At 59.0% G+C, this 45753-nt stretch carries 40 protein-coding genes; 16 read left to right on the top strand and 24 right to left on the bottom strand.

Going from position 1 to position 45753, the window contains the following annotated elements:
• Positions 1-52: 52 nt before the first annotated feature.
• From AAAX35_RS08280 to AAAX35_RS08270, 3 genes are all read right to left on the bottom strand, one after another.
• Complete coding sequence (locus AAAX35_RS08280) at positions 53-1093, bottom strand: ammonium transporter (RefSeq protein WP_349117311.1); 1041 nt, start codon at positions 1091-1093, stop codon at positions 53-55.
• 198 nt (positions 1094-1291) lie between these two features.
• Positions 1292-2311 carry a putative ABC transporter permease gene (locus AAAX35_RS08275; protein WP_349117310.1) on the bottom strand — a complete coding sequence of 340 codons (1020 nt, stop codon included), beginning with the start codon at positions 2309-2311 and terminating at the stop codon, positions 1292-1294.
• 3 nt (positions 2312-2314) lie between these two features.
• Positions 2315-2851 carry an HD domain-containing protein gene (locus AAAX35_RS08270; RefSeq protein WP_349117309.1) on the bottom strand — a complete coding sequence of 179 codons (537 nt, stop codon included), beginning with the start codon at positions 2849-2851 and terminating at the stop codon, positions 2315-2317.
• Positions 2852-3079: 228 nt separating this feature from the next.
• On the opposite strand from AAAX35_RS08270, the gene AAAX35_RS08265 reads away from it, so the two are divergent.
• The 6 genes from AAAX35_RS08265 (at position 3080) to AAAX35_RS08240 (ending at position 9640) form a co-directional block, all read left to right on the top strand.
• A complete protein-coding gene (locus AAAX35_RS08265) occupies positions 3080-4861 on the top strand; it encodes a 1-deoxy-D-xylulose-5-phosphate synthase (RefSeq protein ID WP_349117308.1) in 1782 nt (593 codons plus the stop codon).
• Positions 4862-5318: 457 nt separating this feature from the next.
• Positions 5319-6314 (top strand): glutamate ABC transporter substrate-binding protein, encoded by a 996-nt coding sequence (locus AAAX35_RS08260; RefSeq protein WP_349117307.1) that lies wholly within the window; start codon positions 5319-5321, stop codon positions 6312-6314.
• Positions 6315-6452: 138 nt separating this feature from the next.
• A complete protein-coding gene (locus tag AAAX35_RS08255) occupies positions 6453-7112 on the top strand; it encodes an amino acid ABC transporter permease (protein WP_006234894.1) in 660 nt (219 codons plus the stop codon).
• Entirely contained in the window at positions 7109-7942 is an 834-nt protein-coding gene (locus AAAX35_RS08250; RefSeq protein WP_349117306.1) for an amino acid ABC transporter permease, read from the top strand. The genes AAAX35_RS08255 and AAAX35_RS08250 overlap by 4 nt, the downstream gene beginning before the upstream one ends.
• Before the next feature lie 36 nt (positions 7943-7978).
• Positions 7979-8743 carry an amino acid ABC transporter ATP-binding protein gene (locus AAAX35_RS08245; protein WP_349117305.1) on the top strand — a complete coding sequence of 255 codons (765 nt, stop codon included), beginning with the start codon at positions 7979-7981 and terminating at the stop codon, positions 8741-8743.
• Positions 8744-8830: 87 nt separating this feature from the next.
• Complete coding sequence (locus AAAX35_RS08240; protein WP_195240808.1) at positions 8831-9640, top strand: gamma-glutamyl-gamma-aminobutyrate hydrolase family protein; 810 nt, start codon at positions 8831-8833, stop codon at positions 9638-9640.
• Between the two features lie 105 nt (positions 9641-9745).
• On the opposite strand, the gene AAAX35_RS08235 is transcribed toward AAAX35_RS08240, so the two are convergent.
• The 3 genes from AAAX35_RS08235 to AAAX35_RS08225 form a co-directional block, all read right to left on the bottom strand.
• Positions 9746-10102 carry an Hpt domain-containing protein gene (locus tag AAAX35_RS08235; protein ID WP_195240810.1) on the bottom strand — a complete coding sequence of 119 codons (357 nt, stop codon included), beginning with the start codon at positions 10100-10102 and terminating at the stop codon, positions 9746-9748.
• A 23-nt stretch (positions 10103-10125) separates the two neighbouring features.
• On the bottom strand, positions 10126-12006 hold the full coding sequence (locus tag AAAX35_RS08230) for an HD domain-containing phosphohydrolase (RefSeq protein ID WP_349117304.1): 1881 nt from the start codon (positions 12004-12006) through the stop codon (positions 10126-10128).
• 211 nt (positions 12007-12217) lie between these two features.
• Positions 12218-13015 (bottom strand): alpha/beta hydrolase, encoded by a 798-nt coding sequence (locus AAAX35_RS08225; protein ID WP_349117303.1) that lies wholly within the window; start codon positions 13013-13015, stop codon positions 12218-12220.
• A 225-nt stretch (positions 13016-13240) separates the two neighbouring features.
• Here AAAX35_RS08225 and AAAX35_RS08220 point away from each other — a divergent pair, with 225 nt between their 5' ends.
• From AAAX35_RS08220 to AAAX35_RS08210, 3 genes are all read left to right on the top strand, one after another.
• Positions 13241-14017 carry a radical SAM protein gene (locus AAAX35_RS08220; protein WP_217108382.1) on the top strand — a complete coding sequence of 259 codons (777 nt, stop codon included), beginning with the start codon at positions 13241-13243 and terminating at the stop codon, positions 14015-14017.
• Between the two features lie 55 nt (positions 14018-14072).
• Positions 14073-14960, top strand: a complete 888-nt coding sequence (map, locus tag AAAX35_RS08215) for a type I methionyl aminopeptidase (protein WP_161115072.1) — start codon at positions 14073-14075, stop codon at positions 14958-14960.
• A gap of 133 nt (positions 14961-15093) precedes the next feature.
• On the top strand, positions 15094-16029 hold the full coding sequence (locus tag AAAX35_RS08210) for a D-2-hydroxyacid dehydrogenase (protein WP_349117302.1): 936 nt from the start codon (positions 15094-15096) through the stop codon (positions 16027-16029).
• Here the strand turns inward: AAAX35_RS08210 and AAAX35_RS08205 are convergent.
• The 3 genes from AAAX35_RS08205 to AAAX35_RS08195 all read right to left on the bottom strand — a co-directional run bounded on the left by AAAX35_RS08205 (position 16026) and on the right by AAAX35_RS08195 (position 18491).
• Positions 16026-16517: a PIN domain-containing protein gene (locus AAAX35_RS08205; protein ID WP_349117301.1), complete on the bottom strand. Its 492-nt coding sequence runs from the start codon at positions 16515-16517 to the stop codon at positions 16026-16028. The genes AAAX35_RS08210 and AAAX35_RS08205 overlap by 4 nt on opposite strands.
• On the bottom strand, positions 16510-16890 hold the full coding sequence (locus tag AAAX35_RS08200; protein WP_349117300.1) for a hypothetical protein: 381 nt from the start codon (positions 16888-16890) through the stop codon (positions 16510-16512). The genes AAAX35_RS08205 and AAAX35_RS08200 overlap by 8 nt, the downstream gene beginning before the upstream one ends.
• A gap of 215 nt (positions 16891-17105) precedes the next feature.
• Complete coding sequence (locus AAAX35_RS08195) at positions 17106-18491, bottom strand: M18 family aminopeptidase (protein ID WP_349117299.1); 1386 nt, start codon at positions 18489-18491, stop codon at positions 17106-17108.
• 161 nt (positions 18492-18652) lie between these two features.
• Between AAAX35_RS08195 and AAAX35_RS08190 the strand changes: the two genes are divergently transcribed.
• The 4 genes from AAAX35_RS08190 (at position 18653) to AAAX35_RS08175 (ending at position 23046) form a co-directional block, all read left to right on the top strand.
• Positions 18653-19738 (top strand): carcinine hydrolase/isopenicillin-N N-acyltransferase family protein, encoded by a 1086-nt coding sequence (locus AAAX35_RS08190; protein ID WP_349117298.1) that lies wholly within the window; start codon positions 18653-18655, stop codon positions 19736-19738.
• 140 nt (positions 19739-19878) lie between these two features.
• On the top strand, positions 19879-20958 hold the full coding sequence (locus AAAX35_RS08185; RefSeq protein WP_195520690.1) for an ATP-dependent 6-phosphofructokinase: 1080 nt from the start codon (positions 19879-19881) through the stop codon (positions 20956-20958).
• Positions 20959-21351: 393 nt separating this feature from the next.
• A complete protein-coding gene (locus tag AAAX35_RS08180) occupies positions 21352-22161 on the top strand; it encodes a helix-turn-helix transcriptional regulator (RefSeq protein WP_195543978.1) in 810 nt (269 codons plus the stop codon).
• Positions 22162-22725: 564 nt separating this feature from the next.
• Complete coding sequence (locus AAAX35_RS08175; protein WP_195543977.1) at positions 22726-23046, top strand: multidrug transporter; 321 nt, start codon at positions 22726-22728, stop codon at positions 23044-23046.
• Positions 23047-23162: 116 nt separating this feature from the next.
• Here the strand turns inward: AAAX35_RS08175 and AAAX35_RS08170 are convergent, their stop codons facing one another.
• Positions 23163-25928, bottom strand: coding sequence for an FtsX-like permease family protein (locus tag AAAX35_RS08170; protein WP_229090600.1), 2766 nt, complete (start codon positions 25926-25928; stop codon positions 23163-23165).
• Between the two features lie 5 nt (positions 25929-25933).
• Entirely contained in the window at positions 25934-26635 is a 702-nt protein-coding gene (locus AAAX35_RS08165; protein ID WP_195543976.1) for an ABC transporter ATP-binding protein, read from the bottom strand.
• A 271-nt stretch (positions 26636-26906) separates the two neighbouring features.
• On the opposite strand from AAAX35_RS08165, the gene AAAX35_RS08160 reads away from it, so the two are divergent.
• On the top strand, positions 26907-27545 hold the full coding sequence (locus AAAX35_RS08160) for a GyrI-like domain-containing protein (RefSeq protein WP_349117297.1): 639 nt from the start codon (positions 26907-26909) through the stop codon (positions 27543-27545).
• A gap of 311 nt (positions 27546-27856) precedes the next feature.
• On the opposite strand, the gene AAAX35_RS08155 is transcribed toward AAAX35_RS08160, so the two are convergent.
• The 3 genes from AAAX35_RS08155 to AAAX35_RS08145 all read right to left on the bottom strand — a co-directional run bounded on the left by AAAX35_RS08155 (position 27857) and on the right by AAAX35_RS08145 (position 31771).
• The gene (locus AAAX35_RS08155; RefSeq protein WP_324252552.1) at positions 27857-28435 is read right to left on the bottom strand and encodes a methylated-DNA--[protein]-cysteine S-methyltransferase; all 579 of its coding nucleotides are present in this window, start codon (positions 28433-28435) and stop codon (positions 27857-27859) included.
• Between the two features lie 748 nt (positions 28436-29183).
• Positions 29184-30209, bottom strand: a complete 1026-nt coding sequence (locus AAAX35_RS08150; RefSeq protein ID WP_195543974.1) for an aspartate-semialdehyde dehydrogenase — start codon at positions 30207-30209, stop codon at positions 29184-29186.
• Positions 30210-30382: 173 nt separating this feature from the next.
• Entirely contained in the window at positions 30383-31771 is a 1389-nt protein-coding gene (locus AAAX35_RS08145; RefSeq protein WP_195543973.1) for an aspartate kinase, read from the bottom strand.
• A gap of 103 nt (positions 31772-31874) precedes the next feature.
• Here AAAX35_RS08145 and thrC point away from each other — a divergent pair, with 103 nt between their 5' ends.
• Complete coding sequence (gene thrC / locus AAAX35_RS08140; RefSeq protein WP_349117296.1) at positions 31875-33392, top strand: threonine synthase; 1518 nt, start codon at positions 31875-31877, stop codon at positions 33390-33392.
• A gap of 203 nt (positions 33393-33595) precedes the next feature.
• Positions 33596-34477: a homoserine kinase gene (gene thrB / locus AAAX35_RS08135; RefSeq protein WP_138374602.1), complete on the top strand. Its 882-nt coding sequence runs from the start codon at positions 33596-33598 to the stop codon at positions 34475-34477.
• Between the two features lie 286 nt (positions 34478-34763).
• Here thrB and AAAX35_RS08130 read toward each other — a convergent pair whose 3' ends face one another.
• From AAAX35_RS08130 to AAAX35_RS08085, 10 genes are all read right to left on the bottom strand, one after another.
• Positions 34764-35396 (bottom strand): helix-turn-helix transcriptional regulator, encoded by a 633-nt coding sequence (locus tag AAAX35_RS08130; protein ID WP_195543971.1) that lies wholly within the window; start codon positions 35394-35396, stop codon positions 34764-34766.
• Between the two features lie 31 nt (positions 35397-35427).
• On the bottom strand, positions 35428-36111 hold the full coding sequence (locus tag AAAX35_RS08125; RefSeq protein WP_195543970.1) for a DUF3990 domain-containing protein: 684 nt from the start codon (positions 36109-36111) through the stop codon (positions 35428-35430).
• A gap of 94 nt (positions 36112-36205) precedes the next feature.
• Positions 36206-36796: a ribosome biogenesis GTP-binding protein YihA/YsxC gene (yihA, locus tag AAAX35_RS08120; RefSeq protein ID WP_006234871.1), complete on the bottom strand. Its 591-nt coding sequence runs from the start codon at positions 36794-36796 to the stop codon at positions 36206-36208.
• A 38-nt stretch (positions 36797-36834) separates the two neighbouring features.
• Positions 36835-37575 carry a 5'-methylthioadenosine/S-adenosylhomocysteine nucleosidase gene (mtnN, locus tag AAAX35_RS08115; RefSeq protein WP_349117295.1) on the bottom strand — a complete coding sequence of 247 codons (741 nt, stop codon included), beginning with the start codon at positions 37573-37575 and terminating at the stop codon, positions 36835-36837.
• Between the two features lie 126 nt (positions 37576-37701).
• On the bottom strand, positions 37702-38520 hold the full coding sequence (gene pflA / locus AAAX35_RS08110) for a pyruvate formate-lyase-activating protein (RefSeq protein ID WP_152067596.1): 819 nt from the start codon (positions 38518-38520) through the stop codon (positions 37702-37704).
• 174 nt (positions 38521-38694) lie between these two features.
• Positions 38695-39549 carry a DegV family protein gene (locus tag AAAX35_RS08105; RefSeq protein ID WP_229090599.1) on the bottom strand — a complete coding sequence of 285 codons (855 nt, stop codon included), beginning with the start codon at positions 39547-39549 and terminating at the stop codon, positions 38695-38697.
• 275 nt (positions 39550-39824) lie between these two features.
• Entirely contained in the window at positions 39825-41267 is a 1443-nt protein-coding gene (locus AAAX35_RS08100; protein WP_195543966.1) for a glycoside hydrolase family 32 protein, read from the bottom strand.
• Positions 41268-41368: 101 nt separating this feature from the next.
• Positions 41369-42820 (bottom strand): PTS transporter subunit EIIC, encoded by a 1452-nt coding sequence (locus tag AAAX35_RS08095; RefSeq protein WP_271747769.1) that lies wholly within the window; start codon positions 42818-42820, stop codon positions 41369-41371.
• Between the two features lie 45 nt (positions 42821-42865).
• Positions 42866-44248, bottom strand: coding sequence for a family 43 glycosylhydrolase (locus tag AAAX35_RS08090; protein ID WP_117743236.1), 1383 nt, complete (start codon positions 44246-44248; stop codon positions 42866-42868).
• A gap of 184 nt (positions 44249-44432) precedes the next feature.
• Positions 44433-45443: a LacI family DNA-binding transcriptional regulator gene (locus AAAX35_RS08085; protein ID WP_349117294.1), complete on the bottom strand. Its 1011-nt coding sequence runs from the start codon at positions 45441-45443 to the stop codon at positions 44433-44435.
• Positions 45444-45753 lie beyond the last annotated feature (310 nt).

Genomic DNA, 45753 nt, shown 5'->3' with positions numbered 1-45753 from the left:
CTCGGGCGGCGCGCCAGGGAGATAGTGGACGAGATAGTCGAGAGGCGCGGTCTCAAGAAGGAGTAACATCGGGACTTGCAGCGACGGACCTCAGGACGCTCTTACACCACGTCTGCGCGCGCCACCCGAGCGCATCGTCGTAGCCGAACTTGGTCTTAAGATGGCTGATGGCCAAGTAGCAGACGGGCGAGACGATCAGGCCCATGACCAGCGCTGCCCACGGCTCGACAAAGCCTGCCCCGGGCGTGACCACCACAAGACCCGCAACCAGACCGGTGCTGGCACCCACCAGCGTGGGGCGGCCGGTATGCACGCGCTCGACGGCAAGCCACGAGACCATGCCCGCCGCGCTGGCCGTCACGGTGTTGAGGATGGCAAGTGCCGCCACGGCGTCGGCCTTAAACTCGCTGCCGCCGTTAAAGCCAAACCAGCCAAACCAAAGCAGGCCGGCGCCCAGCGCCACAAACGGCACGTTATGTGGACGGTAGCTCACCATGCCAAAGCCACGACGACGGCCAAGCATTAAGCAGAGGATCAGGCCGGTAAGACCGGACGAAATGTGCACCACGTCGCCGCCGGCAAAGTCGAGTGCGCCGATAATGTCACCGATAAAGGAGCCATCGCCGCCCCAAACCATGTGGGCAAGCGGCGCATAGACCACAAGCAGCCAAATGCCCAGGAAGGCCGTCATGGCACCAAACTTAACGCGGCCGGCCAGGCTGCCCGTGACGATAGCAGCAGTGATCATGGCAAACGCCATCTGAAAGGCGATGTTGATGATCTGAGGGTAGACGACACCGTCCGCAGCATTGCCCTCGGCCGCCCGCAGCACCTGGCCGAGCACCGGCAGGCACAGCAGCTGGTCAAGGCCTCCAATAAACGGGCTGGAACCGTCGCCGCCGTAGGCCAGCGACCAGCCGGCAATAACCCACAGCACACCAACCAGGCCAATGGCGCCAAAGCACATGAGCATGGTGTTGATGACATTTTTGCGCCTGGACAGGCCGCCATAGAAAAACGCCAGACCCGGTGTCATTAAAAACACGAGCATGGTGCAGATGAGCATAAACGTTGTCGATCCCGTATCGTACATTCGCTCCCCCTTGATCGCATGAACGTTGTCGGCGCCCATAATGCGGCCGAGGGGCAACTGGTGTAGACCAGATACGGCGTTGTTAAACGCTGCGTTGTCGAATGGAAACGGTGCCGCAATCTTGGAAACGGCGCGGCAACGGACGCGAAACGGACGGGAAATACGCGAGCAAGGAAGCCGTGAGCGCGCCCGTCCCGGCTAGTGGCGGAACAGCTCGCGGGCTCGGTCGCGGAGATTAGTTGCTCGAATGACACCTTCGTAGCGATTGATGCGCAGACGCGGGAAGGCGTTAAAGAAGCGTAGGTCGCGTCGGCTGAGCGACACGCTTGGCACCGGACGACTCATGCGCTTGCCGGCAAGGCGACGACTGAGCGACGGATGCGACATGTTCGGCGCGGCATCGGCCACGCGGCGGGCGGCAAGCGCCAAACCGCGAGCACCATCCGCGATAAACGTCGGCATCGAAGCCTTCTCGCGCAGGGCATCGAGCGTCGCGTCGCCCAGCTCGGCCAGCCACGCGTTAACGGCACGGCTACGGATATGCGTCTGTGCCACCGAGTCGATCGCCGAATCGGGAATACGTTCGAGCATGGAGTCAGACGCATCGGCAAGCGACTCGTTGATGCGGTCGGCAAGGTCGGCCCGGACGCGCTCCAACTGATCAGACAGGCGGCGCCAGCTGGCCAACGAGCACACCGCGTCGACCATCATCGCGACCGCGACGATAAAGGCGGACAGCCGCACAGTCAGCACCGGCAGATGGCCAAGCAGCCCCAGCAATGCCGGCTCCACTAAACGACAAATGCACAACGCACCCAAGCCAAACGCGCAGGCCCAGTACAGACAGATGCGTCCGTGCAGGTTAAACGGCAGGTGCGAGTAATCCCAAAAGCGAGCGCCCGTTGTTTTTTCCAACAGCACGCCTACGCTGTACTCGATTACGCTGCATACAAGCGCCGCGGCGACAAACTGGCTCGAGGCATCCGGAATCCCGCGCAGCAAAAGCCAGCAGGCAATGCCGCCCGCGCCATAGATGGGGCAGCACGGCCCCAGCAAAAAGCCACTGTTGGCAAATCGTCCGTGATTGAGCATGGCACATACTGTCGACTCCCATGCCCAGCCGCAAAACCCGTAAAAGGCAAACGAGAGCACCAGTGCCGAGAGTGGGCAGGCGGCAAGCGTCGCGCCGCCAAACGCCATATCAATCGCGGTTTCCACCGTCTACCCTCTCCTCTTTTCGCTCGATGCTTTACTCACGCTATCGTCCGTCTCGTCCTTGCGCGGCAGGCGGCCGGCGACCGTCTCGCGCAGAGCACACCATTTATCCGCTAGGCACACAATCCATGCCTCACGACACGTCGGCGGCACCGGCACCAACGGAAACATATGGCGTACGATAATATTCCGCTCGCGCGGCGTCAGCTCAAAATCTTCCTCGGCACGCGCCAGAGCAAAAAATGGATGCCGGAATCCGTGCAGTCGATGGCTCGGGTCGGGGTCGTGCCAATCGTAGAGAAAGTAATCGTGTAACAAGGCTCCGCGCAGCAACGAGGCGCGGTCGACCGAAACACCGACGCAGCCCAGGCGCTCGGCAAAGGACAGGCTCGCCCGCGCTACCGAAGTCACATGTGCATAGACCGTCACGTCACCATGCTGGATAAACTCGTGCGTCAGGTCCAAGCGGCCCACCTGGGCGAGCTGGCGGGCGGCATCGTCGACCTCGTACGCGATTTTCTCGGCACGAACGGCATCGGACATGCTGCCTCCTTCCAGCGGCTCACGGCGGCAAGCCACGGCCTACACGCATGAAATAAAATCATCATCGAATCTATCAGTATGGCATCGGACAAAACGTTTTGCCCCGCCGGTTGGCGAATTACCGCGCCGCCGTCACATATCAAACGCCAAAATGTGCGAGACTGTTTTGTGCAATTGTGCCGGCCGAGGGAGCGCCGGCGCTCGATTCGCATGGAGTAACCCACAACGATGCTGCTTACGCAAACGACAACGCCCGAGGACGTCAAGGCTCTTAATCGCGCCGAGCTCCCGCAGCTCTGCGGCGAGATCCGCCAGGCAATCCTCGAAAGCTCCGCCGCCGTCGGCGGGCACGTTGCCCCCAACCTGGGCGTCGTTGAGCTTACGGTTGCGCTTCATCGCGTGTTTAACTCCCCCATCGACAAGATTGTCTTTGACGTTTCGCACCAGACCTACGCCCACAAGGCGCTGACGGGGCGCGCGTACACTTATATCGATCCGGAGCGTTATGGTGAGGCTTCTGGCTTTGCCAATCCCGACGAGTCCGAGCATGACCTGTTTGCCATGGGGCACACCTCCACGTCGGTGAGCCTGGGCTGCGGCCTGGCGCACGCTCGTGACCTGGCGGGCGATGCATACAACGTCATCGCCATCATTGGCGACGGCTCGCTTTCGGGCGGCCTGGCGTTTGAGGGCTTCAACAATGCCGCCGATCTCGACAGCAACCTGATCATCATCGTCAACGATAACGACCAGTCCATTGCCGAGAACCATGGCGGCCTGTATCGCAATCTGGCCGAGCTGCGCGCCAGCAACGGCGCCTGTGAGCGCAACGTTTTCCGCGCGATGGGACTCGACTACCGTTATTTGGACGCCGGCAACGACGTGTTGGCCCTGGTCGACGCGCTGCAGGAACTGCGCAATATCGATCATCCCATCGTGCTGCACGTCTCCACCGCCAAGGGCAAGGGCTTTGAGCCGGCCCAAAACGACCCCGAGCGCTGGCACCACGTGGGTCCGTTTGACATGGCGACCGGCCGCAAGCTCTGCCCGGGCCATCCAAGCGAGCCTGCGCCGCGCACCTATGCTGACATTACGGGCGAGGCGCTCAGCGCCGCCATCGAGCGCGATCCACAGGTCGTTGGCATCACGGCCGCCACGCCCTACATCATGGGCTTTACACCCGAGCTTCGCGCTGCCGCCGGCAAACAGTTCGTCGATGTGGGCATTGCCGAGGAGCACGCCGTGACCTTTGCCACCGCGCTTGCGCGCTCGGGCGCCAAGCCAGTCTTTGGTGTGTACGGTACGTTTTTGCAGCGCGCCTACGACGAGCTGTGGCACGACCTATGCCTCAACGACGCCCCCGCAACCATTTTGGTGTTTGGTGCGTCAATCTTTGGCACCACGTCCGAGACGCATCTTTCGTTCTTTGATATTTCCATGCTGGGCGGTCTTCCCAACATGCACTACTTGGCGCCGGCCTGCATGGAGGAATATCTGTCCATGCTGAGCTGGTCGCTCGACCACCGCGAGCATCCCGTGGCAATCCGCGTACCGGGCATCGGCCTGGTAAGCCACCCCGACCTTGCGCCCGCCGAAGACACCGACTACAGCGCCGTTCGCTACAACGTGGTGCGTCAGGGCCGCGACGTTGCCGTGCTCGCGCTTGGCGATTTCTTTGAGCTGGGTGAGCGCGTGGCAAACCGTCTGACTGCCGAGTACGGCATCGAGGCCACGCTCGTCAACCCGCGCTTTGCAACCGAGCTCGACCGCGAGTTCCTCGACAGTCTTGCCGCCGAGCATCGCGTTGTCGTCACCCTCGAGGACGGCGTCTTGGACGGCGGCTGGGGCGAGCGCGTGGCATGTTATCTGGCATGCACGCCGTTGCGCACGCGTACCTTCGGCATCGCCAAGGGCTTCCCCGACCGCTACGATCCCAACGAACTGCTCGCGCAAAACGGCATGACGGTCGAGAATATGGCCGCCGAAGCCGTGAGACTACTCAACGAGTAAGAAAACCTCCGCAAGGGAAGCACCCCTGCGGAGGTTTTTGTTTTCACGACGCGATTATCTCAATCTGTAACATCTAGGGCCCGAATTTCCGTCTAACTGTTACAGATCTAGATAAGACGTCGTAGTCCCAGACCTTTGTCTCAATCTGTAACAGATAGGGACCTTTTGACCGTCCAGATGTTACAGATTGAGACATTCGAATCCCCCTGAAGAGAAAATCTCGATCTGTAACAGTTACTCGGCAAAAATGGCTGCAGATGTTACAGATTGAGACAAAACAGCGAGACAGGCCACCACATCTGCAAGAACCGCCACAAAGGCGCCTGTCCCTTTTTGGTAGGCAGAATAACCCATAAGACAAGTATGTTTCTGAGTTATTTCGTGTTGACCAATTTGAGCGCGATAGGGTATAACTCTACTCAACCGCTAGGGATTTTATTGAGAAAGGTGTTCTACCATGAGCAAGAACCTCTCCCAGCAGGTCGTTCTCGACCGCCGCGGCTTCGTTGCCGCCACCTTCGCAACCGTCGCCGGCCTTGGTCTTGCCGGCTGCTCCGACACCAGCGCCGAGGCCGACAAGGGTTCCGCCGCCGGCTCCTCCAAGGGCTCCGAGGATACCGAAGTTTCCGCCACGCTCGACGCTAAGGCGTTCGACAAGCTCGTCGACAACGGCCCCAAGGCCGATGACGACGCCATCGCCGCCAGCACCTGGGCTACGGCCGTCAAGGACGCCGGCGTCTTTAAGATCGGTGGCGTTCAGACCTCTACGCTCTTCTCCCTCCTCAACGAGAAAGACGGTCAGACCCGCGGCTTCGACGCCGGTATCGCACAGCTCCTGTCCAACTACATTCTGGGCGAGAACAAGGTCGAGATCACCCAGGTGACCTCGGACACGCGCGAGTCCGTCCTGCAGAACGGCCAGGTCGACGCCGTCTTTGCCACCTACACCATTACCGACGAGCGCAAGAAGCTTGTCTCCTTTGCCGGTCCCTATTACTACACGCAGCAGGCCATCCTGGTGCTTGCCGATAACGACGACATCAAGAGCGTCGAAGACCTGGCCGACAAGAACGTCGCCGTCCAGTCCGGCTCCAACGGCCCCGCCATCCTGGAGGAGTTCGCTCCCAAGGCCAGCCAGCAGGAGTTCAAGACCGACGAGGAGGCCCGCCAGGCACTCCAGCAGGGCCGCGTTGACGCCTACGTCATCGATAACAACATGCAGCAGAGCGCCTTGGTCCGCGAGCCCGGTAAGTACAAGATCGCCGGCAAGCCCTTCGGCAGCAAGGAGCCCTATGGCATCGGTCTGCCGCTCGATTCCGACGGCGTCGCCTTTGTCAACGACTTCCTTAAGAAGATCGAGGACGACGGCACCTGGACTGAGCTGTGGCAGATCTGCATCGGCGACCGTACGGGCGACACCAATGTTCCCGAGCTGCCCGAGATCGGCGCCTAGTCAGCGAGCCTGGTAACGGCCGCAACGAAACCATACGGAAACGCACGATGCGCTTTATTGCGGTAAACTGTTTCCTCACTGAGTTGTCGGGGCTTCCGTACACACGGGAGCCCCTTTCCTTATCGGCGGGAGGTCCGCATGAGTCTCTCCGAACTCTGGTCGCTCTATGGCCAGAACTATATCGACGCGCTGCTAGCAACCTGGGGCATGACGCTTGAGTCGTTTGCCATCGCCATGGTACTGGCCGTCGCCGTCACCGTGATGCGCGTGTCGCCGCTCAAGCCGCTGCGCGTCTTTGGCGACCTGTATGTCCAGGTCTTCCGTAACATCCCTGGCATCGCGCTGCTTATCATCGTCGTCTACGCGCTGCCGCCGCTTAAGGTCGTCCTGCCCTACCGCACCTGCGTTATCGTCGCCACGGTCCTTTTGGGCTCGGCCTTTGGCTCCGAGAACTTTATGAGCGGCATCAACACCGTCGGCGTTGGCCAGGTGGAAGCCGCCCGCTCGCTGGGCATGAGCTTTAACCGCATCCTCGCCAAGATCGTGATTCCGCAGGCGCTGCGCTCGAGCGTGCTGCCCATGACCAACCTCTTTATCGCCGTCATGCTCACCACCGCGCTCGGCAGCCAGGTCCCGCTTAAACCGCAGGAGCTCACCGGCGTGGTGAGCTACATCAATACCCGCTCGCTCGGCGGCGTCGCCGCGTTCTTTATCTCGGCACTCGGCTACCTGGGCACGGCCTTTGTGGTGAGCCACATTGGCAACTATATCGATAAGAAGGTGAGAATCCTCCGATGAGCAAGCACTCCACCTCCGCGCTCACCATGCGCGACGCGCTCTACGAGGCTCCCGGCCCCAAGATGCGCGCCAAGATTCGCATCGGCACCGCCATCTCGCTTGTTGCCGTCGCCGCACTCGTCGTCCTGGTACTGCAGCGCTTTTATGTGACCGGCCAGCTTTCGGTCCACTATTGGTATTTCTTTACGCACCTCACCACCTGGAAGTTCCTACTTGCCGGCTTTGAGGGCACCGTTAAAGTCGCACTCACCGCTGGCGCCATCGCGCTGGTGCTGGGCTTAGCCCTTATGCTCGGCCGCACCAGCGACATTAAGCCGCTGCAGCTGGCCTGCCGCGTGCTCACCGATTTCTTCCGCGGCGTGCCGAGCCTGCTGTTCATCTACTTCTTCTTTTTGGTACTGCCCCAGTACAAGATCGCGCTGCCGTCGTTTTGGATGCTCACGCTTCCCGTCGCGCTCGCTGCAGCCGGCGTACTTGCCGAGATTTTCCGCGCCGGCGTCAATGCCGTGCCGCGCGGCCAGGTCGAAGCCGCCCAGGCACTCGGTCTCTCCAAAGCTAAAATCACCTTTAAAATCGTGTTGCCGCAGGCCATTCGGTTTATCATTCCGTCGTTGATTTCGCAGCTTGTGGTCGTAGTCAAAGACACCACCGTCGCCTATGTGGTGAGCTACCCCGACCTCATGCAAAACGCCCGCGTGCTCATTACCAACTACGACGCCCTCGTGTCGGTCTACCTGGTTATCGCGGTCATCTACATCCTCATCAACGTCGCGATCAACAAGGCCGCTGTCTATGTTTCGCACAAGACCGGCGCGACCATCATCCGCTAACGCTTTACCATTTCGAGTCATAAGGAGCCGAGCACCATGGCACAGAGCACCTCTTCCACCGGCAATCAGCCGCTGATCGAGCTCAGACACGTCGATAAGCACTACGGCGATCTACACGTCCTCAACGACATCAATCTCTCGGTCGACCACGGCGAGGTCGTCGTTGTGATCGGGCCCTCGGGCTCGGGTAAGTCGACCATGTGCCGCACCATCAACCGCCTGGAAACCATCGACTCGGGCGAGATCCTCATCGAGGGCGAGCCCCTGCCACGGGAAGGCAAGGATCTTGCCCGCATGCGCGCCGAACTGGGCATGGTGTTTCAGCAGTTCAACCTGTTCGCACATATGACCGTACTGCAAAACGTCATGCTGGGGCCGGTCGATGTGCTGGGTGTCTCCAAGGACGAGGCCCGTGAGCGCGCCATGGACCTGCTGAGCCGCGTGGGCGTGGCCGAACAGGCCGATAAGGTACCCGCACAGCTCTCAGGCGGCCAGCAGCAGCGCGTAGCCATCGCTCGCTCGCTTGCCATGCAGCCCAAGGCCATGCTCTTCGACGAGCCCACGAGCGCCCTCGATCCCGAAATGATCAACGAGGTGCTCGAGGTCATGGTCCGTCTGGCCCAGCAGGGCATGACGATGATCGTCATCACGCACGAGATGAACTTCGCCCGCCGCGTGGCCGACCGCGTCGTGTTTATGGCCGACGGCCAGATCGTGGAAACCGGCACGCCTGACGAGTTCTTCGACCGCCCCCAAACCAAGCGCGCCCAGGACTTCCTCAACTCCATCAAGGGGCACTAGCCAGCCACCCCGTGGGGCAAATCCATCGGAAGCGTTGTCCCACGTCTCTCATGCGCCCTGTCACCTTCAGATTCGAAAGCAACACCTATGATCGGAACCCGCACCTCATCGTCCTACACCCCGCACGTCGACGTCGCCCCCGCCGACCGCCCACTCATCCTCGTCGCACCGCGCTGGGAAGAGGCAAAGCCGTTTTTAAGCGAGACGCTCTCCCCCAACGAAGAAATCGCAAGTGTCTTTGTCGATGCCATCCTTGCCGCCGGCGGCCTACCGCTGCAGATGTCCATCACCGAGGACATTGAGGTTATCCGTCATTACGTCGATATCGCCGACGGCATCGCCATTCCCGGCGGCCCGGACGTCAACCCCAAGCGCTGGGGCGATGATCGACCCTACGACCCCACCCTCTGCTGCGAGATCCGCGATAGTTTTGAGTTTAAGCTGGTCGACGAGGTACTCCGCGCCAAGAAGCCGCTCTTTACCACCTGCCGCGGCACGCAGCTGCTCAACGTCGCCACCGGCGGCACCCTGTGCATGGACGTGCCGAGCCTGGGTGCGCGCGAGGGCCGCACGCAGTGGCGCCACACCCACGTGCTCAACGACCCCGTGCACCCTGTCGAGGTCATGCCGGGCTCGCTGCTGGAGCGCGCGGTTGGCGGGCACAGGCTGATCCAGACCAACTCGGCACATCACTGCTGCGTCGATCGTCTGGGTAAGAGCACGCGCTTGGTCGCCAAGGCAACCGATGGCGTTCCCGAGTGCATCGAGGTCGAGGGCCAGCCGTTCTGCTTGGGCGTGCAATGGCATCCCGAGTACACCTGGCAGACACTCGAGACCGACTTTAACCTGTGGAAGTCGTTTGTCGAGGCAGCGGCAAAGGTTAAGCAGGCTCGCTAGCTCGCGAACCGCATAACAGATAAGGGCGCCCCGCCGGCCACATGGTCCGGCGGGGCGCCCTTTTGCCCATACGCGGCAGGCACACAGCCCAAGGCTCACAACCTCTTACTCGCCCGCCTCGCGCAGAGCCGACATCGTAGCCGCATATTGCTGCTGCAGCGCATGCATTCCCTCGCGAGCGTCGTCAACGGCATCGGCGCCGCGCAGCGCCTCGGTCACCACGACCGCCGGCTCGTACAGATTATCGAATCCCAGGTTCTGGCTCACGCCCTTGAGCGTGTGCGCTGCCATAAACGCACCTTCGGCGTCTCCTGCCGCCATGGCGGCCTCCAGCTTGTCCATGCTCTCGTCATCCAAAAACTTGAGGGCAAAGCGGGCAAGCATTTCCTCGCCCATCAGCCGAGCGCACGCGTCATCATAATTAGCGCCGATCTTCTCATACGCCTCACGCATGGAAATCATGGATTAAAACTCCTTTGGTCAAACTAAATCGTGGGAAACGCGACAACGTCGGCGGGGCGTGCCAACGTCTCGGCAATACGGTCTTGCACCTCGAGCAGGCAGTCGAGCAACAGCGGGTTAAACTCACCGCACTTACCGTCCAAGATCATCTGGATAGCCTCCTTGTGCGGGATAGCATCCTTGTACACACGCACACTCGTCAGCGCATCGTACACGTCGGCCACCGAAACCACCTGTGCGGCGATGGGAATCTGGTTGCCCTTAAGGCCATCGGGATAGCCCTTGCCGTCCCAGCGCTCGTGATGCCAACGCGCAATCTGGTACGCATATTCCATAAGCGCATTGCCGACGTGATGGCGGCCCAGCTCAAGCAACATGTCGGCGCCCATCGTGGTATGCGTCTTCATAATCTCGAACTCCTCGGGCGTAAGGCGCCCGGGTTTGTTGAGAATTGCATCGTCAATCGACATCTTGCCGATATCGTGCAGCGCCGAAGCCAGGGCAATCGTAGAGCGTTCCTCATTGTCGAGGGAGATCGTGCCGCTACGCTGGACCAGACAGCCAAGCAGCAGCTCGGTCAGCTTCTCGATGTTCGTAACGTGCCTGCCGCTCTCGCCATTGCGAAGCTCCATAACGCCGGCCATGATGTCGATGAGCATGCGACTGTTCTTGACGCGCTCGTTGTACTGCTGGGACAGCAAACTCGTCAGGCGGCGCTGTTTGGCGTATAGGCGGATGGTGTTGCTTACACGCCGGCGCACGACACGGGAGTCAAACGGGCGGTTGATATAGTCCGAGGCGCCCAGCTCGTACGCGCGCAGAACCATATCATCGGAATCTTCGCTCGAAATCATGATGAAAGGCAGATTGTCGATACCCGATCGGCGCGACAGATCGGCCAGCACCTCAAAGCCGCTTATGCCCGGCATGACAATATCCAGCAGCACGAGCGACAACTCATCGCCATAGCGGTCGACCATGTCGAGCGCCGTACGACCGTTGTCGGCCTCGAGGATGCAATACTCGTCCTTGAGCATCTCGTTGAGAATGGCTCGGTTCATCTCGGAGTCATCGACAATAAGCACCAAAGGCTTTTCGCTTTGGAAGGCTTCGATGGAATCGGCATCGGTCACGACCGTACCGGCTTTTGCCTTAGCGCGGCTCAATAACTGGACAGCGCGGCCAACTCCTTCATCGACCGTCTCGCCATGAATGCGAACACCGCCAACACATGCCGTCAAGCTCACGTACTCATGGCCCGGAACAATCGTGGCATGAACGGCATCGGACACCTGATGCAGGCGACGGGTGAAGTCATCGGAGGGAATATTGGGCATGACGACCACAAACTTGTCGCAGCCATAGCGTACAAGCTCGTCAGTCGAACGAATTCCGCTGCGTATGGCTGTCGCCACAGCACCGAGCGCAAGGTCGCCGGCATGACGGCCACACGTATCGTTGAAGACCCTAAAATCATCAAGGTCGATCACCGCAACGCCGGCATTCATGCGGGCGCTACGGAGCTTTTCCTCGTAATATCGGCGATTGCGCACACTCGTCAGCACGTCGGTGTAGACGAGGTCCTCTTCTGCAGCCTCTTGCTCATCGATCGGACGCACCATCAGCAGGACGTGAGGCTCGCCCTCGACCTTCAGAGGGCGCAGGCGAGCGCGGTACTCGGTACCATCATTGAGCAGCTGCTCCGATACATCATCGGAACCTGCCAAGGCCTCAAGACTCGACTGACGCAGACAAGGGCAGCGATCGCCGGCGAGCAAGCAGTTAGGCTCGCTCTTAATCTGATCGGCCGACAACAAACGCACCACGGGGTAGGTCTTCGCGACGCGGGCGACCTCGGCGGCAGCCTCCTCGTCGGTTAGATTGACCTCGTGATTATTGAGCATATGGGGCCCTTCCTATCGTTACGCACGGCAACGGTGCATATCAATTGGTACAAGGGTAGCATCTAACAGCTGAAGGCAAACGCGCGATTATCGTTACATTTTTATGACCTGGCAAACGGCGGTAATGGAGCCGCGGGCGCGCGGTTATGGGCGCATTCGTTAACAATGACGAAACGCTAACAGCCCCTCTCCCCGCAGGTCATCGAGCGTGCTAACGCTCCAAGACATCGCGAACGGCGTTTGCCGCCGTAACGGGGCGATCGCGCAGACCGTTATGCGCGCCCGGGATCGTCACAAGGGGGCAATCGAGATATTCGGCAGCCGCTCGCGTGCCAGCCTCGCGGGGTGTATCGACCGAAAGCTCGCCCAAAAACACGGCCGACACCGCCTTTGACGCGCGGACGCGCTCCCAGTCGGGAGCATATGTCATATTTGTTCCGTATTCATTAGCCATAAAGCAACGACCATTGCGCAGGGCATGTTTGGCTTCCGCTTCGGTCGTCCCGGGAGCTTCGGGGTCCAAGTCGCCGAGGGCTCCCAAGAAAAGCCGGAGCGCCCTTGAAACCTTTCCAGCCGCAATCATATCGAGCAAAACCGGAGCTGCGCCCATGCCGACGCCTTCGGCCGACACAGCCGGCTCATGCAGAATCGCACGGGCGACGAGATGGGGTTCGGCGCGAAGAAGCTCCAGCGCCACCAACGTACCGGCGCTATGCGCAAGCACATTTGTCGGAGCGCCAACGTGTTCGATCACGGCTTGCAGGTCGGCGGCCTGAGCGGCAAGATCATAGCTGCCGTCTGCCGCATCGCTGCTGCCACCGCAGCCGCGGCGGTCGTAGGCAATTACGCGGTAGTTGCGGCTGAACTCACAAGCGATATCGTCGAAAAATGTGCCGTCGACACAAGCGCCGTGCACGCACACCAAGGCAGGAGCATCAGGCGACACATCTGGGCCGGCATATTCGCGACAGGCAATCGTGGTGCCCGCATTCTCGACCGTAAAATTCATGTTGTGCCCCCATCATCAATGCTCATCCAGTTGCACGTCAGCGCGGTTGGATGGACCCACATTGCCTTACACCTTGTTAACAGATTAACTTTACCCGACCCGAGGCTTTTCATGGCGCGGCATAATGGGCGACGTGAAAAAACGAAACTTGTAAAGCAAGAGCCCGCACCTTGCTTTGGAGCCGATGCTATGCTTAGGCACAATTGTCTTGAGGAGCATATGCCTATGTCTACGTTTTTGAATGCCAGCCCCATCTTTGGGCCCGTTCGCAGCCGTCGCCTTGGTCTCTCGCTCGGCGTCAACATGATGCCGGCCAGCGGCAAAATCTGCACGTTCGACTGCATTTACTGCGAAAACGGCCTCAACGCCGAGCGCCCCTGCCATGAGCCGTACAACACAGCTGCCGTGGTACTCGACGCGCTCGAGGCAAAGCTGCGCGAGATGGCAGCCGAGGGCGAGCTCCCCGATGTGATCACCTTCGCAGGAAACGGCGAGCCCACCGCCGCACCGGAGTTTCCCCAGGCGATTGCCGGCGCCGTCGCGCTGCGCGATCAGCTGGCCCCAAACTCCAAAATCGCCGTGCTCTCCAACGGTACGCGCGCCGACCGCCCCGAGGTGCACGATGCGCTCATGATGGTCGACGACAACATCCTCAAGCTCGATACGGTCGATCCGGCATTTATCCAGCTGCTCGACCAGCCTGTTGGCCCCTACGACGTCGAGCACCAGATTGAGACGTTCGCAAGCTTTGACGGTCACGTTATTATCCAGACGATCTTTTTGACCGGTGAGTATCTGGGCAAGCCCATCGACAACACCGGCGAGGAGTACGTTGCCCCCTGGCTCGCGGCACTTGAGCGCATTCGCCCACAAGAAGCGACCATCTACACGGTGGCTCGCGAGACGCCGGTCGCCGGCCTTGCCAAAGCAGCGCCCGAGGCCCTCGACGCCATCGCCGCGCGCGTGCGCGCCCTCGGCATTCCCTGCCAGGTGAGCTACTAGCGCGCAGCTGCCCTGTGAGTGGGCTATACTAGCTGCGAATGAAAGGAAGTTAGCCATGTTTGACAATGGACCCGTGCCCGGCCGCAACGACGTCTGCTGGTGCGGCAGCGGCAAAAAATATAAGAAATGCCATAGCGCCTTTGATGAGCGCCTCGAGCGCTTGTGGGAAGAGGGCTGGGAGGTTCTGCCCCGCACGCTCTACAAGACGCCCGCCGATATCGAGGGCATCAAGCGCTCGGCCGCCATCAACGTGGGTGTGCTCGATTACGTAGGCGAACACATCGCCGCGGGCATGACCACCAACCAGATCGACCAGATGATCTACGACTACACCGTCGAGCACGGCGGCACGCCGGCCGATCTTAACTACGAGGGCTATCCCAAGAGCGTGTGCACCTCGATCAACGACGTCGTCTGCCACGGTATCCCCTGCGATGCGGATGTGCTGCACGAGGGCGACATCATCAACGTGGACTGCTCCACGATCCTGGACGGTTACTTTAGTGATTCGAGCCGTATGTTCTGCATCGGCGAGGTCTCGGCCGAGCGCCAGCGCCTGGTCGACGTCACCCGCGCCAGCGTGGAGGCGGGTCTGGCGGCCGTCAAGCCATGGCTACCGCTGTCCGTGATGGCCGAGGCCGTGCAAAAGACGGTCGAGGACGCCGGCTTTAGCGTGGTGCGCGAGTACGGCGGACACGGTATCGGTAAGGAGTTCCACGAGGACCCGTTTGTGGGCTTTACCACCGAGGCGCCCGATGTGGACACCATCATGGCTCCGGGCATGGTCTTTACCATCGAGCCCATGGTCAACGCCGGAGCGCCCGACATCAAGATCAGCAAGGGTGACGGCTGGTGCGTGCGCACCAAGGACGGCAGCGATTCGGCCCAGTGCGAGGTACAGCTCGTGGTGACCGAGGATGGTTACGAGCTGCTGAGCTGGTAGCTGTGGATGCGCCGGGCTACGCGATGGATATGTTAACCATCGCGTAGCCCGGCGTTTTTATAACGTTTTGCCTGATACAACCTGCCAAAATAAACCTGTCCCTTTTTGGCAGGTCGAGCGGAAAGGACTGCTTGTGAACATCCTGGTTTTGCTGCCCGTCAACGACCGCCATCGCGCAATTCTTGAGTCGAGCGCTCCGGGCGAGGACTTTATCTACACGAGCTCCGACACCATCACGCGTGAACAGGTCGCCAATGCCGACGTGATCCTGGGCAACATAGACCCTTCCCTGCTGACCGCATGCGAGCGCCTCCAGCTGCTGCAACTGCAGACCGCCGGCTATGACGACTATCTCGCCGCCGGCACCGTGCCGGCTGAAGCCAAGCTGTCTTGCTCAATCGGCGCCTACGGCCAGGCCGTGAGCGAGCACATGTTTGCCATGGTGCTGTCTATGATGAAGCGCCTGCCCGGCTACCAGGACCTGCAGCGCGAGCATCGCTGGGAGGATTTGGGGCCGGTCACCTCGCTCAAAAACGCCAATGTGCTGGTGCTGGGCGCGGGCGATATCGGTGGCCACTTCGCCACGCTCTGCCGCAACATGGGTGCGCACGTCCGCGGCATCAAGCGCCATCCGCTCGTCTACCCCATTGTGTTTGAGGACATGGACAGCATGGACGCCCTGCCCGAGCGTCTGGCCGAGGCTGACATCGTCGCATCCTTTATGCCCAGCACGCCCGAGACCCGCGGCTTGGCGAACGCCGAGTTCTTCGCTGCGATGAAACCGGGCGCCTTCTTTGCCAACGGCGGCCGCGGCGACCTTGTGGTCGCCGACGACTTGGTTGCCGCCCTGGAGTCGGGTCATCTCGCCGGCGCCGCGGTCGACGTCACCGACCCCGAGCCGCTGCCTGAGACAAGCCCACTGTGGGATGCGCCTAACATGCTCATTACGCCGCACGTCTCCGGTTGGTTCCACTTGGAGGCTACGCTCAACAATGTGGTCGACATTGCCGCGGAGAATCTGCGTCACCTGCAGGCAGGCGAAACTTTACGTTGTTGGATCGAACACTAGAAGGACGTCAGGTAGTTTCTTGCGTCTACTACACTCATTGCTGCGACGGGTGCGTGTGAACAGAGTTTGGCATCGTTGGTGACCAGAAGGTCTGCCTTTGCGCGCATTGCTGCCGCAATGATTAAATCGTCTTCGTAATCGCTATGGAGCTTACGCTGCTTGCTCGCCATCCATATGTCACTCAGGTCGCAGGGTACCGGCGTGGCAAGTTGCGACAACACGTCGAGGCAATCCCATGCAAGTGATGTCGCCGCCACGGCGTCATCTTGGGATAGCGAGCCATGCTCGCGCCGATACCACGCCTTATGTTCGCTCGAAATCAAATAGAACAGGTCTTTGGACGATGTCGCCGCATACAGCAAATCAACTTGAGCCGCGCATGCATCACGTAGAAACTCAATCGCCGCCGAACGACCGCGTCGCTGGGGAATGAAGTAATCGAGCCACACGTTGGTGTCAACCAAGATGCGCTTTGGATTCTCACTCACAGAGCCAGCTCATCTCCTCGCCGTAGCGATCCGCGTAGGCGTTCCGTTTGAGTTCTTCATCGCCCGAGGGCTGAGCCTTGACCATATCGATTCCCGACTCACGGCAAGCGGCAGCGAACAGCTTCGACCCCTGATCCATGAGCTCGAGCTTACGTTTGGCGGCCTTTTCGCGCTCGCGCTGTTCCGCCCGGGCACGACTAGGCAGCAGGATATCCTCGAGCGCACCGGGGCGATCGGCCAGCGACGCTGCAAGCCGCCAGAGCGCTCGCACCGCCTGGCTCGGCGTCATACCGGCCCTGGAGAGAGCGGCGTCCCCACTCCTTTTAAGATCGGCATCGAGACGTACGTTGATCTGAGCGGCTGTTGTGGTCATGACCCCTCCTTAATACTTTAAAATCATCATAAGACTCTATGGTAGATACGTAAAGCACGTATAGCATTTATTAGCATTAGCCGCACTCTGTGCACAAAAAGCCGCCGAGGTGCACTGCACCTCAGCGGCCACGTACCACCGATCTAGGTCGGTTTCATCCTTTGCATTTGCCCAGATAAAACCTGCCAAAATAAACCTGTCCCTTTTTGGCAGGTTTAGAGCTCCACGCTTTCGGCGTCGTTGATGGTTAGGTTTCGCTCGTAGAAGGCGGTGAGGGCGCGGATGGCGTACATCACGTCGCGCACGCCGCCGGTCTCGTAGCTCGAGTGCATGGCAAGCTGCGGCAGGCCCACGTCCACGGCATGCATGCTCGCCTGCATGTTCGACAGATTGCCCAGCGTAGAACCGCCAGCCATATCGCTCTTGTTGGCGAAGGCCTGCGTGGGCACGTCGGCGTCATCGCAAATGGCTTGGAACACCGCGCGGCTAAAGGCATCGGTGCAATAGTGCTGGTTGGCTGCCTCCTTGATGACGATGCCACCGTTGAGCACCACCTGGTTGCGGGCATCGCACTTCTCGGCGTGGTTGGGGTGCACGGCATGTGCATTGTCGCAGCTCACGAGCATCGAGGCAGCAAGCGCACGGTGGTACGATTCGTCGTCAAAGCCCAGCGAGCCGTTAATGCGGCGCAGTGCATCGGCCAAGAACGTCGACATGGCGCCCTGCTTGGTCTCGGAGCCAACCTCCTCGTTATCAAAGCAGCAAAAGACCGAAACGTCGTGCGCATTCTCGGCACCCAAAAATGCCTGCAGCGAGGTGTAGGCGCAGGCCAGGTCGTCGAGCTTGGGCGTCGAGATAAACTCGTCGGCCCAGCCCCAAATGCGCGCATCCTGGCGGTTGACCAGAAACAGATCGCGGCCCAAAATTTGCTCGGGCTCAACATCCAGCTCGTCGGCGATCAGGGCGTCAAAGTCGCCCTGCTTAAGGTCACCGGCGCTGATGAGCGGACACAGGTCAACAGCTCGGTTGGGAGCAAAGCTCTCGTTAACGCCACGGTTCATGTGGATGGCAAGGCTCGGGATGATGGCGACTTCGCGCTCGGTAGCGAGCAAACGACTCTCGATACGGTCGCCCTCGCGTACCAGCACGCGGCCCGCGAGTGCCAGCGGACGGTCGAACCAGGTGTAGTCGATCATGCCGCCGTAGGCCTCGGTGTTCAGGCGCAGCGTCTCGCCCGCGCCGTCGAGCTCGGGCACGGCCTTAACCTTAAACGTCGGCGAGTCGCTGTGCGACGCCGTCAGCTGAAAATGGTAGTCGCCGGCAACGCCGTCCTCGCCCCACGTCGCGGCCAGGTCCTCGCCCACCTTAAAGGCAACAACGCTCGAGGTGTTGCGCTGCGTGTAATAACGCCCGCCCGGCTCGATGTCCCACGCCGCATTCTCGGGCAGGTAGGTAAAGCCCGCCTCGTCGAGCTCGGCCATAATGGTCGCCGCCGTATGAAACATGCTGGGGCATGCCTCGATAAAGTCGATAAGGTCGTTGGCGGCCTCGATATCGTCGGCCGTCACGTGCGCGCGCTCGGGCGTTTCCTGATCCGTCATGCTCTCCCCTTTCGCTGGGTTGATGGTCCCCTCCAGCATACCCCGCCACGCCAGCGCCGCACTCTTCATTCCGTGCTTAATTCCGCACCGCTCACCAAGTTGAGCCATCATGCCCGCGCCCCTTTTGCGACAATTGCGCTAACAGGACGAGAGGAACCGTCATGAAGCCACGTAACATTGCCATCGCCTGCGGTGGCGCGGGAGTCGCCGTCGGCTTTGCCGCTGCCGCCGGCATCGTTTACCGCAAGCAAATCAAGTCCGCCGCGTCGCTCAGACGCTTGACCGGCTACGCGGATGGCTATGACCTGTACGCAATCGACATCGCCTACGACTACGATCTTGATCGCATCATCGCCGCTGGCGTGCGCGACGACCAGGCCTACATCGATGCCGTGGTGGCGCAGGTGCTGCCCGGTGTGCCGGTACATGTCCAGGCGCCCCAGTTTGCCTGCAGCGCTTTTGTCGCCGTAGATGCCGAAGGCCGCGTGCGCACCGGTCGCAATTACGACTTTAAAGACGACACCTCGGCGCTGCTGGTGCGCAATCACCCACGCGGCGGCTATGCCTCCATCGGCTTTGCCGCCCTCAATAACCTGGGCGCCAACACTCCGCTTGACTCCGTCACCGGACGCGCCGCGGCGTTGATGGGCCCGTTTGCCCAGCTCGACGGTGTTAACGAATGCGGCGTGTCCATTGCCGTACTCACCCTGGATTCCCAGCCCTGTGACCAGGACACGCAACGGCCCGTCATCAACACTTCGCTCGCCATCCGTCTGGTGCTCGACCGCGCGGCTACCACGCAAGAGGCAGTCGACCTGCTTTCCGCCTACGACATGCACGCCATGGCAGGACGCGATTACCACTTCTTTATCAACGACGCCGCCGGTGACGCGCGCGTAGTAGAGTGGGACCAGCGCGATCCGGACCGCGCTTTCAAAGCGACTCCTGTACGCCAGGTTACGAACTTCTACGCCTGCTATGGCGACGAAGTGCTGCCCAACCAAAAGAATGGCGAGCTGGGCCATGGTAAAGAGCGCGCCGTTGCAATCGCCGATGTCCTTGATACCCATGTCGGTGCCCAGGACGAAACGATTGTCTGGGAAGCCCTGCGTGCCGCAGCGCAAGAGCCCAATCCGGAAGACATCACCAGCAATACGCAATGGTCGGTCGTCTTTGACAATACCGAACCCGCCGCCGCCATTACGCTGCGCCGCCACTGGGGCGACGTCGACGCCTTCGCACTGTAAGGACCCAGGCCCGTCGACCTTACGCTCGCCTGACGTTGCTTACATTTCTATACGCTTGAGCTAACACGTTTTACCCCCGTATCAACAGTGTGCGGGGGTAAACTTATGCGCATGTTATAACTTGCCCGGAAGGATTCATCATGCTCAGGATCGGTCTTCTTACCAGTGGCGGCGACTGTCAGGCGCTCAACGCCACCATGCGCGGCATCGTCAAAACGCTTATGACCAATAGCGAAGAACCTATCGAGATCTATGGTTTTGAGGACGGCTACCAGGGCCTTATCTACAGCAGGTTCCGCGTCATGTCGCCCGCCGATTTTAGCGGCATCCTCACCCGCGGCGGCACCATCCTGGGCACGAGCCGCACGCCGTTCAAGCGTCTGGATATTCCCGAGGCCGATGGCATCGAGAAGGTACCCGCAATGGTCCACACCTATCATAAGCTGCAGCTCGACTGCCTGTTTATGCTGGGCGGTAACGGCTCCACCAAGACCGCCAACCGCCTGCGCGAAGAGGGCCTCAACGTTATCGCCCTGCCCAAGACCATCGATAACGACACCTGGGGCACCGAGCTGACGTTTGGCTTTACAAGCGCCATCGACGTCGCCACCAAGTGCATCGACGACATCCACACCACTGCGTCGAGCCACGGCCGCGTGTTTGTCATCGAGATCATGGGCCACAAGGTTGGCTGGATCCCGCTGTACGCCGGCGTCGCAGGCGGTGCGGACGTCATCCTGATCCCCGAGATCCCCTACGACATGGATAACGTCATCAAGACCATCGAGCATCGCATGGAGACCGGCAGCCGCTTTACGATTGTAGCCGTCGCCGAGGGCGCTATCTCCAAGGAGGACGCGGCGCTGTCCAAGAAGGAGTACAAGAAGAAGCTCGCCGAGCGTACGAGCCCCTCGATTGTCTACGACATCGCCAAGGAGATCGAAGCCAAGACTGGTCGCGAGACCCGCGTCGCCATCCCCGGCCACACGCAACGCGGCGGCCAACCCGACGCTCAGGACCGCATCTTTGCGACCCAGTGCGGCGTCGAGGCGGCACTTGGCTGCCTACGCGGCGAGTTTGGCTACATGATCGCCCTGCGCGACGGCAAGATGTGCCACATGCCGCTCGAGGAGGTCGCCGGCAAGCTCAAGTATGTCGATCCCCAGAGCGACCTGGTGCGCGAGGCCAAGGCGTTGGGCATCAGCTTCGGCGACGAATAGCCTCGGCTGGAACTGCTCTCATCGGAGGCCCCAGGGCTTACCTCCCAAATCGTCCTCGGACATGTCAGGACCCCGCCGTGCGCTTCGCGCCGCGGGGTCCTTCCGTCCTGCGGAAAGATTTGGGAGGTAAGCCCTGGGGCCTCCTGCGGTAACTAAGGAGGCCGTGGCTATTCGTCTTCTTGCTGCAAGTGCGTGGGCTGAGATTTTGGGATGTTGCAGGCTCTTGGCTGCTACCTGCACTGACATTTGTCCTGAAATGGCTGGTCGTTAGGGGTTGCTACCGGTAGTTGCGGTAGGGTTGGGGCAGATTCTAACTGGAAATGGTGGTCGCTACCGGTTGTTCTCGGCATACTCGGCTCATTCGATTACGGTCACCACATGAAAGGAACTGTCATGGATCTTGCGATGGCGCAGCGGCTCGTTGATCGCCGCAAGGCTGCCGGGCTTTCTCAGGAGGCGCTTGCCGCCCAGCTGGGTGTGAGTCGTCAGGCTGTCAGTAAATGGGAGCGCAGCGAATGCTCGCCCGATACCGATAACCTTATTGCGCTCGCCGCGCTGTATGGCGTGTCGCTGGATGAGCTGTTGTATGGGGAGGCGGCCAACAATGCCGACGACCTGGAGGACGGTAGCGCCGGCACCGAGACAGCGGATGTGGCTGGCGAGGCCGAGGATTCTGCCGAGAACGCCGATTGCGGCGACAAACCACTTGTCGATATTTCCCTCGCGCGCGGCATCCACGTTATTGATCCCAACAAGGGCAAAGAGGTTCATGTTGGCTGGAGTGGTATCCATGTGGCTAACAAGCGCAAGGGTGAAGAGGTCCATGTGGGGCCGGGCGGATTGCATATCGATACGCTTGAGGACGATGGGCATAGCGTGCATACCAATGACGACGGCACCGTCACCATCGACGGCGAGACGTTTTCCAGCTGGAAGGAAGCACACGACAAGCTCGACCATCATGGCAAGCATTTCCACACCAAGGTCGGACGTACATGGAACAAATTCCCCTTCCCCGCGCTTGTCGCCCTCGCCTATCTGGTGCTCGGCATTGTCTCCGGCACATGGGCTACGGGACTCTTCCTCGTCTTTTTGATTCCCGTCTATTACGCGCTTGGCGACTTTATCGACCAACGCCACTTATCTAAGCTGATCGATGTCGTCTATTCAGTCAGTGCCGAGGCATGGTTCCTCTACATGTGACTCTGCCTGGGGCAACCCCATCCCGCCTGGGTAATCCTCATCACCATCCCGGTCGTAAAAGCACTCATGCGTTGGTGCCGTAAACAATGGAAGCATCGCAAACAGGCCTAAACCGCCCTAACCCGCCAGCAACACCCAACTAGTACTCCCCCGCCCATCCCTCCTAAGTTGCGGTGATATAGTTCCGGTTTTAGCCTTGAGTAGTCGAGTTTAGGAACTATTCCACCGCAACTTACGAATGATCGGAGCGGCTACAGCACAAGCGTCGGCGTTCGTTTGATGGTCCGCCACGAAAAGGGCCCATCTACTACGTTTAACTCGAAGGGGCCAACCATGACCGCCTTTTTCGAAAATCGACAGGCCTTCTACCTGCGGTTTTGTTTTTTGTTTTCCCGGCATGGTTGAGGGTATCCAATTAAACATAGTAGATAGGCCCATTTTGTGGCATACGACCCATTCAAGCCCTATCTCGAAGGCTAAAGAGAGCCTCTCATCCACGCTTGCGAGCGAAAACCAAATAGAATGAAAGGCAAATGAAAAGCCCGTTTGACGAGCGGAGGACATATGCGCGACGTAGCCGAAAGCGACTGGAAGCTGTTTAAGAAAATGCTTCCTCAATGGCAAGAACGTTATATGGAAAAGCTCATCGGCCAGTACGTTGAGATACTGAATGGCGACAGCGAAGCGTCCAGTAGATTTTGGGCACTAGAAGAGAGCCTCAATAGAAACAAGCTGTCCTCAGGCGTAATTGCAAACGACATTCGCCGCAGCACAATGCACCGCGAGATAGCCAATTTGCTTATCGACAGCGTGATTACCCTTGACGACCTTGACGGTTTTACCGAGGACATTAAGAGCTATGCGCAGCACTGGATTGGCCAGTAAGGGCACTGAGCGACAAATATCCCCAGCAAAACGGGGCAAACGCCGGACCACCTAATGGTTGTCCGGCGTTTGCCCAGATAAAACCAGCCAAAATAAACCTGTCCCTTTTTGGCGGATTACTCGGCGCTCTTGAGGGCACCGACCATGTCAATCTTGTTGAGGGTACGATTGGTAGCGAGGTTGACGATAAACGTAAAGCCAAAGGAAAGCACCACGGCGAGCACGTAGCTTAGCGGCTCGACCTCGACGTCAAAGTACAGCGACGGCATCTGCAGGATGTACGTAAAGCTCTCGGCCAACGCACCACCCAGTGGAACGCCCAGCGCAGCGCCGATCGCCGTGAGGATCAACGTCTCCTTGTTGACGTAATGGTGCACCTCACCGCGACGGAAGCCCAACACCTTAATGGTCGCCAGCTCGCGCTCGCGCTCGGAGATATTCGTGTTGGACAGCGTAAACACCACCACAAACGACAGGCACGCCGCCATAAAGGTCACGAGCACCACGACCGAATTGATAATCGTAAAGTTCGCCTCATAGTTTTCCCAATGCTCGGCCGTACTCGAAATCGTAAGCCAACCGTCACTCTTAAGATTCTTGCTAAACGCAATCTGGTCGGCCGACGAACCCTTGAGCAGTGCAAAGATGCCGTTAAGACGCGCGCTTCGGCCGAACGTGCGCTCATAGGTGCCCTGCGTCATGTAAAGCGTGTTGCCCAGATAGTTAAGCGAAATGTCGCTGACTTTGACCTTGGCAACATTGAGCGACGAATCCTGGACGTGAGCCGTATCGCCCGGCTGAATCCCCAGCACCAGCTGTGAACTTTTGCTCAGATACACGTCTCCGTCACGCAAAGGCAGCGGTTCTTTGGACTCATCCTCCAGACGCACGTAATCGCCCAAGTCACTCGTGCGGTCATCGGGCACCACGATCAGCTGCACAGTCTCGCTCTTGCCGCCAAATGTAAAGGTGACGTTGTCGGTCATAATCGGCAGCGTCGAAGTCACGGTCACGTTGGAATCATTGGACGCGCTGCGCCCATCCAATGCCGCGCACGTCTGTGAAAAATCGTCGGGATTGGCGACCGCCAGCAGGTCGTAGCGCGTGATATGCCCGTACTGCTTGGGCGAAAGCGCCACCGACGTATCGCGGATGCCCATACCGCAGATCACAAGCGCCGTACAGCCCGCGATACCGAAGATGGTCATAAAGGCGCGCTTTTTGTAGCGGAATAGGTTGCGTGCAGCGACCTTGTTTAAGAAGCCCATGCGGCGCCAGATAAAGCCGATATGCTCGAGCAGAATGCGCGAGCCGGCGCGCGGGGCCTTGGGACGCATGAGCGAGGCTGGGGTCTCGGCCATCTCGTGGCGGCAGGCGATAATCGTAGCGCCCACCACGCCCACGGCAAACAGCGCCACCGACACGAGCGAAGACACGATATCGTACGAAAGCAGCATCTGGGGCAGCGAGTACATGTCGTCGAACACCGTAAACAAGAACAGTGGCAGGCCCACAAAGCCGATGATGTTGCCGAGCACGCCGCCGATCAGACATGCCCACAGCGCATAGTCCACGTATTTGGACAGGATGCGCTCGCGTGAATAGCCAAGCGCCTTGTACAGGCCAATAAGCGTGCGCTCCTCCTCGACCATGCGCGTGGCGGTGGTGAGGCTGATGAGCACGGCGACGATAAAGAAGATAAACGGGAACACCGTGGCGATGGCCTCGATCGAAGAACTGTCGCTCTCGACGCTCGAGTAGCTTGCGATGTTACCGCGGTCCTGAATGTACCAAGTGCATTCACCCAGATTGGAAAGCTCGGCGCGGGCATCGGCGAATTGCTGATCGGCGGCGGCGCGGCGCTGGTCCAACTCGGCCTGAGCTTGGACGCGCTCCTCGCTGCCCTCGGCCATGCGGTTGATGCTATCCTGCTCAATCCCAAAGAGCATGGCGGCCTGGCGCTCAGCCGCATCCAAGCTTGCCGGCGTGTCAACCGTCAGCTCCTGGACGCGCGCCTTTTCACGCTCCTCGCGGATCTTCTCGATATTGCCCTTGACCTCATTGATCTTTGCCGTGTAGGCATCCGAGTAGGAGTTGAGGCTCTTGGCTCCCTCGACGATCACGTGGACCGCGGAGTAGGACGATGATGTCGCGGCATCCTCGCTCACATAGAACTTATAGTCCGCAGCCGAAGCGGCACGGAAGGCGTTGACTGTCGAGTCGGAGCTCACATCAGTGGGGTCGAGGACCTCGGCCGTAATGGTGTAATCGCCCGCGGCAAACTGATCCTTGGCACTTTGGTTGGACGAGCTCGCGTCATTGGCGGCAAAACTCACGGTATCGCCGAGCTTTTTGCCCGAAGCCTTCAGGAACTTCGAAGTTACCGCCACCTCATCGGCGCTCTCGGGCAAATCGCCGTTCACGAGCACTGGCTGATCGATGTTCTCCTTGGAGAGACTTTGCACGACCACGCGCTCGCGCGTTGTGCCCACGGCGGTGTAGGCGGTCTCGGTGTAGATACCCTCGGCCGTCTCGACCCCGTCGATCTCTTGGATAGCCGCGAGATCGTCGCGCGTAAGGCCACAGGTCGACTGCACGTTAATGTCATAGACATTCTGCTGGTCAAAATAGGCGTCGACCGAATCGCACAAATCCTCGCAGCCCGCCTTAAGGCCGCACATCACACTCACGCCGAGCGCGGTGATGACCACGATGGACAAGAAGCGCTTAAGACTGCCGCGGATTGTGCGGTAGATGCCACGGCGAAATACCGTCGGCACCATATCGTTTGAGCTTTGGGCGGTACGGTAGGTCGCGAACTCCCGGTCCCGACTCACGTGCTCCGTATCGTGGTTTTGGCTGTTTTGGCGGTCCTGGTCCATGGGCGCTACCACTCGATCGTCTCGATAGGCACGGGATTTTGCTGGACCGTCTCGCTCTCCACACGACCACTCTTAAAGCGGATCAGGCGATCGGCCATGGGCGCGAGCGCGGAGTTGTGCGTGATGATGATGACCGTAATGCCCTGCTTGCGGCAGGTATCCTGCAGCAGCTTCAATATCTGCTTGCCGGTTTTGTAGTCGAGCGCGCCCGTGGGCTCGTCGCACAGAAGCAGCTTGGGGTTCTTTGCCAGTGCGCGGGCGATGGACACGCGCTGCTGCTCGCCGCCCGAAAGCTGTGCCGGAAAGTTGCCCAGGCGCTCGCCCAGGCCAACCTGGCGAAGCGTCTGTTCGGCATCGAGCGAATCGGGGCAAATTTGCGCCGCGAGCTCGACGTTTTCGAGCGCCGTCAGGTTGGGGACCAGATTGTAGAACTGGAAGACAAAGCCGACATCGGCGCGGCGGTATTCCACGAGCTGTGCCTCGTTAGCAGAGCTCACGTCGCGCCCGTCCACCGTCACGGTGCCGGAGGTCGCCGTATCCATGCCGCCCAGAATGTTGAGCGCCGTGGTCTTGCCGGCACCCGAAGCGCCCAGAATGATGGCGAGCTCACCGCGCTCGACCGTAAAACTCGCACCGTCGAGCGCGTGAATACGGGCGTCGCCCTCGCCGTATGCTTTGATGACGTCTTTGAATTCGATATAGGCCATCGATTAATTCCCATCTGGTCGGATAACTCTTTAGTATTACCCATTTCGCACCGACCAAAAAGGGACAGGTTTATTTTGGCAGGTTTTATATGGGGAAACGGCAGCTATAGATGAGGCGCCGGGGAGGCAGAGAAATCATCGACGGGGTCAGGCCGACCGCCAAACACAACGCACGCATCTCAATCTGTCAGCCAACTCATTCGAACAGCTGTTCGTTTCTATGATATGATTCAGCTATCTAAGCAGGCCAATACGCAGAAAGGCGGCCAACATGGCGTTCGACTTTAAGAAGGAATGCAAGGAGCTCTACAGACCTGCAAGCAAGCCGAGTATCGTAACTGTCCCGCCTATGAACTACGTAGCCGTTCGCGGAAAGGGTGACCCAAATACCGAAGGTGGCGAGTATCAAAACGCCCTGCCGTTGCTTTACGGCATCGCCTATACCGTCAAGATGTCGAAGAAAGGCTCAAGGAGTATCGAGGGCTATTTCGACTTTGTGGTACCGCCGCTCGAGGGTTTCTGGTGGCAAGACTCCCCGAGCGGCGACATCGACTATGTACGCAAGGACGATTTCAACTTTACCTCGTGCATCCGCCTGCCCGATTTCGTCACCCAAGATGACTTTGACTGGGCAGTCGCGGAAGCCACGACCAAGAAGAAACTGGACTTTTCCGCCGTTGAGCTGCTTAAAGTTGACGAGGGTCTCTGCGTTCAATGCATGCACACCGGGCCCTACGACAACGAACCGGCGACTGTAAACGCTATGCATGAATACATGACCGAGCAGGGCTATGTCCCCGACTTCTCAGACTCCCGTTTACATCACGAAATCTATCTCTCCGATCCACGCAAATGTGCACCGGAGAAACTTAAGACTGTGGTTCGTCATCCTATCAAGCGCGCTGAATAGCGTGGGGCGCCGTCCCGCGCATCAGGTTTTAGGCCAGGCAATCAGCCGCTCCAAGGTCATCTGGCAGCTTCCTTGACGCAGGTCATCGTATCTTATAATTTTATGTCTCTAAAGCTGGAAAGCCTCTCAACGATGCGCAACTCCAGCTCTTTTTATATCAAGAGGCTTAAATGAAATACCAGAAGTCGTGGATATCCATCAACGAACAGATAGTACTATTGACAGCTAACAAGGGTCTTAAGCGCTCTGATCAAAGCGAACTCGAGCGAGCTTTGGTCGAAGTCGGCTACTACAGGCAAAGTGTTCAAGCGTTACTCCTCGTACGCGCCCTCAAGCCGCAGCAGCCACTCCTTGCGGTCAAGCCCGCCGGCATATCCGTTGAGCGATCCGTCGGCTGCCACCACGCGATGGCACGGCACGATAATCGAAATGGGATTACGCGCGACCGCAGCCCCCACAGCACGGGGAGACACAACGGGCGCCTCGTTTCCCGGTACACGATGTCGGGCGGCGACACGCTGGGCGATCTCACCATACGTAGCGACCTCACCACGCGGAATAGAAAGCAGCTCAAACCAAACCTCGCGCTGAAACGCCGTACCGATCATATGCAACGGCGGCGTAAACCGAGGCTCCTGCCCTGCAAAATAAGCATTCAGCCAAGCCCAGGAACGCTCAAGCACCGAAGAGGCCGCACCATTTGCCGGATTCGCCGACAACATGCCACCAATACCGGAAACCGCGTCGGCGCCTTCAACGTGCTCCGCATCTTCTTTGAGCAGCGTAGAGCCAAAATGCTCCTGCCCCTCAAACCAAAGCCCTGTCAAACCGCGGCCATCAGCGGCAAGCAGAATCTCGCCCAAAGGCGAAGCAAACGTCGTCGTGACCACCAGCGGCTCCTTTCAAAACTCCGCACCATGATACCGCGAATTGTGCAGACAACCTGCCTGATACGCCCGGGCAGGCTCGTAATTGTTTAAGCGAGACCGCTTTCCCCAATCAAGCGAAGATGACGCGGGGGCTCGACGCCAAAGCGGTACCTCTACCAGCTGAGCTCTAATACTTTTCCCGAGAAGTGAACGAGTAAAAACGAAGCCCCGGAGCATCCACACCTTTAGACCGCAAAACCGCAGGATTCGCACAGCAAAACCGCAGGAAATAGCGGTCAAAATATGCCAATGCTTCAGGGGTCAAAATAAGGTCGTTCACTTCTCGGGAAAAGTATTAGACCCCGATTCACCCCAACCCCAAAGTCACCTCAGGCGGCAGGCGCAGCGCGCCGCAGCTGCCGTCACGGCCCCGCAGTCACCCCAGGCAGCAGGCGCGACAGCGCCGCAGCTGCCGACCGCGCTCCGCAGTCCCCAAAGGCGGCAGGCGCAAAGCGCCGAGGCCGCCGCCGGGACCAGGGCCTGCAACGGCCACGTGCCCCCATATCAGCCCAGCGGCCCCAACCAACAACGGCCCCATCGCAGGTCGCTTGCAGCAGCGTCACCGAAGGCGGGGGCCGGGCTTAGTTTTCAGAACACTCCGCAGACCAGTGTGGCGCCTTGTCCGCGGCTCCGAAGGAGCAGGACAAGGCGCCACACATGGTCGAGGACGTTCTGAAAACTAAGCCCGGCCCCCGCCGGACAGGTCACACTACTCGCAGAGCAGCTTAGCAATCTGGACGGCGTTGGTTGCCGCGCCCTTACGGATTTGATCGCCGCAGCACCAGAAGGTGATGCCACGCGCGGCCTCGGGGTTCGAGATATCGCGGCGCACACGACCGACCCAAATCAGGTCCTGGTCGGACGTATCCATCGGCATGGGGAAGCGATCGTGCGCATCCTCGGCGCTCATGTCGTCAACCAGCTTCACGCCCGGAGCGGCGGCCAGCGCAGCACGGGCCTCGTCAACCGTAATGTCGCGCTCAAACTCGAGCGTAATGCTCTCAGAGTGCGAGCGCAGCACGGGCACGCGCACGCAGGTGCAGTTCACGCGCAGCTCGGGCAGGTGCATGATCTTGCGGCCCTCGTTTTGCAGCTTCATCTCCTCGGAGGTAAAGCCCTCCTCCTTGACGCCGCCAATCTGCGGAATCAGGTTACTCGCGAGCTGGGCGGCAAATGCGCGCGGCTCGGGAATCTCCTCGCCACGGCCCAGAGCGGCCAGCTGAGCCTCGAGCTCGGCCATACCGGGAGCGCCAGCACCCGAAGCCGCCTGGTACGTCGAGACGATCATGCGCTTCACGCCGGCGAGCTGATGCAGCGGCCAGGTGGGAACCAGGCCGATAATGGTCGCGCAGTTGGGGTTGGCGATCAGGCCGTGGTGCCACTTGATGTCGTCGGCATTGATCTCGGGCACGACCAGCGGTACCTCGGGATCCATACGGAAGGCATGGCTGTTGTCGACCACGACGGCGCCGCGCTTGACGGCCTCGGGCAGTAGCTCCTTCGCAATGTCGTCGCCGGCGGCTCCAAGCACAATGTCACAGCCCTCAAAGGCCTCGGGGCAAGCCTCTTCGATCACGATCTGCTCGCCGCGGAACTCGACGGTTTTGCCCGCAGAACGAGCGCTCGCCAGCAGCTTGAGCTTGCCAACCGGAAACTCCTGCTCGTTTAAGCACTCGAGCATCTGGGTGCCCACGGCTCCCGTCGCGCCCAAAATAGCAACCGTGTACTGTTTCATGCTTCCCCCTTTAAAGGTTATGGCTTTTGCCTGCACGCCGAGCAGGCCGATTGTTGTTGCCAGTGTATACAAGAACGGGGCGGACACGAAACCCGCCCCGTCGAAACGAAACCGAAACGAAACGCCCCGTGCTAGATTTTTGGCACTTGTCCCAAAAATATACCGAGCAGTCGCTACTTTTTGAGCGCGGCCAGGGTGGGATCGACCGGCGTGGGAGCCTCCAAATCGGAGACCTTCACAATGCCGTTCTCATCGGAGAAGGCACGGTAAATGGTCCGAATCGCCAGGTCGAAGTCTTTCTCCTCGACACCGATAATGATGTTGATCTCGTCGCAGCTCTGCGAAATCATGCGCACGCTCACGCCGGCCTGGCCGAGCATGCCAAACAGATGCCCCGAGATACCCGCACGGCCGCGCAGGTTACGACCGACGGTCGCGATGAGCGCCAAGCCCTCGACAACCTCGATCTCGAGCGGCTCGACCTCCTGCTGAATGTCGCCCACAAGCGAGTACAGCGAGTCGTGCACATCCTGCTCCTGCACCACAGCGCCAAAGCGGTCGACACCGGTGGGCATGTGCTCGACGGAAACGTCATAGCGTTCGAACACCGAAAGTGCACGGCGCATAAAGCCAACGCGGGGCTTGGTGCGGTCGCGGGCAACGTTGATGGCGACAAAGCCGCGCTTGCCGGTCACGCCGGTAATGATGGGCTCGGCCTCACCCTCGTCAGCCGTCTCGCTAATGATGGTGCCAGGATCCTGCGGCGCATTGGTGTTCTTGATGACCAGCGGAATACCCGCCTCGCGCACGGGGAACACGGCCTCCTCGTGCAGGACACTTGCGCCCATGTACGAAAGCTCGCGCAGCTCCTCGTAGGTAACGCGCGCAATGGGCTGAGCCTCGGGAACAATACGCGGATCGGCAGAATAGAAACCCGAGACGTCGGTCCAGTTCTCGTACAGGTCGGCACCCAGGCACTTGGCCAGGATCGAGCCCGAGATATCGCCGCCGCCACGATCGAGCAGCTTGATCTGACCCTCACGCGTCGCGCCGTAGAAACCGGGCATAACAAAGCCGCCCTGCTGGCCGTACTCCTGCACCAGCTCGGAGGTACGGTTCATGCTGAGCGTACCGTCGTGATGGAATGCCACAACCGTCGCAGCGTCCAGGAACGGCAGACCCAGGTATTCGGCCATCAGGCGAGCGGTGAAGTACTCGCCGCGGCTCACGAGCTCCTCGGTGGAGTAGCCGCCCGAGCGGGCGCGCTCGGCAAAGGCCGCGAACTCCTTACGGATGGGATAGGTGAGCTCCAACTCGTCAGCGATATCAAAATAGCGCTGACCAATGTCCTCGAGCAGCTCCTCACACGACACGTGATACTTAACGTGCGCGTTAACCAGGTAGAGCAGGTCGGTCACCTTGGTGTCGCCCTTAAAGCGACGACCGCAGGCAGAAACCACCACAAAACGGCGGGCAGGGTCGGCATCGACGATGGCCTTGATCTTCTTGAAGTGTTCAGCGTCGGCGACCGACGAGCCGCCAAACTTGGCAATTTTTATCATGGCGTGGAGGTTACCTTTCTAAAAGCCTCTGCAAACCTGTTTTGCGCGCTCTGATACCATGGGTTCACCGATTGGGACCAAGGTATCCGAGGAGCACTGTTATATGGGAACTTATCATAGTACACGAGGACGCACTTTATCATGCTCAAGTAAGGTGGCAATCCGCACCGGCATCGCTCCCGACGGGGGTTTGTTTGTCTCGGACGAGCTTGGCACCCAGCAGGTCGATATCAGCTCGCTTGCCGATAAATCGTACTTTGAAATCGCTCAAAATGTGTTGGGAATGTTACTGAACGATTACACGGACGAAGAAATTTCGGCCTGTGTGAATGAGGCTTACCGCGGTACGTTTGCGAGTGATGAGGTCACGCCGCTCGTCAAACTCGACGCAGCGCCGGGCACCGACGCTCCTCAAACCTATGTGATGGAGCTCTTTGGCGGTCCCACGAGCGCCTTTAAGGACGTCGCCTTGCAGATGCTCCCCCGCCTGATGGCCCGCACCTCTGCCAAGGACGGTGGCGCCGAGCGCATCATGATCGTCACCGCCACGTCGGGCGACACGGGCAAGGCAGCGCTCGCCGGCTTTGCCGACGCTCCGGGCACGGGCATCACCGTCTTTTATCCCGAAGGCAAAGTCAGCCGCGTGCAGAATCTGCAGATGTCCACGCAGGAGGGCGGCAACGTCGCCGTCTGCGGCATCCGCGGCAACTTCGACGACGCCCAGAGCGCCGTCAAGCGCATCTTTGCCGATAAGGAGCTGGCCGAGCGCCTTGAAGCCGCCGGCACGGTGCTTTCGAGCGCCAACTCCATCAACGTCGGGCGCCTGGTGCCGCAGGTCGTCTACTACTTTGCCGCCTATGCGCAGCTGCTGCGCGCCGGTGCCATCGAGGCCGGCAATGCCGTGGAGTTCTGCGTGCCGACCGGCAACTTTGGCGATATCCTGGCCGGCTACTACGCCAAGCGCATGGGTCTGCCCGTTGCCAAGCTCATCGTCGCGAGCGACAAGAACAACGTTCTGGCTGACTTCCTGACCACCGGCGTCTACGACCGCAACCGTCCGTTCTTCACGACCATCTCGCCGTCGATGGACATCCTCATCAGCTCCAACCTGGAGCGCATGCTGTACTTCCTGTCCGATGGCGACTGCGAGCTCGTTGCCGGCCTTATGGAGCAGCTGGCACAGACTGGTCGCTATGAGGTTCCCGCCGACCTGCTGGCAAAGATTCAGAGCGTGTTTGGCTGCGGCTGGGCCAGCGAGGACGAGGTCCGCGCCGCCATCAAGAGCTGCTGGGACGCCAACGGCTACGTGATCGACCCGCACACCGCCTGCGGCTATCACGTCTTTGAGCAGGTCGCCCCCGCCGAGGGCGCTAAGGCTCGCGTGCTGCTTTCGACCGCCAGCCCCTACAAGTTCCCACGCGCCTGCTGCGACGCCCTGGGCCTCGACGTTCCCGAGGATGATTTTGAGGCCATGCGTGTACTCGAGCAGGCCACCAACACGGTCGCCCCGACCCAGCTCGCCGAGCTCGAGTCCAAACCCGTCCGCTTCGAAGACGTCTGCGACGTAGCCGACATGGCCAACTACGTAGAGTCTGCAGCAAAAAAGATGGCTACCAACTAAACCCCATATAAGGCGCCGGCGAAAGCCGGCGCACCTTCTTTTATCAGATACCTACCGGGATGATGACGAACGTGCATAGCGTGCCTGGCTGTTTAGTTCGTCGCGAGTTCCGCACGCAAAGGAAAGCACTTAATGTGCTTTCCGTCTTGCGCAGGACTGCCCGAGCAGCGAACTAAACAGCCAGGCACGCCAGGAGGACTCACATGATCAAGATCACCGTCCCAGCAACAAGCGCCAACTTGGGCATTGGCTACGATACCCTCGGCATGGCCGTCAGCCTCTACTCGCACTTTACCTTTGAGCGCGCCGACAAGCTCACCATCACGGGCTGCCCCGAAGAGTTCCAAAACGAGAATAACCTGGTCTATGTAAGCTTTGTCGATGCTCTGGCCGCCTGGGGCGAGCCGGCTTTTCCCGTTGCCATCGACATCCAGACCGACGTGCCCGTCGCCCGCGGCCTGGGCTCCAGCTCCACCTGCGTCGTCGCCGGCATTATGGCCGCCGCCGCACTGACAGGCCACACCGTCGACCGCGCCGAGCTGGTTCGCATCGCCACCGAGGTCGAGGGCCATCCCGATAACGTCGCCCCCGCTATCCTGGGCGGCGCCGTCTGCTCCTTTACGCCGACCGATTCGCTCCCCCAGTGCCTGCGCTACGAGGTGAGCGATCGCCTGCGTTTTATTACCGTGATTCCGCCCTACGAGGTACACACGAGCGAGGCGCGCAAGGTCGTGCCGCAGGAGATTCCGCTCTCCACCGCCGTGTGGCAGATGGGCCGCATCGCCGGTATGACGCGCGGCTTGGAGACCGGTGACCTCAACCTGATTGCCGCCGCCAATGACGACCGCATTCAGGAGCCCTATCGTCGCCGCCTGATTCCCGACTACAACGCCGTGCGCGACACCTGCCTTAACGGCGGCGCTAAGACCATCTGGATTAGCGGCTCGGGCTCGACCCTCATGGCTGTGACCGACGATACCATCGTGGCAAAGTTCCTGCAGGTCAAGCTGCGCGAGCAGTTCCCTAAGTGTGATACGCATATTCTGACGTGCGACACGGAAGGCGCCCAGATCGAATACCTGTAGTCGCCGTCCCGTATACTCGCCGGGGAGGCCAGGGGGCTTTGCCCCCAAATCGTCCTCGGACATGGCAGGACCCCCGCTGCGCACTTCGTGCGGCGGGGGTCCTGCCGTCCTGCGGAAAGATTTGGGGGCAAAGCCCCCTAGCCTCCCCTATGTTAACTTCACCGGCGGCGGCTACAGGGACCTACGCTCTGGAAAGTCGCCGGGCTGATAGTTTGGATTTTTATTGATAGGGGCTCTTGCTAGGCTGGAGCACTTCCTAGAGGCGGGCATCGGCTGTGTGCTTGGCTTAGACGGCGCCGGTTTCTTTGTATTCGAAGACTGGTTCTAGGAGGTCCTCGATGTTGCAGTGGAGGGCTTTTGCTATGGCTCGTACGCTTGTTACCGAGGCTTCATTGATGTTTCTCTGACGCTGCTCGTACATTTGGATTGAGCGGAGTGACACACCCGATTCGTATGCCAGATCTTGTTGGGTTTTCTTGAGTCTCTTTCTTGCTAACGCAAGTTTGGTTTGCCTGGACGCTTTTTTCGCCATATCGCAGACGAGACGAGCCACGCGTTCCTCCGAGGCTTCGTGCCAGGGGCAATACAGACTGCGCAGCACATCAAATGGAACGACATGCAGCAAATCTTCGAAAGACTCTCCTAAGCGCCACTGCAGGTATGCCAGCATCCAGCCTGTCCAGTATTCCGGTGTCTTTTCGAATCGGTAGGTTCGATTTGGCATCGGCCTTGATTGATAGCCGGACCTTTCGGCAATGAGCGCGAACAGCTCAACGCCCGATTTTCCCGACACTACCCATGCATTGCCGCGCTCAAACTCTCGAGCAACCCCGCTCAGGCAAAAGAGTTCAGCAACTTCCGATCCTTCTGCTCCATAGTCATTGACGGCATAGTCAAAGCAGTCGCCGAGGTTGTTCATTGCATCCTCGAGGTAGTAGACGGGGTATGTCCTACTCGGCCCACAATCCGTTAACTCTTGGATCATTCAAATCAACCCTCCCTGCCATCAAATCCCTAATGTCAACACCATCAGAGTCAAATCCGTTTACCGTATCCAGATACTTACGTCGAGCGTTCTGTTCTCGCTCAAATCGTTTGGGATAAAACTCAGCTCCCGAGACCTGCTTCCAATCGCAGAACCTGATCGCCGAGAACGCGCGCTCACTCATAAGCGCATATTGAGTGCCCAAATCCCCCAAAAACATAATGCGCTGCAATTGCCTGAGCGAGATCATGCCGTTGACAAACTGTCTTGCAAACGAGAAATAGGAATCGTCTGCACGATAGCCTCGAATAACGTCATAGGGAGAAATATCAATCAGGCAGTTATCCAGCAGATAACGAAGCCCCTCGCGTGCTACTGGCGTTGAAACATTGAACTCTCTGTTATTCGCCAGAATTGCAAGCCAGTTGAGAATCGAGAACTCACCTGATTCCAAATCCAAAATCGCAAGGCCATCTAAATCAAGCTCATATCGATTGGCAATGCCATCAGACTCGGTCCGACATGCCCACTCCATTGCCATTTCCTCATGCGGTGTGCAATAAAACCCGCGCCCATAGTCATTGAATTGCCTGCATTTATCCAACGATGGATGCTCGACAACAACCTCCGACCCGTGCCAAAGCTCCATATCGACCTCCTAAAAAATATCACCCCAGTGATAGTTTACCAATAACTATCACTGGGGTGATATAGATGGGAGCTTTTGAGGGGCTGCAGCCCGATTAGAGGCAGGCCTCGGCGATGCGCTTTTTGAGTTCGTCGATGCCGGTACCGGTCTGGGAGCTTGTGATGATCACGTTTTCGGCCGGGACGTTGAGCTGCTTTTTGATGGCTGCTGCCTGGCGGGCCTGCTGGGTGCGGCTGAGCTTATCGGCTTTGGTGAGGCAGACGATAAAGTTGAACTCGTTGCCCTGTAGATAGTCGATCATGTCGTGGTCGAGCTTGCTGGGGTCGTGGCGAATGTCCACCAGCGAGACGACCAAGTTAAAGCTGCGCTCGGAGTCGAAAAAGTCGCCAATGAGCTCGGCCCAACGATCGCGCTCGGCCTTGGAGCGACGCGCGAAACCGTAGCCCGGCAGGTCCACAAAGTGCACGTCGTCGGCCTCGAAGAAATTGATATTGCTCGTCTTGCCCGGCGTGCTGGAAACCTTGACCAGGTTCTTGCGGCCAAAGAGCTTGTTCATGATCGACGACTTGCCCACGTTGGAGCGGCCGACAAAGCTCACCTCGGGGCAGGTGGACTCGGGAATCTGCGAAACCTTGCCGTAGCTGGCAACGAACTTGGCAAGCTGATAGTTAATGGAATCGGCCATGGACACTCCTTGGTCGTAGGTTCTTACAAATAGACGCGCTATTGCGCAGCGGCAATGCGGCGGACGATATCGAGCGTGATGCCGCTCGCGGTGCGAGCGTACTCATCCAGATCGAACTCGCGCTCGCAAAACGCGTCATATGCCTCGTCACAATTATCGCTGATAGCGCGCAGCACTAGGCAATCGACACCATTCTTGGCCGCGATGTGCGCAATTGCCGCACCCTCCATCTCGACGCAATCGGCATGCGTGGCCTCAATCGCAGCGTTACGCATGGCGTCACCCGTAACAAAGCGGTCACCCGTGGCGATAGTGCCACACAGGAACTGCTTGGGGTCCTTCTCCGCAGAATTCTCATCCGCCGAGGTATCCACAAATCCATGCTCGGCAAGCACGGCGGCGGCAACATCAACCAACGCCGGCGTCGAGGCAAACTCCTCGAGCCCCGGCGCGGACTCGGCGATGAGTGCCGTATCGGTATCCAGATAGCGCAGGCACTTGCCTATAACCACGTCGTTAATATGGAGTTTAGGGTTTAGGCCGCCCGCAATACCCGAAAACACAACGGCCTGCGGGGCGTATTTGCTGATGAGATGCTGCGTTGCGGCAGCGGCGTTCACGGTCCCCATGCCTGCCGTCGTGGCGACTACCGTCAGACCCGAAAGCCCACCGTTCACAACGGTCAAGCCCGCCTCCTGCGACTCATGCGCGCCGCTCAGCTCTTCCTTAATCTGCGCAACCTCTTTTTCGAGTGCGCCTATGATCGCGATGGTTGCCATGCCATCCCCCAAATCCGTGCAAATTGCTTATCCACGGTATGGTACCAGCATTTTGGCTCAGCCGCGTCAGCACCAAGCCGTTAAGTCAGTACAGCTCGGGTATCATAAAGGGGCAAAAATAGCTTGTTAGCCGATGGCCGACCTGAGCTCCGCACGGCGCTTTTTCATGCCGGTCATAACGGCATTGCGCAGCTCGGGCATGCGCGCGGTATCCATCTGGGGCACGCCCTCGAGCTTATAGGGAATGCCCAGTTGCTCGTACTTGACGACACCCATCGTGTGATACGGCAGCATTTCCAGGCCCACCACGTTGTGCCATGGAGCGATGAGGCGACCGAGCTTCTCGCACTCCTCCACCGTGTCGGTAATGCCCGGCACAACCACGTGGCGGATAACGACCTTGATCTTGCGACGGGCAAGCTCATCGCCAAACGCCAGGATACGTGCAGGATCGCAGCCGGTCAGCTTTTTATGCTCAGCCGGATCGGCATGTTTGATGTCGAGCAGCACCATGTCGGTCTCGTTGAGCACGGCATCAAACTTCTCGGGATGGCCGGGATCAAACGCATACCCGCAGCTGTCAAGGCAGGTATGCACGCGGCCATCGGGGTTGTTGTGCATTGCACGGAACAGGTCGGCCAAAAACTCGGGCTGCAGGAGCGGCTCGCCGCCGGACACCGTAATTCCACCGCTGCGATAGAACTCGTGGTTACTCTGGAACTCATCCATCAGGTGTTCGACGGTCACCATGGTGCCGCCGTTGACCGACCAGGTATCGGGATTGTGACAATACGCGCAGCGCATGGGACAGCCCTGGACAAACACCACAAAGCGAATGCCGGGTCCGTCGACCGTTCCCATCGTCTCGATTGAATGCACGCGGCCTAGGGCAAATGCGGAATCCTCAGGACGAGCGTCCACACCCTCAAGCGTCATCTCAGCCATTCCCGCTACCTTGCCTCTCCTTGGATGCAACCAATTAAAATGCCAGAGCCATTCTAGCCCATGCGCTTGCGTTTAAACGTCTCGGGCTAGAATGGCACGTTTTAATCTATCCCCCATCACCATGGCTGGGGTCTACGTCGAGATGTCAGGCTGAAGAACGCTCACCTGCGGCCTTTACGCCTTAAGCGTGAGCACCGCACCGAAGGCGGTCGGGCCGCAGTGGCTCGAGATGACGCCACCAACCTGAGTCCAGGTAATGTCCTTAAAGCCCAGGTCGCGCGCATAGATTTCCATGTCGTCGCGCAACTCCTCGGAAAGACCCACCGAATACGCCAGGCCAATATGCGAGTAGTCGATCTCGCCCTTGGCAACCATGTGGTCAATAAAGGCACGGGCGCACTTGAGCATAGAACCGCGGAACTTCTTGGTCGCCACGAACTTGCCGCCCGTCACCTCAATGCAGGGCTTAATCTTGAGCAGGTGGGCACCGAGGAATGCCACGTTGGACAGACGACCGCCTGCCTTAAGGAAGGCAAGGTCCGTAGGAACAAAGCCCAGCAGCACACGGTCCATGACGGAGTTCGTAAATGCAAAGATCTCGTCGACGGTGGCATCGGGGTGAGCCTCGATGTATTTGGCGGTCTCGACGACAACAAGCGACTGGCCCACCGAGACAAAGCGCGTGTCCATGGAGAACACGTAGTCGCGGCCCTTAGCTGCAATCTTGGAGGACTGATGCGAGCAGGTCGTGGCCTCGGAGTACGCAAGATGCAGAATGGTCGCATCGGGCTGCTCGGCATGGATACGGTCGTACACGTGAGCAAAATCCGCAGGCGCGCAGCCGCTGGTCTTGGGCATTACGCCAAACTCGTTGCAGCGTGAATAAATCTCGAGCGGATCGATCGAGCCGTCCTCGACGGTCTCGTCACCAATCATGACATGCATGGGCACGCGCACGATGCCGTAGCGTTCGCAAAGCTCCGGCGTCACATCCGACCCAGACTCAACCACGATTACGTACTTGCCCATTATTATCACGACCCATCTCAACATTGGCTTTTCAATACATGGCACGCGCCGCCGCACTGTTGCACAACGGCGTCCAAGCGCCAAAGAGACGCCGCCCCTTGCACACAACAAAGGACAGCGTCTCCCTGGAAAACTCCGTGCATCCTGAGATTCTACACGGTTTATTAAGGAGTGTTACTTATTCCGCAAACGGTCGCTATACGCGATAAACGGTAGCTGGCCGCGGTAACTGCGACACATTCCGCCCAGCAAGTCCAATCGTACTCCATGCACGGTTAATGCACGAGGCGGTAGAAATTCATCGATACCGCACCCTCGGCGTGCAGCTCCATCGCCGGAACCGCCGGCGAATAGGTACGGCTCGTAAGTGCCGCCTCGCCGCCATTTGCAAAAATCTCGACCATCGTAGTGTCCGAAAGCACGCGTAGGTCGCGAAGCTCGCCGAGCTCAATCGACCTCTGGTCGCGCCCATAGCCTTCGTCACCCATATCGAGGGTAAGCATCCCGTCCGTATAACGCACAAAGACACCCTTGCGGATTTCGAGCTCGACCATCTTGGCGCCCTCACAGGAAACCACAAGATCAAACAGGCGGCCCGGCTCCTCAACGGTTTCACCGCCTGTCGCGCGAACGCAGTCGCCGCGCACCTTCTCAATCTCGTGCGCCGGCTGCTGACAGAGCTTACCATCGCGTATGCTCAGCTCTCGCGGCACCGTCAACGCGCACTGCCACCCGCGTGCCACCGTCGGGTTTTCTGCCGTCGCATCGGGGCAACCAGACCACCCGATCATCAAACGCCGACCCGCAGCATCCTCAAAGGACTGCGGTGCGTAGAAATCAAAGCCGGCATCGACCATCGGGGGCATGCCCTGCCCGGTGATCTTAAAGCTCGGCGCCTCCCAATCGGCCTCGATGGAGAACCACACGCACTGGTGCGGATTGCGGTAACACCAACCATCGGCGGGCACACCCTGCGGACAGCAAACGAGAATAAGCTCGCCATCAAGCTCAAATAGATCAGGGCACTCCCACATAAAGCCAAACTTCTCGCCCGGCTCAATGCGCGTCGCATAGCTCCAGTCCTCTAGATCGTGCGAGGCATAGACAAGCACGCAGCCACGATTGTCTTTCGTACGAGCGCCGAGAACCATGTAGTAGATACCGTCGTGTTCAAGGATTTTGGGGTCGCGCACGTGCGTACCGATATCGTCGGGGTAATCGACCGGCCCAACAGCCATGCGCTTCTCGCCCAATTCGTCGGGATTCTCGGCAACCATATGAATTTGGTTTTGCTCACGGCCCGTCAACACGTAGTCGTAATCATCGCGGTCAAAATGCTTGACGTTGCCGGTATAGAAGTAGTGAATCTTACCATCACGTACAAAGGCAGAACCAGAATACGCTCCACTCGAATCCAAATCGGAATCGGGAAACAGCACGGGACCGTGATTCTCGTAGGTCACAAAATCCTTTGTCGTCAGATGGTTCCAAAGCACTGGACCGCCATGCGCAGCATCGAACGGATCGTATTGATGATAGATGTGATACGTATCACCAATCTGAACCAAACCGTTGGGGTCGTTGAGCCAGCCAAGCTCAGGCTCCACATGGAACAGGAGCCTATCGGGGTCGGACGCGATGCGAGCCGCCGTCTCGTCCTGTCCAGCTCGCCACTGCTCATAGTCCGCGCGTGTCACCTTATTTTTTTGATTAAACATCGCCGTTGACTTTCTCGTCTATGGGGAAGGACGCTCGACTCACACGAGTCGAACGCCCTTCCTCAAATGGACTTATCCTCAGATTACGCTGAACGGCTCAACTAGAAGCTAACGTCGAAGCCAGCGCCAGCGCCCTCTTCATCGGTGGTCGGCACGCCCTTTGCCTTGTTGTAGGCAAAGATCAAGACGATCGGCACGATAAAGGCGATGAGATTGCCGGCCACATACCACACGAGCGTCTCGGGCGTAACGATGAGCAGGCCAAGCACACCGGTCAGACCCTGACCGATAGCGCGCACCTCAAAGAGCTTCACGAAGGCACCGCCGCAGCCTGCACCGATGCAAGCGCAGACGAACGGGATGATCGAGTAGCGCATGTTTGCAGCAAAGATTGCGGGCTCGGAGATACCGACCAGCGTCGGGATAAAGGACGACATGCAGATGTTGCGCTCTTTGGAGTGCTTCTTGTGGATGAGATACATGCCGATGGCGCCGCCGCCCTGGGCGATGATGGAAACCGACCAGATGGCCTGGATGTAGTTGAAGCCGGTCGTGGCAACGAGGTTGGCCTCAATACCCTGGATGAACTGATGCGTACCGGTAACGACGAGCGGCTGCAGGAACGCGGCGAAGACAAAGGCGCCAAAGACGCCCATCCTGTTGTACAGGACATCGATTACGCCAGCGAGGACGTCGCCGATCAGGTTGCCGAGCGGGCCGAACACGGTGAACAGGGCAACGTTAGCAAGAATCAGGGTAACGGTCGGGACAAAGACAAACGAGACGACCTCGGGGATGTACTTCTGGGCAATCTTTTCGACCTTGGCCATAAACCAGGCAGTCAGGATTGCAGGGAACACGCCGCCCTGGAAAGCAACCATGGGAATGGAGAGCGGACCAAAGTTCCAGTACTCAGCACCCGTCGGATCCATAACGAACGTGTTGCGGTTCATAAGGCTCGGGTGAACCATGACGATACCGACGAGGATGCCCAGAATCGGGTTACCGCCAAAACGCTTCACCGCGCTGTACATAACCAGGACAGGCAGGTAGTCAAACGTGGTGGCGATAATGGCAAAGAAGCTTGCGAGGTTCTTGAGGAACTCGCTGTGGTCGGCAAGGCTACCCTCCATGCCAAAGAGGCCGTTGGCAACGATCAGCGACTTAAGGCCGATGATGATAGCAGCGCCGACGAAAGCGGGAATGATGGGGATAAAGATATCCGAGAATACCTTGAGGACCGAGAAGAACTTGCCCTTCTTGTCCGCCTCGGCGCCCTTGACCTCGGAAGCGCTGATCTCCTTAACGCCCGTCAGAGCCATAAACTCATCGTAGACCTTGTTGACGGTACCGGTACCGAAGATGATCATGAGCTGGCCGCTGTTGTACAGCACGCCCTTGACGCCATCGATGTTCTCGAGCTCGGCCTTGTTGTACTTGCTCGTATCCTTGAGCACCAGACGCAGACGCGTAACGCAATGCGTGGCGCCCTCGATGTTCTCCAGACCGCCGACGTTATCGACGACTTGCTGAGACACTACTTTGTAGTCCATGTTCCTCTCCATTCCCTTACGAAATCATAAAACGTTTTGATGCCATTACAGAGACGCGATCGTTGCATTTGCGCACTTGAGCGTACCGTCGGTGACCGTCAGTGCCACACCCTGGCCCTGCTTATTGCAGAAGCGCGCGTTAAGCGCAACATCATCGACAAAGATGGTCGCGATATCGTCGTCAACGACCAGACGCACATGATGAGTGCCCTCGCCCTTAAAGAACAACGGACGCTCGAGGCCCATGTTGTTGACCTGGAACCACGGATACTGGGGGGCCGCCGTAAACTCGAGCTTGCCCTCACGCAGGTTGGCGCGGAACTCATAGGCAAGACCGGACTCGGCGTCCTCGGCAAGCTTCACCGAGAAGCCGGCAGCGTCACCGGCGAGCTCGATGTCGGCATCGAGCATATAGGTGGAACCGGCATCCGCGGCGAGCACCTGCTCGACCTTGCCCGACTCGCAGGAAAGCTCAAAGGCCTCGACTGCCTTAGCCTCGCCAAAGGCGCCAAGCATGCTGTCGGGGAGCTTGGTGCCGAGCGTTCCGTCAGCACGCTGAACGATCTCGAGAGGCATAAAGGTGCCACCCCACAGGTAAGAGCTGGGGTCACCGCCCTCGTCACGCGTAGGAACCCAACCAAAGAGAACGCGGCGCTCGCCATCAAATGCGGTACGCGCGGCATAGTACGCGCGGCCATCGAAGGAATCGTCCGCAGGAGTGATCCAAGGACCGTTGATAGAGCGAGACATGCGGTAACGGGTCTTGTTGCCATCACTGTACTCGGAGAACACCAGATACCACCAGTCGCCCATCTTAAAGAGATCAGGCATCTCGAACATGGTGTACAGGCCCGGATTCCACCAGTCGCCCTGGAACTCCCAGGTATCCAGGTCCTTGGAGGTGAACTTGACCAGACGACCGGTCATCAGACGCTTGTCCTCGCCCACACGCGTGCCGAGGATGAGCATGTACTCTTCGTTCTCCTCATCCCAAAGCACAAAGGGATCGCGCCAGTTGCGGTCATCGTAACCCTCCTGGGGCGGAAGCAGCGTCTCGGCGATGTTCTTCTCCCACTTGACGGCGTCGTCACTCGTTGCGTGAAGAAGAACCTGCTTCATCAAGCGTGCCTTGACCTTATCGCGATTGCAACCAGTGTAGAGCGCATGGTACTTGTCGCCCACCTTAAACACCGTGCCGGCATAAACATACTGGTCGACTTCCTCGTCGCCGCCACGCTCAAGGCTCTCGCCAAAGTCTTTGTAATTGACGAAGTCCTTGGTTGTCGCGAGTGCCCAGCCAAACGGCTCTCCGAAAGGTCCGGGGTTTCGCGTGTCACGCTGATGATAGAGATAGAACGTGCCGTCCTCGCCGTACGGCATGATGTCGCCTACCCAAATTCCCTCAGGCTGGTAATACACCTTGTGCATCCGAGACTTCCTTTCTCACGAGATACTAACTCGGTACAACTGCAAGATATGTCAATCGTTTTCATATGTCAAACGTTTTCACACCAATACGTCTTTTCGCAGTTCCAGTCGTCGGCAAACGGTTGGCATATGCCGGCGAACGGTCATCAGAGGTGTTTGAGGAATTCTTTTGGCACGGGATGAACTACGCGGTTTTGCCCTCAATGAGTTCAACGGGGAGCTTGATATTCGATTCGGGCTTTTCGCCGTTAATAAGAGCAATGATGGATTGCGCCGCGAGCTCTCCGATGCGATCGATATCTTGGCGAACGGTTGTTAAGTCAGGCATAAACGTCATAGTGCGGCGGGCACCATCCGCGCCCACGACCTTAATATCGCCCGGAGCGCTCAAGCCGCGCTGCTTCATCACGTTAAGACAGATAGCCGCCATCGTGTCGTCTCCCGCAAAGATGCCGTCAATATCGGGGTTCTCATCGAGGATCTTCGCAACGACCGCGCTCTTTTCGTCGTCGGGCTTAACGAACTCGACCTCACGGACAAGCGCGGGCAAACCGGCCTGCTCAACAACATCGAGGTAGGCATCGGTACGCTTATTGGCAGGCATGCGCATGCGGCTATTGCTGCGCAGGCACAGGATGCGCGAACACCCGTCATCGATCAGGCGACGCGTGGCAAGTTCGCCGATACTATAGCTGTCGCTCGCAATCTGAACAGAGGCCTCGCCAAGGTCGCAGTCGATACCAACCAGACTCAAACCCATCTCGGCATACGCCTCGGCACCGATATTAAGCGAGTTGACAATGACGCCATCAACCATATTGCGCCGAAGCATATCGATATAAGAACGCTCAAGATCAGGTCGATTGGCACTATTGCACAGCAGCATCTTAAAACCGTTTTCGGCCAGGGTACGCTCAACGGCTTGAACCGCTTGTGCATGAAACGGGCTGCTGACATAGGGGACGATCATACCGATAAGATTCAGGCGACCGTTGAGCATGGCACGAGCGATATCGTTGGGCGTATAGTTGATGCGCTTCATCGCGGCATGGACCTTATCGCGGGTCTCTTGGCTAATATAGCCACGATTATTAAGCACACGAGATACCGTAGTAGGCGAAACCCCCGCCACCGCCGCAACTTCCTTGATGCCAGGCTTAGCCGTATCCTTAGAACGAGCACTCTCGCGAGCCATAGCACCCTCCCCCATCAACATGCCATACGTTTACATACGAACAAAGCATACCCCAACAACAGCGGGAAGACGGTAACAGCACAAGTAAGTAAACGACTCATCCAAATAATTAGGAGAGTTCCGCCTAAAGGGTGACTCCAAAGGACCCCACATGGCCGGTTTTGGGTTATTTTCCAAAACATCCCGCACTGATATTTTCTGTATTGAAGACGTCGATGGTGCACCCGTATACCATTGACGTCGACACCATCAGATGCGGACCGCGCGGTGACCCCACATTCCGCTGGCGCCCACAGGGCTGCCCTCGTTT

This window comes from Collinsella sp. CLA-ER-H11, assembly GCF_040092445.1.
GTDB lineage: Bacteria > Actinomycetota > Coriobacteriia > Coriobacteriales > Coriobacteriaceae > Collinsella.
The sequence above is the reverse complement of the archived record's forward strand: the minus strand, read 5'-3'. Positions and strand labels throughout refer to the sequence as shown.

What these genes read in the sequence shown, in the direction of transcription:
- AAAX35_RS08280 (WP_349117311.1), bottom strand. Translation starts at nt 1,093, where the DNA reads ATGTACGATACGGGATCGACAACGTTTATGCTCATCTGCACCATGCTC.
- AAAX35_RS08270 (WP_349117309.1), bottom strand. Translation starts at nt 2,851, where the DNA reads ATGTCCGATGCCGTTCGTGCCGAGAAAATCGCGTACGAGGTCGACGAT.
- AAAX35_RS08265 (WP_349117308.1), top strand. Translation starts at nt 3,080, where the DNA reads ATGCTGCTTACGCAAACGACAACGCCCGAGGACGTCAAGGCTCTTAAT.
- AAAX35_RS08260 (WP_349117307.1), top strand. Translation starts at nt 5,319, where the DNA reads ATGAGCAAGAACCTCTCCCAGCAGGTCGTTCTCGACCGCCGCGGCTTC.
- AAAX35_RS08255 (WP_006234894.1), top strand. Translation starts at nt 6,453, where the DNA reads ATGAGTCTCTCCGAACTCTGGTCGCTCTATGGCCAGAACTATATCGAC.
- AAAX35_RS08250 (WP_349117306.1), top strand. Translation starts at nt 7,109, where the DNA reads ATGAGCAAGCACTCCACCTCCGCGCTCACCATGCGCGACGCGCTCTAC.
- AAAX35_RS08245 (WP_349117305.1), top strand. Translation starts at nt 7,979, where the DNA reads ATGGCACAGAGCACCTCTTCCACCGGCAATCAGCCGCTGATCGAGCTC.
- AAAX35_RS08240 (WP_195240808.1), top strand. Translation starts at nt 8,831, where the DNA reads ATGATCGGAACCCGCACCTCATCGTCCTACACCCCGCACGTCGACGTC.
- AAAX35_RS08235 (WP_195240810.1), bottom strand. Translation starts at nt 10,102, where the DNA reads ATGATTTCCATGCGTGAGGCGTATGAGAAGATCGGCGCTAATTATGAT.
- AAAX35_RS08230 (WP_349117304.1), bottom strand. Translation starts at nt 12,006, where the DNA reads ATGCTCAATAATCACGAGGTCAATCTAACCGACGAGGAGGCTGCCGCC.
- AAAX35_RS08225 (WP_349117303.1), bottom strand. Translation starts at nt 13,015, where the DNA reads ATGAATTTTACGGTCGAGAATGCGGGCACCACGATTGCCTGTCGCGAA.
- AAAX35_RS08220 (WP_217108382.1), top strand. Translation starts at nt 13,241, where the DNA reads ATGTCTACGTTTTTGAATGCCAGCCCCATCTTTGGGCCCGTTCGCAGC.
- map (WP_161115072.1), top strand. Translation starts at nt 14,073, where the DNA reads ATGTTTGACAATGGACCCGTGCCCGGCCGCAACGACGTCTGCTGGTGC.
- AAAX35_RS08200 (WP_349117300.1), bottom strand. Translation starts at nt 16,890, where the DNA reads ATGACCACAACAGCCGCTCAGATCAACGTACGTCTCGATGCCGATCTT.
- AAAX35_RS08195 (WP_349117299.1), bottom strand. Translation starts at nt 18,491, where the DNA reads ATGACGGATCAGGAAACGCCCGAGCGCGCGCACGTGACGGCCGACGAT.
- AAAX35_RS08190 (WP_349117298.1), top strand. Translation starts at nt 18,653, where the DNA reads ATGAAGCCACGTAACATTGCCATCGCCTGCGGTGGCGCGGGAGTCGCC.
- AAAX35_RS08185 (WP_195520690.1), top strand. Translation starts at nt 19,879, where the DNA reads ATGCTCAGGATCGGTCTTCTTACCAGTGGCGGCGACTGTCAGGCGCTC.
- AAAX35_RS08180 (WP_195543978.1), top strand. Translation starts at nt 21,352, where the DNA reads ATGGATCTTGCGATGGCGCAGCGGCTCGTTGATCGCCGCAAGGCTGCC.
- AAAX35_RS08175 (WP_195543977.1), top strand. Translation starts at nt 22,726, where the DNA reads ATGCGCGACGTAGCCGAAAGCGACTGGAAGCTGTTTAAGAAAATGCTT.
- AAAX35_RS08170 (WP_229090600.1), bottom strand. Translation starts at nt 25,928, where the DNA reads ATGGACCAGGACCGCCAAAACAGCCAAAACCACGATACGGAGCACGTG.
- AAAX35_RS08165 (WP_195543976.1), bottom strand. Translation starts at nt 26,635, where the DNA reads ATGGCCTATATCGAATTCAAAGACGTCATCAAAGCATACGGCGAGGGC.
- AAAX35_RS08160 (WP_349117297.1), top strand. Translation starts at nt 26,907, where the DNA reads ATGGCGTTCGACTTTAAGAAGGAATGCAAGGAGCTCTACAGACCTGCA.
- AAAX35_RS08150 (WP_195543974.1), bottom strand. Translation starts at nt 30,209, where the DNA reads ATGAAACAGTACACGGTTGCTATTTTGGGCGCGACGGGAGCCGTGGGC.
- AAAX35_RS08145 (WP_195543973.1), bottom strand. Translation starts at nt 31,771, where the DNA reads ATGATAAAAATTGCCAAGTTTGGCGGCTCGTCGGTCGCCGACGCTGAA.
- thrC (WP_349117296.1), top strand. Translation starts at nt 31,875, where the DNA reads ATGGGAACTTATCATAGTACACGAGGACGCACTTTATCATGCTCAAGT.
- thrB (WP_138374602.1), top strand. Translation starts at nt 33,596, where the DNA reads ATGATCAAGATCACCGTCCCAGCAACAAGCGCCAACTTGGGCATTGGC.
- AAAX35_RS08130 (WP_195543971.1), bottom strand. Translation starts at nt 35,396, where the DNA reads ATGAACAACCTCGGCGACTGCTTTGACTATGCCGTCAATGACTATGGA.
- AAAX35_RS08125 (WP_195543970.1), bottom strand. Translation starts at nt 36,111, where the DNA reads ATGGAGCTTTGGCACGGGTCGGAGGTTGTTGTCGAGCATCCATCGTTG.
- yihA (WP_006234871.1), bottom strand. Translation starts at nt 36,796, where the DNA reads ATGGCCGATTCCATTAACTATCAGCTTGCCAAGTTCGTTGCCAGCTAC.
- mtnN (WP_349117295.1), bottom strand. Translation starts at nt 37,575, where the DNA reads ATGGCAACCATCGCGATCATAGGCGCACTCGAAAAAGAGGTTGCGCAG.
- pflA (WP_152067596.1), bottom strand. Translation starts at nt 38,520, where the DNA reads ATGGCTGAGATGACGCTTGAGGGTGTGGACGCTCGTCCTGAGGATTCC.
- AAAX35_RS08105 (WP_229090599.1), bottom strand. Translation starts at nt 39,549, where the DNA reads ATGGGCAAGTACGTAATCGTGGTTGAGTCTGGGTCGGATGTGACGCCG.
- AAAX35_RS08100 (WP_195543966.1), bottom strand. Translation starts at nt 41,267, where the DNA reads ATGTTTAATCAAAAAAATAAGGTGACACGCGCGGACTATGAGCAGTGG.
- AAAX35_RS08095 (WP_271747769.1), bottom strand. Translation starts at nt 42,820, where the DNA reads ATGGACTACAAAGTAGTGTCTCAGCAAGTCGTCGATAACGTCGGCGGT.
- AAAX35_RS08090 (WP_117743236.1), bottom strand. Translation starts at nt 44,248, where the DNA reads ATGCACAAGGTGTATTACCAGCCTGAGGGAATTTGGGTAGGCGACATC.
- AAAX35_RS08085 (WP_349117294.1), bottom strand. Translation starts at nt 45,443, where the DNA reads ATGGCTCGCGAGAGTGCTCGTTCTAAGGATACGGCTAAGCCTGGCATC.